Below are 48,757 nucleotides of genomic sequence, written 5' to 3'. Positions count from 1 at the left end.
TGGTGGGCGCAGGAGGATTCGAACCTCCGACCGCCTGGTTCGTAGCCAGGTACTCTATCCAGCTGAGCTATGCGCCCATTCTTTACTTTACAAGATAACCATTTAAAAAATGGTGGAGAAGGAGGGATTCGAACCCTCGATAGAGCTACAAACCCTATACTCCCTTAGCAGGGGAGCGCCTTCGGCCACTCGGCCACCTCTCCGTCTTGTGGGGCGTATAATAAAGATTTCAGAAAATATGTCAAACACTTTTCAAGGAAAATCGCACAGATGGTTATAGATTGTCCACTACGGGTAAAAACAACAAACTTTTGCTCAGCCTTTGACCGGTTTTGCTTTTTGTCTGAACGAATCGATGCCCGCTAATGGGATATGCTCATCGGTTATTTCTGCTAAATATTGATCCTGATAGCCTAGTTGTTGAAACTCGGCGATGCAGGCACGATAAAAAGCTTCACGTTGCTCATCGCTTTTACTGGTGTCTGTCTGCAACTGCACAGGCTTTTTTGTCATTATAATTAAGTCCACTAATACGTTGAACGACATTTGTACAATGTTCTCATACTCGTATTAAAAAAACACCACTGTAATTACGAACAAAAGGCGATGTTTAACATTTTTACTACAACAACAACGCAGACTTAATCAGTATTTCTTTTTTTATCAATTAATTACAAATCAGTAGTTACAGAACTCAACGTTTAAAATCAGAAATTTCCGATAATAAAAACGCCGCTAAAAAGCGGCGTTTATTAGAGTCTTAGTACTGATTAGTACTGATTAGTACTGATTAATCAGCTTGCGGACGCATATGAGGGAATAAAATGACGTCTTTAATCGTTGATGAGTCTGTAAATAACATCACCAAACGGTCAATACCAATGCCCTCGCCTGCTGTTGGCGGTAAGCCGTACTCTAATGCACGAATGTAGTCTTCGTCGTAGTGCATTGCTTCATCATCACCCGCGTCTTTCTCTTCAACTTGACGAGAGAAACGTTCTGCTTGGTCTTGTGCATCATTTAGCTCAGAGAAACCATTTGCAAGCTCACGACCCCCTACAAAGAACTCAAAACGGTCAGTAACAAATGGGTTTTCATCGTTACGACGAGCCAGTGGCGACACTTCCCAAGGGTATGCCGTAATAAATGTAGGTTGAATTAACTTATGCTCTGCAGTCTCTTCGAAGATTTCACACAAGAACTTACCTGGGCCCCATACACAGTTTTCAGGTACTTTAACGTGAACTTGCTTCGCATACGCTTTAAGCTCTTCAAAATGATTTTCTGGGTCATTAAATACAGCCGCATCAAAGTCAGGGTTGTACTTAAGGATAGCTTCGCTCATTGTTAAACGTGCGAAAGGCTTACCAAAGTCATACTCTACAGAGTCAACTACGTCGCCATGCTCGTTTTTCGTTGTGTTAACAACGATTGGTGAACCTAGTACGTCTGTTGCAACTGTACGTAGCATATCTTCAGTGATGTTCATTAAGTCGATGTAATCAGCGTATGCTTGGTAGAACTCAATCATCGTGAATTCTGGATTATGACGCGTCGATAAACCTTCGTTACGGAAGTTACGGTTGATTTCGAATACACGCTCAAAGCCACCCACAACTAAACGTTTTAAGTAAAGCTCTGGCGCAATACGTAAATACATATCGATATCAAGTGCATTGTGATGCGTTACGAATGGGCGTGCAGACGCACCACCAGGGATAACCTGTAGCATAGGCGTTTCAACTTCCATGAAATCACGGTCTGCTAAGAAACGACGAATACCTTCTACCACTTTTGAACGAATACGGAATGTCTCACGCGTCGCTTCATTGGTGATTAAATCAACATAACGTTGACGGTATTTTGTTTCTTGGTCTGATAGACCATGAAATTTTTCTGGTAATGGACGCAGTGACTTAGTCAGTAGCTCATACTCAGTCATTTCGACGTATAAATCGCCTTTGCCTGATTTATTTAGCGCACCTTTAACACCGATGATGTCACCGATATCAAGTTGGCCGTATTTTGCTTTTAATTCTTTTTGTACGTCTTTTGATGCGTATGCTTGAATTTGACCTTTCATGTCTTGTAACGCAAGGAAAGGACCACGTTTAGCAAGGATACGACCGGCTACTGAAACTACATGTTGCTCAGCAACTAATTCTTCTTTCGATTTATCACCAAACTCAGCTTGCAAATCAGCCGTGTAATGTTCACGACGGAATTGGTTTGGATGACCGTTGGCTGGGCAATTTTCGCGAATAGCGTCTAATTTGCCGCGACGCTCAGCGATTAACTTATTTTCGTCTTGGATTTGATCAGTCATTTTTTAGCTCTTTTTTAGCTTGGTGGTTATAGGCCAGATTTAAGGCTGGCTTCAATAAATTTATCTAAATCGCCGTCAAGAACCGCTTGAGTATTGCGGTTTTCAACGCCCGTTCGTAAGTCTTTAATGCGCGAGTCATCAAGCACGTATGAACGAATTTGACTTCCCCAGCCAATGTCTGATTTTGCATCTTCTTGGCTTTGCTTCTCGGCATTTTGTTTTTGCAACTCAAGCTCAAACAATTTCGCTTTTAACTGCTTCATTGCTTGGTCTTTATTTTTATGCTGCGAACGCTCATTTTGGCACTGCACAACCGTATTGGTTGGTAAATGCGTAATACGTACTGCTGATTCGGTGGTATTTACGTGCTGACCACCCGCACCCGACGCGCGATATACGTCAATACGTAAGTCGGCGGGGTTAATATCAATTTCAATATTATCGTCAATTTCTGGGTACACGAAAGCAGACGCAAACGAGGTATGACGACGACCGCTTGAATCAAACGGGCTTTTACGCACTAAACGGTGCACACCCGTTTCAGTTCGTAACCAGCCATATGCATATTCGCCAACAAAGCGAACTGTCGCCCCTTTAATACCAGCCACATCACCGTCGGTTACTTCAACAAGCTCAACTTTAAAGCCTTTCGCTTCACCCCAACGTAAATACATGCGCAGTAGCATATTACACCAGTCTTGCGCTTCAGTACCGCCAGAACCCGATTGTAAATCTAAGTACGCGTCGTTTTGGTCATGGGCACCTGAGAACATACGACGGAACTCAAGCTTTTCTAGTTGCGCATTTAAATCGGCTAATTCAGCTTCGGCTTCAGCAAAGGTTTCCTCATCTTCGGCTTCAACAGCAAGTTCAACTAAGCCTTCAACATCTTCAGTACCGGCCACTAAATTATCAATGGTCTCAACGATAGCTTCTAATGCCGACTTTTCACGGCCAAGGGCTTGAGCACGCTCAGGCTCATTCCACACTGCTGAATCTTCAAGTTCTGCGTTAACTTCTTCTAACCGCTCTTTTTTAAGAGGGTAGTCAAAGGTACCCCCGAAGCAGTTCAGTACGTTCGCGAATTTCCTTGATTTGATTAATCACAGGATTCACTTCAAACATGTACATTACTCCAAAATGGCTGATTTACCGCGCACAGCTCTCAAGATGAATTACGGTAAAATATCTACAAATATTAAAAACGCCCGATTTTAACAAAAAACCGAGCGTTTTATTAGCCTTTTATGTCGATTATAGCGATATTTTTATGTCGCTTTTTGTAGCTCTCGAATAATCAGTTGTAACGAGAATTTGCCACGGAATTCATTTATATCGAGTTGGTAGGCAGCTTTAACATAGCGTGCTTCGGTATCGGGCCAGGCACGCACATCGACACCAAATGCAATACCATCAACCAAACGTCCAGATTGATGCTTTAACACGAGTTTTAAGTGCTTTTCACCTACAATACGTTGTTGAATAACCTCGAATAGGTGCTCGAATACCGGCTCGGGAAATTGCTGTCCCCATGGCCCTGCATTTTTTAACAGGTTGGCAAACTCCATCGAAAAACACTCATTTGGCAACTCGCCGTCAGTCAACAAAATACTTTGTTTATGCTCATCGGTCAGTGTGTCGGTGACCATACGCTCAAACACAGCTTTAAACTCGGGAAAACTCTGCTCATTAATGCTCAAGCCGGCTGCCATTGCATGCCCCCCAAACTTACTGATTAAGTGTGGGTGTAAAGTATTCACTCGTTCAAGTAAGTCACGCATATGCAGACCTTCAATTGAACGACATGAGCCTTTTATTTCACCGTTATCGCCCGCGGCAAAAATAATCGTAGGCCGGTGATATTTCTCTTTTAAACGCCCCGCTAATATACCAATTACCCCTTGATGCCAGTCGGCTTGATACAAGCAAATCGCATCGGGGATAGCGTCGGTTTTAAAGGCAAGGCGATCGAGCACGGCCTGCGCCTCAACCTGCATGCCCTGCTCTATTTCGCGGCGCTCATGATTAAGGCTGTCGAGTTCACTGGCAATACGGCGAGCTTGATTTATGTCGTTTGATAACAAGCACGCGATGCCTAAGCTCATGTCATCTAAACGCCCTGCAGCGTTTAAGCGAGGAGCCAATGAAAAGCCAAAGTCACTGGCACTTAAACGTGCCGCATTTCGATTAGCCACTTCAATTAAAGCGCTTATTCCCGGACGAGTTTTACCACTGCGAATACGTGCTAATCCTTGGTGAACCAACGTACGATTATTGGCATCAAGCGCAACGACATCAGCCACCGTACCAAGGGCGACAATATCAAGTAACTCAGCAAGGTTTGGCATTGGACTATGCTCAAAGGCCCCTTGTTCGCGTAAGTGGCTGCGCAGCGCAATTAATAAATAAAATGCCACGCCTACACCGGCAATCGATTTAGATGGGAACTGACAATCATGGCGGTTAGGGTTCACGATAGCATCTGCATTAGGCAGCGTATCCCCTTGTAAATGATGATCTGTAACCAGTACTTTAATACCGGCGTGCTTCACAATCGCAATGCCATCAATGCACGAAATACCATTATCCACTGTAATAACCAGCTCAGGCTTCATTTCAACAATTTGCGCCGCCAGTGCGGGGCTTAAGCCATAACCAAGGCTAAACCTATCAGGCACTAAATAGTCAAGGTTGTTAAACCCAAACATGGCCAAGCCTTGCATTAAAGTGGCCGTACTGGTTGCACCATCGGCGTCGAAGTCACCGACAATTAATACTCGCTGTTGTTCTGCGAGTGCCTGTTGCAGTAATAATACGGCTTTGTCTATGTCTTTAAATAATTTAAAGTCATGCAGGGTCGCTGCACTGTTATCTAATTCATTGGCATCTTTTACCTGGCGCGAGGCATAAATTTGCTTAATAACGGGATGTAAGTGTTGAGGAAGGTATGAGTCATCGACACGGGGACGAACTTGGATTATTTTTTCCATGTTGGAAGTATTACTTTAGTTAGCTTAAAGCGAATAAAAGGCCTACCTAAGGCAGGCCTATTTATAAAAAGATTATGAAGATGTTTTTGGTAAGGCATCAAGCGCTTGGCTAATTTGTGCTGCTGATTGATAACCTGGGATCATCGTTCCATCTTCTAAAATAATTGCAGGTGTACCCGACATACCAAAGCTTTGGCCTAATTGATAATGCTCAGCAATAGGGGCACTGCATCCTTCTACCTTGGCAACCTCTGCACCGGCTTTGGCTTCAGTTAGAGCTTCTGCTGGGTCTTTTGCACACCACACATTCATTAAGTCTTCGTAACCTTTACCGCGTAAACCGCCGCGAGGGAAAGCAAGGTATTTTACGGTGATGCCCGCTTCTAAGAAATCGTCTAATTCGCGGTGTAATTTACGACAGTAACCGCATGTAATATCGGTGAATACAGTAATTGAATGTTTTTCATTTTTTGCTTTATAAACAATCATTGAATCTTCGTATTCAGCCACACCCGCCTTACGTACATCACTTAATGCGTGCTCAGTGAGATTGACACGATTTTGAAGATCAATCAGCGTACCTTGCATTAAAAATTGACCGTCAGGGCTTGCGTAAAGTACCCCCTTGTCAGTAATTAGCTCTTTAAGGCCAGCAACAGGGCTTGGGTTTACTTTTTTAACCGTAACACCTAACTCAGCAAATTTAGCAATAATTGGCGCATCTGCAGCGTCGGTGGTCGACACACCACTTGCAAACACACTTAAACTCGTACCAAGCAGTGCCGTGGCTAAAACTAACTTTTTCATAACTATCCTATATCCTGATCATTTATTATATAGACCGGTACATCTTTAAAAATCTTGCACTAAGCACGTGGATGATGTTGCTCGTGTACCGACTTCAATCTCTCATTCGCTACATGGGTATAAATCTGTGTTGTTGATAAGTCACTGTGACCTAACATCATTTGCACGACACGAAGATCAGCCCCATGATTCAGCAAATGCGTTGCAAACGCATGTCGAAGCGTATGCGGTGATAACGGCGATTCAACTGATGCCAAAATAGCATAGTGTTTGATACGATGCCAAAAAGTTTGTCGCGTCATGCCAATCCCTCTCTTAGATGGGAACACAAAGTCAGTTGCATGCTTGATCATCTGCGCGCGGCCAACTTTTAAAAAGCGCTCAAGCCAATACATCGCTTCTTCACCAAGCGGCACTAAACGCTCTTTATTTCCCTTACCTTTGACAAACACAACTGCTTGGCGCAAGTTAATTTGCTCCATCCTAAGCCCTACCAGCTCAGTAACGCGCAGACCCGTTGCGTATAAAAGCTCCAACATTGCTTTATCGCGCAGCCCCATAGGCTCTTCAATATTAGGCGCAGCGAGTAGCGCTTCAACCTCTGCCTCAGAGAGAGTTTTGGGTAATGACTGCCCTGCTTTTGGCTGTGCAATATTCAGCATTGGCGAATCAGCAATGGCTTTTTCACGTACAAAGTATTGGTAAAAACGTTTAAGCGCACTGATGCTGCGCGCAGTGCTGCGTGATTTAAGCCCTAAATCAACTCGGTATGCCAAGTAAGCTTCAATATCTTCACTGCTGACAGCCAGTAGATCTTTGTCTTTTAAAAACTGACAAAACTTATCAAGATCGCTGCGATATGCCATCAATGTGTTTTCACTGACCCCTTGCTCAAGGTACAAAATATCTAAAAACAGCTCTAAATGTTCGGCATTGTTTGACGTTATTGCTACTTTTTCAGCTGTGAAATTATTTTCAGCCACGCGTATTGTCATCCTTATCAAGGTATCAATTAAAAAAGCCTTACGGTAAAATAGTATCAAACTACAGGAAGATAGATACTAAAAGCAGCTTGAGTAACTATCATATCAAGCAAATACACGGTGATAAATACGATGCAGATTGGTTTATTTTATGGTTCTACTACTTGCTATACAGAAATAGCGGCAGAGAAAATTCGCGATATTATCGGGCAAGATGTTGTCAGCTTACACAATATCAAAGATGAGCCATTAAAAAATGCAGAACAATTCGATTTCGTTATCTTCGGCATTTCAACGTGGGACTTTGGTGAGTTACAAGAAGATTGGGAATCAATTTGGGACGACATCAAAGAGGTGAATCTAAACGGTAAAACCGTGGCCCTTTTTGGCATGGGCGATCAGCAAGGTTATGGCCAGTGGTTTCAAGATGCTTTGGGTATGCTACACGACGAAATTTGCCATCAAGATATTACCTTCTTAGGTCTATGGCCTAACGATGAAAGCTATGAATTTGAAGCGTCAAAAGCTCTCACAAATGAGGGTAAACACTTTGTTGGATTGGCACTTGATGAAGACAGCCAATATGAACTCAGCGATGAACGTATTGCTAATTGGGTTGAGCAAGTGATGACTGAATACAGCGAGACCCTGTAATATTCACTCCCTAATTAAGTGAGTTGCTGTATAACCCATTTATTTATTAAAACGCCAAGCATTGCTTGGCGTTTTAATGTCAGGCTATTCAACACGCTGCCAGTATTGGTTGCGGTAGAAAAAGGCGATATAACCGCGTACTTCAAGCACTTTTCCCTGTTCTTTAGGGGTGAGCTTTAAGGTGTAGGTTTTGCCATTATTAGGGTCAAGAATTTCACCGTCTTGCCAACTGCCATCGCCCGCTTCTTTCGCGCCATCGATAATGGCCATTCCCAAAATTGGCTTATTTTTTTTATCGCCTTTACATGCATCACATATTGCATCTTGTTTGGCTGGGTTAAGAATTTTTTCAACTTCACCAATAAGTACACCGTTTTGCTCACGAATACGTACCAAAGATTTAGCTTCATTGGTTTCCTCGTCAATGGTTTTCCAAAGCCCGACAGGGCTCATTGCAGCGACGCTTAATTGAGAAAATAAAAGGGCTGATAAAGCGATTGTGAGTCGTAACATAAAATACTCGCATAAAATTTAAGGCCTTATTACTATATCAGGGCTTGGTAAAACACACCATTTTGCTATGATCAGAAAAAGACAACACATTGCGAGGGAACACAATGAGTCAATATACGTTACTTACCGGAGATATTGTCAGCTTCGACAATAATCAAGTCACCCCAATTAAAGCAGATGGCGAGATTAAAACAAACCGCTTTGGTGAGTCATTATTTATTCCGCATAGCGCTAAAACCGCCGTAGAGCTTGGTAAACTCGACGATAATTTATTTAACTTAAACAAATTAATGCGCTCTGGGTATGCCGACCCCTGCCCTGCCACACGCGTGCTAATAGAAACCAAAGATCCTTTACCTGATATCGATGGCTTATTGATAAAACGCCGTTTTAGTATCATTGATTTTTGCAGTGCTGAAATAGAAAAACAGCACACAAAAGCAGTCTTAGATGCCTTGCTTGAGCTTGAGCATGTTCAACAAATTCAACTTGATGAAGTAATGCAGCTGCAACCTCCCGTGCAATTAAGTGCAAAATAGAGGTACAATCAACGCATCAATATGCCATACCAATTCGCTTAATTAAGTGCGCTATTTTGGGGCGATAAAACCTCGTTGAAAACAAGGCAAAGGTTTCGTTATTTAGTTGTTCTCGGCAATTGCTCCTGCATTGCTCTGCATCCATGCAGTCGTAAATCAGCAATCTTTAAAACAGGTCGCAACCGGTTTAATCCCTCAAAATAATTAAGCATTTTTTGCGAATTGGAACCATACGGCAGCTTCATTAGTAAAAGGATAAACAATGAAAAATGCGCTATTTTTACTCTTTGCAACAACGCTGCTTGTAGGGTGTGAGGAATTAGAAGTCGAGGAAAGTCATGATTTTGGCAACCAGATGTATGAGAACAAGTATACATTGATAAACACCACCGCCTTAGAGGTTGACTACTCCATGGCAAATACCGACCTGTTTGGTAACGCAAGAGAAGTCAGTGATGCGCAATATTATGTAGACACGCTCGCATCAGATTCATTACCTGTTGATATAACACACCTTCACAATGAACGACGCCGTATTTCATTTTATGTAGAAGATCACAGTGAAGCGAGCAACTTCGCAGAGCAAATGTATCAAGTGGACAACGACCAGCCTTACCATTTTGTCGCCTGGCAAAGTGGAGAAAAGCTGCGTTTAACGCTCATAAAACAGACTCAAAGTAACAAAGAGGGCTTTTTTGCCGTCCGCTTTCTTGCCACCGAAAACATTCGCTTAAAAATAGAGAATCAAATAGTTAACCTATATCAAAATCAATTAAGTACGTGGTATCACACTGATGACTGCGCAGATGATATTAAAGTCTCTCGACTGAATGATGAAGGTAAGCGTGTTGATGAATCAGTTGCCATTTGTCATGCCTCATATGGACATTCTTATACATTATTAGTAAGCGAAGATGGCCTACAATCGAGCATCAGTGAATAGCAAATACGACCTTTTAGAGTAAAGTGATGACGGACTATTAATGGCTGGTATGCGTCACATTTTCAAATAAAAGTCCTTGCATAGCGCACTATATTCAGCACTATACGCGCCACTGTTTGCATGAATCGTTAAATGTGTTGTCGTTAAAGGGGCTGCAACCTGACTAAATAACATTAAACTGCGACTGGGTGCTTTTTTCTCGGTTGTTTTAACTAAACACAGGTGGTTTAAATACCAGCCTTCTTGCTCTGCAATGGCAATAAATTGCTCGGCCTCAGGACAAGGCAGTATCACATTGAGCAGAGTATGTGCATGACTCAGCGCACTACACGCTTTGATTAATTCGCTAAAACTCAATCCATCGGTGTGGCGCGCTGTATTGCGTGCTGCATTATCGCCTTTAAGGCTGGCATTGAAATAAGGTGGATTAGTGATAATTGCATCAAAGGGGGTTGCTGCTTTAAAAGACTGCACAGCCCCTTGATAAAGCATAATGTCAGGCCAAGGGCTATTAGCAAAATTAGCGCGAGCATCAATACACGCGTTAGCCTCTATTTCGATAGCGTTAACAACCGCCTTCGGCGCACGTTGTTTTGCCATTAAAGCAAGCAACCCGGTGCCTGTGCCAATATCAACAATTCGTGCAGCATCGCTTACATGTGCCCATGCACCCAACAAAATCCCATCTGTTGAAACTTTCATTGCAGTGTGAGTTTGCCCTATCGAAAACTGTTTAAACACAAAACCTGACATTTTTTCACCTTTTCATTCACCAACAGCTGGATAGCGCGTATAATTAACGCCAATTGTCCTCTATTTATGTCACTCTATGCAATTTTCTGAATTTGATATCGATAACAAGCTGTTAAATGCCATTAATAAAATGGGTTTTGATACGCCAACCAGCATTCAACAACAAGCGATCCCTGAAGCATTACAAGGGCGCGATATTTTGGCATCTGCACCCACAGGTACCGGTAAAACAGCCGCGTTTTTGATCCCAGCTATTCAATACTTGCTTGATTTCCCTCGTCGTGACCCTGGTTTTGCCCGCGTACTTATCATGACTCCTACTCGCGAGCTTGCTTATCAAATCCATGAGCATTGTGAACAGCTTGCTGAGCAAACACACCTTAAAATAGGTGTCGTGACGGGCGGCATTAACTATGGAACGCACAAAGAAATTTTTGAGAACAATAACGACATTCTTATCGCGACACCTGGGCGCTTAATGGAATACCTCGAAACCGAGAACTTCCATGCTGAAAATGTTGAAATGCTTATTTTAGACGAAGCCGACCGCATGCTCGATATGGGCTTTCGTAAAGAAATGCTGCGTATTTGTGATGAAGCCAGAAATCGTCGTCAATGTTTTCTATTTTCAGCCACACTTGAAGGTGACAGTGTTGAGCTTTTCGCTGAGCGTATTTTAAATGATCCTGCGCTACTAGAAGCAGAATCGTCGCGTAAAGAAAAAGCAAAGATCCACCAGTGGGTTCACTTAGCCGACGACTACAACCATAAGCTTAAAATGTTAGTCGATATCTTAAACGGCGATGATATCCATAAAGCGATAGTGTTCGTTAAGACCCGTGAACGCCTAGAATCATTAATTGGTGCGTTAAATAACGAAGGACTGCGCGTTGCTTGGTTACGTGGTGAAATGCCACAAGATAAACGCATGAAAGCAATGGAGAACTTCCATTCTGGCCGCAATAAAATATTGGTAGCAACCGATGTGGCTGCCCGTGGTATTGACGTGGCAGATATCAGCCATGTGATTAACTTTGATATGCCTCGCACCGCAGACATATACGTTCACCGTATTGGACGTACTGGTCGTGCAGGCAAAAAAGGAATCGCGATTTCATTTATCGAAGCGCATGACGTTGCCATTTTAGGCAAAGTTGAGCGTTACATCGAACAAAAACTAAAGCGTCGAGTAATCAAAGGGATAGAGCCGCAACACAAAGAAGCAAAAATCCCTTCTAAAAAGAAAAAAGATCCAGCAAAGATCAAAGCGAAGAAAAAGGCAAAACCAAAAAAGAAAAAGTAGTGCGTGCTTAATAAGCCTTGTTAATAAAAATGCCGAGCCTGTCTCGGCATTTTTATCGCTGTTATTTGCCGTGTCTTTTTTACTGAACTATGTGTAATTACTTCACATACAGTTTCTTCAAAAAAATAAAACCTATAAAAATCAACAAACTAAAATTGGAACAGAATTTGTAATTGTTCATACAGAGTTCAATCTGTCATTATTGCGAGGGAATTGTATGAGCCGTTTCAAATTATCTGTTGTCGTAACCTTATTTAGCTGTCTTTTTTTATTGGCTTGCGCCACACAAGTCAGTGCCAACACCCATGTTTTAACAACCAGTACTTCGGCGCAACCGCGATTACAGCAAGTGGCTTTAAAGAAACTAACGAATAACCGCAATTTTAAAATTGAAAACTTACAGGTTATTGTAAATGGCGATACGATTGAATTATTAGGTTCAACGGAAACGGGGTTTCAACGTGCGCTGGCACAAAAGTTCTTAGAACACAGTCAGGGTGTAAGGCATGTAAAAAATAACCTTAAAGTGAGCAAACTAGAGAGTTGAACACTTTAAGGTTATTGAAGCTAACGCACGGCTGCGGTCAGCGGGTTATTCACCACTCGCTTTTAAATTAATAAATTTCGCAAGCTCTTCAGGCTGACCAACCAGCATCATGATTTGCTGGTTGATTTGCATCATCGACTTGCCTTCAGGTAGGCGTGCCGATAAAGACAATTTTGATAAACCACTGGCAAAGTTTTTAATCGCAGTGTCTAACTCCGCACTTACAGGAGCTTGTTGTAATTGCATTGCCACAACTTGCTCAAGGTCATCAAGTGTCATGCCTTGCGCTTTTAAGAAGCTTTCGACAACAGTTTTAAGTTCACCGTCGTCGTTGATTTCAAGCTCGATACTGCGCGGCTCTAATTGGCTCATTGCCGCCATCATTTTTGATTGTTGCTGTAGTTGTTGCTCTAAAGTGAGCTCAGCCCCATTCGCAGCATTTTGTGCTTGGCTGATTGATAAAGATGCTTCCATCAACGCCGTTGAATTTGCTAAACCAAGATTAAAACGTACATCAGCCACTTCGCTTGCCTTCACGTTAAGCGCAAACTTGCTATCACCTGACTCTTTGTTGTAATCAAGCGATGAATTCACGTTGTAACTCGTTGCGGCAAGCTTATTATTCGCACTGTCTGGAAGTTGCGATAAAAACTCATCACTAAAGCGGAAATTTGTCATCACGAAGCCCGTGTGGGGTGGGATCGCATCAACTTCGTAACCCGTCACTTCAATATTGTCGATAGTGGCAATGGTTTCATCGCCTTCAATGCTTTGCACATTTATACCAGACAACTGCATGCTGCTACTGAACACGCTTGCTGAAATATCGCTGTAAGTGATATCTACACCACTTTGGCTTGATAAAGCGCTTAGTTGCTTATCAACAACCTTTTTCACTTCCTGTGTTGCTGTATAGTTTGCGTAAACGACGCCACCTACAGCTGCAGCAACAACGGCTGCAATTACTAACTTTTTCATTTTATTTCCTTTGATTGGTGTTTTTTATAGTCTATCAAATTACAACTAGTTTATTAAAGACAGTAACTCATGCACTGTTTTAACAGGTGTAATTTTTGCGCCCAATCCTTCCATTGATTTATGGTAGTTACGATATGGAATAAAAATTTCAGTGAAACCATGCTGAGCGGCTTCTTTTACTCGCGGCACCCCACTGTCGATGGGCCTAACGTCACCATTTAAGCTTAATTCACCCATAATACAGGTGGTTCTTGGCACAACAAACTCATTCAAACTACTCAACAATGCCGTAACTAATGCTAAGTCGATACAGGTTTCAGACTCATCAATTTTTAGGCCACCGACAATATTAAAAAACGTGTCATGAAAGATTTTAGTCTTGGTGTGTTTACGCAAAATCCCTGTGAGCATTTTGATACGATTCATATTTAAGCCAACACACACTCGCTGCGGAAACTCAGCCTCGGTTTCTGTGGTTAAGCACTGAATCTCTAACAATAAATTACGATTACCTTTACGAATACATGTAATAGCCGATCCCGGCGATTCGGTGCTTGACCCCGATAAAAATATTTCGCTTGGGTTGTCAACACTGAGCATACCGCGCTCACACATTCTAAAAATACCGACGGTATCAATATCGCCAAAACGGTTTTTATTGGCACGTAAGGTACGAATTTGCCCATCGTTGGTATCAATATGCAGCAGTGCATCTACAATATGCACTAAGGTTTGCGGGCCTGCGATTTCGTTGTTTTTATTTACGTGAGCAATAATGAACATGGTGACGTCATTTTGCTTACAATATTGAGTGAGTGCTTGTGCTGCACTTTTAACTTGTGAAGGAGAGCCTGGGCTGCCATTAGCGGCTTCTGTCACAACCGCTTGAATTGAATCGATCACCGCAAACTTAATCTTGTTCTTATCAAGCTCTTCAATAATTGCTTCAACGCTGGTTTCTGACAGTAAATAAAGCTCATCAGGGTTATAATCTAAACGCAGTCGGTTTACACGGTTTTTAAACTGCGATAATGACTCTTCTGCCGTACAATAAAGTGACGGCATCACTTTCGACATGCGAGCAATTAAATCTGACAATAATGTCGTTTTTCCAGCCCCTGGATCGCCCGAAATAATATTTACGGAACCGGTGGTCACACCGCCACTTAATACACGGTCTAACTCACCAATGTCGGTTAAGCGTTTTTCTGCTTCGGCGGTTTCAACTTCATTAATTTTTTTTGAGCCGCCGCCAACACCGCCTGCGTAGCCTGCAACCACGGCACGGCTTGCCGCTTGTTTTGACTGTCCGGCTGAGGGCTTAAATTCTGCTAGCGTGTTCCATGCACCGCACTTACACTGTCCTTGCCAGCGCTGATAGTTCATGCCGCACTCTGTGCAGACAAATTCGATTTTTGCTGATTTTGCCATTCGGCCTTACCTATTTAGGTCGCTAATTTGTGACTAACTTGTTATTAAAAACTGACACTTAACACAATTAATGTATAGTAAGTTTATAATCACAAAAAGATAACTCGTTGTAACTAAAACCTCTTACTCCAGCTCTTTATTCAACACACTGTTAAATAAAGAACCGCTTTAGGGCATAGTTTTTGCTTACAAATAAAACTTAACAGTGCTTGCCATTTATTTGGCAAATACTTATAACAATAATTAATAAAATAAAAAAGTGACTACTGTTTGTGTTTTTACTGCGTAATTGCCGACTAGTATACCTACTTTTTTTAATAGACGTTGATGGTTTTATAAATGGCTGAAGACATTCTGCTTAAATATGAAAGCCTAGTTGAAGAGCTAAAGGCATATTTAGGCACCCCAAAATTCGACAAACTGTTTAAATCAAAAACAGCGGGCTTAACTAAGCCTGAGCAGTTCTTGATCAAAATGGAGATGTCGCGTTTATCTCAGCCTGTTGCACGGTTTATTGATTTACGTGGGCAAGTAACGGGTCAAGTAAAACCATACGAATACGAAGGTAAACAGCACTTTATGGACGATACTGCCATCGAAGTGTTTGAACAGGCTATTAAACGCCATGGCGGTTACACCCTTGCTGTCTATGAAGCGGTGATGAACACTGAAAACAACCATCGTGTCATGCAAAAGAAAGCGGCCGAACAAGCTCTTACTGAAGATGATAACGACAGTCAGTTATCAGCCAAAGTGATAAAATTTGCCTCCTACGAAAGCCGTCGTGAAGAGCGGATGAATTACTCTATCAAAATCACTGTTGAGTTTGATAAAGACAGCAAAGTAGCCGCAACAACATCTGATATCTCACTCAGTGGTGCAAAGATAAAGCTCGCGCCACGCTATAAGTTAAAAAAAGGTCAACTTATAGGCCTGCGCCTAGTCGGCCTTGAACAAGATTTTGAGTTAGGTTTAAAAAACGGAATTCAGTACGAAGTCGTCGCGATTGAAAAAGTATCACGCGAATACAATCATGTTCGCCTAAAACGCACCTTTATTGAAAACAACGAAAAGTTTGATGAGTTTTTAGAAAGCTTTATCCACGGCAATAAGCGTCGTTATAAAGTTAACCTAGACAATACGCTCGATGCGGTTGTGTCAAAAGGCTATGAACAATACTACATTCCGCGTGTGACCTCTCTTTATACCTTTTTAAGCTTACAAGGTGACAAGCTATACCCAAGCCTTGCCTTAACAACTGAAAATAATATTTTTATTCAGCGTTATTTTTGTGACGAGCGCAAGCTGTCTTGCTTATACAGTATTATTAACCAACAACGTATAGGCCACTTATTAAGCTCACCTGAGGCAGTAAAAGAAGAGTACCTGTATACTTTCACGCATGTTGTTGCTGGTAAAGTGTATTACTACTCTGCCACGCGTAGTGAGCTTGAAAGCCAGCCTCAGCTTAAAAATTTATTTTTAGGGTTTGGTAGTCAAAAAGACAGCTGGCAATGTTTTAAGTTGCAATTGATGCCAAGTCACCCTGAAGATTCGTATATTCCGTTGTCACTGCCAAGTAGTGCAGGGAAAGACATTGAAAAGTTGAACAAACCGCCCTCACCTCGCGTGCAAGGGTTGATCAAAGACGTTAAATATTTACTGATCTTAACGGCCGTTGGCACGCCCTATGAGCAGCTCTCTTATAAACAATTAACGTTTGATAAAAGCGCGGTTAATCAACTAAAACAATTTGGCCATAGCAAACATAAAACACCGCCACACCTAGAGCCCGTAGCCCTTGAGTATGTCAATTTAAGGGCGCACAAGCGCTATTTGTACAAGACAGCTATCACCATAAATCATCACGAGCAGATTATCACAGGCCATACCCGCGACTTGTCAGTTATGGGATTACAAATCGAGTGTGATAAACCTGTTGAGTTTAAAAAAGGCGACATAATTAATATTAGCTTGCCTGATTTACAAAAAATTACCAAAAAACATGATTTATCGAGCCTTGCTTACGAAGTCATGGCGATTAGTAAGTCACTCACCACGGTTAATCTAAAAGTTCACCGTATTTCAGACTTACCACATATGGCGATTAAGTTCTTTACGATACTGATTGAAAACAATAAAGATAAGTTAAGGGTGTGTGAAGAGTCGCCTAAAATACCGGGTCTTTCAACGGCACTCAGAAATATGGTAACCAAAAGTGTTTGCCAATTTCCGTTTTATTTACACAAAGAAGCAGCGCATTTTAAAGCCGGTGCAATTGGTCAGGGTTTATATCCGAGCCCATTACATGTATTACTGCAAAACTTTGCGCTCTTAAACGAAAACACCAGTATTGAAGGGATTTTATCAACGCAGCAAATCACCGAAGTCATTACACCACTCATAAAAGATCGTAGCCGCCAAGACCCGCCGCTTGCTTTTACCTTATTTATTCGTTTTGACCCTCGCCAACCTTCAATCAGCGACGCGATTACGAGTCGGTGCATTAGTGAAGATGACTACAAACCCCAGACTTTGTTTGTAAAAAAAGCGCTGAGAAATGACCTCATGTTTGTGTTTCGTTTATATGTATCACGTACAGGGCGCCCTGATATTGATTATTTATCAAACGAACTCAAATATATAAGTCAGTATGCCTTACATAAAGCGAAAGATCTTGAAGAAGCGCTGTGGGCCGTGGCAGGTGTGGGTGATTTAATTGATATTAGTGATGAAGCGCTTACGCATTTTGATATTGATGAAACACTCAAAATCGAAATGAATAAGCGCAAGAAAACGTGGTTAAAGCGTGTAATCTAATGGAATTGTGAGCAAGTAACTGACTTGAAGTAACGAGCCTTCATTAATGGCTGTTTGTGCTTGCTCAACAACTTTCGGTTTTCCATGAACAGCCACGCCAAGCCCTGCTGCAGCCATCATTTTTAAGTCATTAGCCCCATCACCCATGGCAACAGTTTGACGGGTATTAAGCGCCAGTTTTTCTGCGATTCGCTTAAGCACTCGCGCTTTTTCTTCTGCATCAACAATCGTGCCTATGACCTTACCCGTTAGCCGGTTATCTTTAAACTCAAGTGTATTAGCATGTACTTCATCTAAACCAATAAGCGATTGTACTTGCTCAGCAAATGGCACAAAACCACCCGAGGCAATGGCAAGATGCCAGTCATACTTTTTAAGGTATTGGCAGAGCTCATTCACACCAGGCATCAAGGGTAAACGCGATTTTAAATCATCGATTAAATCAACATCAATGCCTTCAAGCTTTGCAACACGCTGTTTTAAGCTTTGTGCAAAATCAAGCTGCCCAGCCATGGCTTGCGCAGTGACAGCAGCCACTTCATCATACACATCGGCTAAACGTGCAATTTCATCAATACATTCTATCGTAATCGCTGTTGAATCCATGTCCATGAGTAATAAACCGGGCTCATTCACGGTGGGTGGATTCGTTAACTGCACCAATTGCAAGCCATGCTGATTAGCAAAGGCGGTTAATACGGATGGACTGAGTGGTGATGTTGAGTCGCTATGAACACACCACGCTGAGGGCATAGATTCAATAGGCTGATAACAACACACGGTTAAATTTGTGAAGCCGTGCGAGCTTAAAAATGCTGTCAGAGCAAGTAAATGGTCAGCACTGAGTTCACCGCCAAACGCCACGCTCAGTACGCCTTGATGTGCTTTGGGTAAAATATCTGTCGCAATTAGGTGTTTATTTTCAATTTTATACCAGCAATTTAGTGTTATTTGACCTGTTAAATTTGCTGTAGGTGTAGCAGCTAAGCTAAGCTGTGACATAGTGGCTCCACGTTAGACTTATGTCTGTTGTTGTGCGTGTATTTGCTACTCGCAATCAATGAACTAATAAGGTTATTATACTGGTTTAGTTGTACCATCAATTGTAAAAGCTGTCAGCAGCGTATACGGTGACTATGAAAAATAACCAACTTAAAACTCCATTTTCGGCTACTTATCGCCAACGCATCGTGCGATTAAGCCTAGCTGCGGCCTGTTTTGTGTTGCTTAGTTGGGTTGCCGTTAATAGTAGCTTTCAAAGCCATCAACTACTTTATGACAGTGCAAACAGTACCGCGACAAGCCTAACAAAATTTATGGCACTTAATGCGCAGACCCCGCTCGAAGAAAAAAATAAGCCCGCATTAAATGCACTGTGTAATAACATAGCAGAAGACGAGTATGTTTTAGCAGCCATCGTTTATGACCAACAAGGGATCCAAATTGCCGCCAGTGATAACTGGCAAAGCCACCACACATTTGGACTTTTACCAGACTCGACTCCGGGAATAAGTAAACTCAAAACCCCCTTTGTCGAGCCTGTAATAAGCGATGATGAGCGTCCGATAGGCTTTGTAACCATCACTTATTTAACACAAGCGTCAATTGCAACCAGCCACAGCAGTTTTCATGATTTAGGCAGACAGGTCTTACTCATGTTGGTTATTACCTGTATTTTTACATGGCAACTAGGCCGAGGATTAAAGCGCTGGCAGGTAAATCGTTATATCAAAAAAAGTGCTGAGCAAGAGTCATAAAGCGCATCAGCTAACAATTGCTTTTCAGTACCCGAGACACCTTTTAGCTCACATAGGTGAGTAAACACCTCTCGTATTTTTAGTGGCGTATTGATTTGCCCTTGAGAGCCTGCAAGTGGCATTGAGGGCGCATCGGTCTCAAGCACTAAATGCTGGGGGGCAATATTACTTATCACTTGGCGTGTTTTTTCAGCTCGAGGGTAACTTATCACCCCACCCACCCCGAGTTTAAAACCTTGCTTAATATAGCTGTTTGCTTGTTGCTGCGACCCGGAAAATGCATGAATTACCCCGCCATATTTAGGCTTGCATCGCTTGAATGAACGCGCAATGAGATCATGGCTTTGTCGGTGGTGAACTATCAGCGGGAGTGCCAATTGGTTAGCAAGCTCAATCTGCCCTTCAAATAACGCAATTTGTTTATCAAGATTATCAATACTGCGATCAAGCCCGCATTCACCAATCGCAACAAGTTCATTCGCATGGGTTTTAGCAAGCTGCTCTAGCTCGCTTAGATGATGAGGTTGATGCTGTGATAAAAAATAAGGGTGTAAGCCTAGTGCAATTGATACGCTTGGATACGATTTTGAAAAGCAAAGCAATTGGGTCGATTGTGCCAAGCTAATACCCGGCACAACAAAGTGTGCGATCCCTGCGTTTTGACACGCGTCGATAAGCGCGTCGCGATTCTCATCAAACTCGCTAAAATCGAGGTGACAATGGGAATCAATAAAACGCATTTATGGATTTAAACGACCGAATTGCCAACTGCCGTCAGCGTTGCGCTGATACATAAAGCGGTCATGCAAACGGTGTGCACCGCCTTGCCAAAATTCAACTTTAGTCGGCTCTACACAGTACCCTCCCCAAAAATCAGGGAGAGGAATTTCACCATCAGAAAACTTCTGCTTCATTTTAGCAAAGGTTTCCATTAACACTTTACGAGACGAGACAGGACGACTTTGCGCAGACGCCCAAGCTGCAAGCTGGCTTTCCTTAGGACGCGATAAAAAGTACTTTGCCACTGCTGTGGTTGGTAATGGTTTTGCTTCACCATACACAATTACTTGACGCTCCATATGGTGCCAAGGAAAGTGTAAGGAAATTTTGTTGTTCCCTTTAAGCTCTTGCGCTTTGCGTGAACCCGTGTTGGTAAAAAACACGAAGCCGTTTTCATCAAGGTGCTTTAGCAAAACGATGCGCTGCGAAGGCTGACCATGCTCATCAACCGTTGCCACCACCATTGCCGTCGGATCTGGCAAGTTAGTTGCCACAGCCTGCTCAAGCCATTTTTCAAACTGCTTGATAGGCGATGCATCAAGCATGTCTTCAGATAAACCATCCTGTAAATATTCACGGCGAATATCTTCAAGTTTCATTTAAAAATTCCTTCTATCACAGTAAGCTATCAGCTAAAAATTAAGCAACATTTATATCTTGTCAATTTTTGTTGGGTGTCGCTGCGCTCTACCCAACCTACGAAGGCGGTAACATACGTTATCTGCTGCAAGTGTAGGAGTGCTAGCAAGGCAATGAGCTTATTTATGCCAAGGAGCATACGTGTTTTGTATGTGACTTAGGCTAAATAAACTCATTAACGCAGCTAAAGCGAACTACACGAAGCAGCGTTCACCTAAGTAGTTTAGCCTAAGACAAAACAGAAAACCGACTTACCCCTATGAGCACTCAAACTCTCTGCAAGTGTAGGAGTGCTAGCAAGGCAATGAGCTTATTTATGCCATGGAGCATACGTTTTTGTATGTGACTTAGGCTAAATAAACTCATTAACGCAGCTAAAGCGAACTACACGAAGCAGATTACATTTGCTCCATAACTTCGATACCTAACAAATCCAACCCTTTTTCAAGCGTCTTCGCAACCAAATTACACAGTACTAAACGGCTATCACGTACACTTGGTTCTACACCGTCTTTAAGTACTGGGCACGCTTCGTAGAACGTCATGTATAGGCTTGCAAGTTCGTATAGGTATCCACATAGTACGTGTGGTGTTGCTTCGCTGATCATCAGGTCGAGTACTTCTTCTAATTGGAGAAGTTTTAGCGCAAGTGCTTTTTCTTGCGGCTCGTTGATAGCAACGTCTGCTGTTAATGAAGCGGCATCGATACCTGACTTGCGGAAAATACTGCGAACACGCGTATACGCATATTGAAGATAAGGTGCAGTTGCGCCTTCGAAACTCAACATCGTATCCCAATTGAAGATATAGTCGCTGGTGCGGTGCTTTGAAAGATCCGCATATTTTACTGCGCCAATCCCTACTTTACGGGCAATTTCACTACGCTCTTCGTCGCTTAGATCAGACTCACGCTCTGCAAGCTTTGCTGCTGCACGCGTGATTGACTCTTCAAGTAAGTCAGCTAGTTTAACGGTGCCACCCGTACGTGTTTTGAATGGCTTGCCATCTTCACCCATCATGGTGCCGAATGGGCAAAACTCGTAACTAGTTTCATCACGTAACAAACCGGCTTTACGTGCAGTTAACTCAACTTGGTTAAAGTGTAAGCTTTGACGCGCATCAACAAAAATTAAGATACGGTCAGCACCAAGTTTGTTTGAGCGGTAATCACACGCTGCTAAGTCAGTTGTCGCGTATAAGAAACCGCCGCCTGATTTTTGCACGATAAATACTGAAGGTTCACCGTCTTTATTAGCAAGCTCGTCTAGGAACACAACTTGTGCGCCATTAGACTCAACAGCAATGTGCTTGTCTTTTAATAAAGCGATGATATTAGCAAGCTCACTGTTGTAAGCACTTTCAGCCATGATATCGTCTTGTTTAAGCGTAACATTTAAGCGCTTATACACTTCTTCAGAGTGCTTCACTGACGTGGCAATGAATAGCTTCCACAGCTTTTCACAGTGCGCATCGCCACCTTGTAATTTAACCACGTAGTCACGGGCTTTATCGGCAAAGCCTTCTTCATCATCAAACCGTTTTTTCGCATCGCGGTAGAAGGTTTCTAAGTCTGCCAGAGCCACTTTGTCTAAGTCGACACCTTGGCTAATTTGGTCTTCTAAATGCGCAATCAACATACCAAACTGCGTACCCCAGTCTCCCATGTGGTTTTGACGAATAACATCATCACCACGGAACTCAAGCGCACGAACAACAGCATCGCCAATGATCGTAGAACGTAAATGGCCAACGTGCATTTCTTTCGCAAGGTTGGGTGATGAGTAATCAACCACAACTTTTTGCGCGGTTGCATGCGGTGAAACCGCGAGCTTTTCATCTTCATTCGCTGCTTTTAAGCTTGTTGATAAAAATTCAGGCTTTAAGTGAATGTTGATGAAACCTGGGCCTGCAATTTCTGTTTTTTCTGCGATATCAGCAAGGTCTAGGTTATCGATAATTTTTTGTGCCAGTTCGCGTGGGTTTGATTTTAGCTTTTTAGCCGCTCCCATCGCGCCATTGATTTGGTAATCACCAAACTGCGGGCGTGTACTTTGTGTTACCGCGGGGTTCGTGTCTTCGGGTAGTCCTGCTGCAACCATGGCTGCAACGGCTTTTTCAATTAAAAGAGTACGGATATTCATTGTAATTTTTACCTTTATTGCCCGCCATGCGGGCACTTAAAATATGTGCCTGTGTAAGCTTAGTTTTCGCGTGTATGGTTAAACTTAATATCAGGATAACGTTCCATTGATAAGTTTAGGTTTACACGACTTGGCGCGATGTAAGTAAGGTTATCCCCCCCATCTAGCGCTAAGTTGCTTTCGCACTTGCGTTTAAACTCTTCAAACTTTTTAGTATCGTCTGAACTTACCCAGCGTGCAGTATTAACACTGACCCCTTCATAAATAGCATCTACGTTGTATTCTGCTTTTAAGCGTGCAACAACCACATCAAACTGTAGTACACCAACAGCGCCAACGATAAGGTCGTTGTTAATAAGTGGTCTAAATACTTGCACCGCCCCTTCTTCTGATAACTGCACTAAGCCTTTTAATAACTGCTTTTGCTTAAGAGGATCTTTTAGACGAATACGGCGGAATAATTCAGGCGCGAAGTTAGGAATACCGCTAAACTTCAACTTTTCACCTTGGGTAAAAGTATCACCAATTTGAATCGTACCGTGGTTATGTAAACCAATAATATCGCCCGCATAAGCATCCTGCGCACGTTCGCGGTCACCGGCCATAAAGGTTACCGCATCAGAAATGCTCACTTGCTTGCCAATACGTACGTGATTCATCTTCATACCTTGGCTGTATTTGCCTGATACGATACGCATGAAAGCAATGCGGTCACGGTGTTTAGGGTCCATATTCGCTTGAATTTTGAATACGAAACCAGTGAAGTTTTCTTCTGTTGCAAGCACTTGGCGATCTTCTGTTTCGCGTGGTAATGGTGACGGAGCCCACTCAGTTAAGCCATCAAGTACATGGTCAACACCAAAGTTACCTAGCGCCGTACCGAAGTAAACAGGTGAGAGTTCGCCCGCTAAAAAGAGGTCTAAGTCAAACTCGTGCGATGCACCCATTACCAGCTCAAGTTCTTCACGTAATTGCTCTGCTAGTTCGCTGCCGATGGTTGCATCTAGCTCAGGGTTATCTAAGCCCTTAATTGTACGAACTTCCTGAATAGTGTGGCCTTGGCCGGTGCTATATAAAATCGTTTCTTCGCGGTGAATATGGTAAACACCTTTGAATTCTTTACCACAGCCAATCGGCCATGTTACTGGTGCACATGCAATGTTTAGTTCGGTTTCTACTTCGTCTAATAACTCCATAGGATCACGAATATCACGGTCACACTTATTCATAAAGGTAACGATTGGCGTGGTACGTAAGCGCGTTACTTCCATTAATTTACGTGTGCGATCCTCAACACCTTTTGCCGCATCGATAACCATTAAACACGAGTCAACTGCGGTCAAGGTACGGTATGTATCTTCAGAGAAATCTTCGTGTCCTGGTGTATCAAGAAGGTTTACCAAACGCTGGTTATAGGGAAACTGCATTACTGACGTAGTTACCGAGATACCACGTTCTTTTTCCATTTCCATCCAGTCAGATTTAGCGTGCTGGTTTGAGCCACGACCTTTTACGGTACCTGCTTTTTGGATTGCTTGTCCGAATAACAGCACTTTTTCTGTAATGGTGGTTTTACCCGCATCCGGGTGCGAGATAATAGCAAAGGTCCTTCGCTTATTGATTTCATTGAGAAAATCTTGGTTTGCCATGTATAAATTCTTTTAGTTTGTACACGGATTTGTACACACTTTTGGAAGTACTCTCTTTTCAGTTCTTCGCTTGTCAAATCCGTCGTGTTAATCGTAATTGGCCGCTATTTTCGCTGATCTTGACTTTATAAACAATCAATGGTTATCTAATCGGTTACCATTTACTCTCAGCGTGCGCCAATGCTCAGTTGTAGCTGTTTGCAATCGTTGCTTCTTCAGCTCATGAACAACTGTGGCTAAACCACAAATTCCTTCGCTACCAAAAATCGATGATAGCTTGTCGTACTACACCGATGATGGTGCAGTTGCCGTTGATCGGTATTGCCGGGTATTGCGGGTTCAAAGGTTTTAGGTACTTCTGTTCACCATCAATAACCAACTGCTTAAAGGTTGCTTCTTTCGAATCATCCAAACGCGCAACAACCAATGAACCTGAAGAGTAAGGTAACTCAGGATCAACAACGATCACTGCTCCCTCAGGTATGGATTTTTTTCCGCTTGGATTTTCCATACTGTCGCCTTTTACGCGAAGTGCGAAACAACCCTCATGTGCTTTCCCAGTAACTTCACGCCACTCCTCAGCATCTTCATGGGCAAATCCCTCCGCTATTTCAGTCCAATGACCGGCCTGAACCCAGTTAATGAGAGGAATTCTTCCCTTAATATCAGGCCCTACTTCTACATTACCGACCCCCAAGCCAATCTCGCCATCACCTGTGGCGAGCCAATGAGCATTCACGCGAAGCGCCTCCGCGATCTGCATGGTGTAACGAGACCTAGCCGATTTACCAGAGCAAATCTGGCTGATCGACTGCTGTTTGATACCAATGCGTCGAGCCAACTCAGACTGAGTCACCCCAGTAAGCTGCAAGGCATGGTTTAGTCGTTCGGATAAAGTTTTCATAAGCCCGCATTCTACAAATAAAACTGTAGTCTTTCAACAATTTTAACTGTTGACTTGTCTACAGTTTAAACTGTAACATTCAATCTTGTAACAGTTATTATTGTAACAGGAGACGGTATGGAAGTGTTCAACACGACACAAAAACATCTCCGCCGTGCCATTGACTTGGTCGGCGGGCAATCAGCATTAGCACGAGCCATCAACTCAAAACAGCAAAACGTCTGGTTTTGGTTGAATAAATCAGGGCGTGTTCCCGCTGAATTCGTTTTACCCATCGAACAAGCTACGCAAGGACAGGTAACCCGATCTCAGTTAAGACCGGACATCTATCCCGAATGCCCAAGCGAGCTGAAAGCCAGTAACCAGTAGGATTAAGGGCAAATAATGATCAGCATTTTACGTAAACACAAAAGCGAGTTCCTCCATGCGTGATTATGGCAAGGTCTATACCCGCTTTTGGCTAAAGCAAAATGTTTTGTCCTGGAGTGACTCAGCGAAGTTGCTAGGACTGTATTTGCTTACATGCCCACATTGTAATTTGCTTGGCTGCTTTCGACTGCCGATTGGTTACGTTGCTTCTGACTTGAACTGGGATGAGCAACAGGTTGCCAAGGCGTTAAGTGAGTTAGAACAAGATCAGTTCCTGATTCGTTGCGAGGCATCTGGTTGGACTTTGATTCGAAGCTTTCTGAAGCACAACCCAATCGAAAACCCAAACCAAGGTAAGGCAGCCTTTCGGTTGCTTAAAGATGTACCTGCCGACTTCATTGGTATGGCATCGCTTTTGAAATCTCTTGCCGCTTTTCAAGCTCGGCTACCAGAAGAATTTTCATCATTGTTTATGCCTGATGGCAACCCGGTAAGGGACTCTCAACGGTCGGATGACTCTGAGAGAAGCAATAAACCAACAGTTAAAACTGTTGACCACATACAGTTTGAAGACTTCTGGGATGTACAAATACGCAAAGAAAAAAAAGCGAAAGCCAAAGAAGAATGGCTACGCATGGGCCTCAATGAAGACCATGAACTCGCCTTGGAAGTGCTAACACGCTGGAAAGAGCAACGAGACAACCGATTACAGTATCAAGATCGGACTAAGACCCCTATGCCACATAACTGGCTTTTAAACCGGCAATGGGAAGACGAGTACGTTCGCATTGATGAAGTACAGCAATCATCGACGAGCCTAAAGGGCAGCAATCACCAATTGAATATTGAAGAAAGCAATCGCCGCATTGCTGAAAGCTGGGCCGGACCAGGTATTCGGGAGGTTCGTTCAAGTGCAGGAGGTTGATAAACGCGAGTTTGCTGAAGTTTGGGGAGCAGCTTGGGCCATGTATGGCAAAAGCGTATCACCACAATTGCTATCCATCGCATTTGAAGCCCTTCGTGCTTATAGCATTGAAGAAGTGCGAATCGGTCTGACTCGGCATATTCAATCACCGGATACTGGGCAATTTTTTCCAAAGCCCGCTGACGTCATCAAGCATATCGACGGCAACTCAGGTTCAAAAGCCATGGTTGCTTGGAACAAAGTTGACAAGGCTGTTCGTCAGGTTGGCGCTTGGACATCCGTGATGTTTGACGATGCGCTTATCCACCGCGTGATTTCAGACATGGGTGGATGGGTTGAACTCTGCAAGGTTGATGACAGGGAATACCCCTTTAAGCAAAAAGAGTTTTTAACACGCTACCAGGCTTACTTGCTACGGGACGAAGTGGGTGAATACCCAAGGCTATTACAGGGTATTGCAGACCATCAGAACCAGCAAAAAGGATTTGATATGCAAGCGCCTGTTGCCGTAGGCGACTGGTCAAAAGCAGCACAAGTTTATACGAGAGGCATCGCCGACTTTAGCGCAGTGCCATTAAAAAGAATAAGCCCGAAAGCCATTCAGGCGCTTCTCGGAAATCAATTAGAGGACAAAAATGAAAACGATTAAAGCAAAAACTGTTGCCCTAGTGATAGCCATGTCCGCAAGCACTTCAGTCTATGCGTTTCCGGGCTATCAGTGGGAAAAAGCAGCACAAAGCTTTGGTATTGATCCAGTCATGCTCTACGCCGTTGCCTTGGCTGAGTCCGCCTCACATCGCGGTCTCAACATGACCAGTCCATGGCCATACGCAATTCGCAATGGTTCAAATGCAACCTACGCCAAATCTCAGACAGAAGCGGAGCAACTGTTAAACCAAGCACTGCAAGAGAGTGAAAAATACCAGCTCGATATTGGCCTAATGCAAATCAATTTGCATTGGCACGGACATCGGGTGAGTTCAGCGGCGGAACTGCTAGACCCCATCACCAACCTTACCGTCGGCTCCAGTATTTTGGCCGAAGCAATCAAGTCTTCACCTAACGATTTAGAGCTTGGCTTAGGCCGCTATCACAGTTGGAACGAAGAGCGTGCACGCTGGTATGGGCAAAGAGTGCTTTCTATTTATCGCAACATTTTACATGAACTGGAGGTCCGTCAATGACAACCAATCAACAAGACTTCTATCAATTAAATTTGGCGTACCTACACGCAGCACGTGAATTAGCGCGAATTGATCCGCAAGAGGCGGTCTTGCGCTTTGGACTTACACGCGACGTGGTGGATGCACTGATTAATGCCGGTGTTGACGACCTGCAACGAGTGGCGACCTCATCATTCATGCTGTTTCAACCAAGGGGTAACCAAAGCCAACTGATTGAGATGGTGAAGAGCAAAGGCACAGGTATCCCAAGAATCGCTTATTTATTATCAACCCTAAACAACAAGGGGGATGCATGATTGATAACCTGTCCAAAAGTGAGCTGTTTACCCGAGCCTCGCTGCTTATTAAATACGGATTTCGAACAACCATTATCGCGCTCGATACTGGTTTGCCAATCCACATTATCAGAAGGCTGCACAAAGAAGTGACTGGCAAGTCACCTTGTCCTGGTCAATTACCAGAATCTGATGCCATTGTTAAAAGCAGAAGAGCCCTAGTTGAAGGCTCCCTGCTGATGGCGCTTTATGTCAATATTGGTGGTGATAATGTCTACAAGCAATTAAATATCGATGCTTTGATGAAGGCTTACGATGCGTACTTGGTTGCAAGAGAAGAAGCAGATCTTCCAGCTGAGATCCCCTGGAAAAAACTAACCATCAATGAAGGTTGGGTTCTAGCTCGTGATTTAAGATCACAGCTTGCATCCTTACACCGGTGTCGATGCGGTAGTCTGTATTTGACGGTATCTCAACAGCGCATTCAGCTTAAATGTCCTGTGTGCGAGATTATGGCCGAGCAAACCACTAGAGCACTTTTTGAGAACTAACATGCTGATACATGATTTGATTGTGCATCGCCCGTGCACTTTGAGAGTACTATGATGACAAACTTACTTAAATCTTTACCAGCACGCTGCTGGGTTATTTCACTGGGGCTTTTTCTGGCGACTTTGGTTGCGGCTCATTTTTTTCCATCAGAAATATTAACGGCATCTGCCAAGTTAGCGGCTTTGCCATTTCTGTTCTGCACCGTCGTTTTTTTCAGCTACTTGGGATTCAAAGCGACCTGCAACCCCATCGGCCTTATAGCCATCACCACTATGTTTTTAGCAATCGCATATTGGCAAGCGAGTTGGGCAATTTTCTGTGTCGGCTTAGCTTTCTTAGGCTTAAGCGGTCTAATCCGTTTATTTCAAAGGCAACTGAAAGATACCGGTCGAGAACTAAGCCTGAGCGAAAAAAAAATATTGGTACTGGGTAAACGAATTTGCAGATGGTCGCTCATCTATTCTCCCCAAAAAACCAAAAAAGTAGCCAGCCTATCACGCTGGCTACCTTCTAATTCTAGTTCCTTCCTGATGCCTGGTTATAGGCCCTAATATCAATCAATTTGTTCTGAGCATAATCTCCCGCAAGCGATGCATTTGAGATCACCGCTATCTGCTTATCCACAAATGCTTTATCTTCTTCGAACACACTGTCAGGGATGTAAGCGCCACTCTCATCTGAACTGGTTTAATTGAGCCGGACACTTTAATAATGGACAATGTTCTAATATTGAGGTGTTAAATGACAAAACGTAAAAATAAATCTTATACAACTGAATTTAAGCAAGAAGCAGTCGCTCTGGTAACAGAACAAGGCTATTCAGTTTCAGAGGCCGCAGCCTCTTTGGGGATCACCACCAAACTTATTTATAACTGGAAAGCTAAACTTGAAGGGCAACAAGCTGGCAATTCACTCAATGAAGATGAGCGAGCCGAGCTAAAACGCCTAAGAAAAGAAGTGAAAGATCTCAAAACGGAGAAAGAGATCTTAAAAAAGGCCAGCGCCTTCTTTGCGAGAGAAATGAAGTAAAGTATCAGTTCATCAAAGAGAATAGCCAAGCTTATCGCGTTATGAAATTATGCTCTGCTATGAAGGTAAATCGCTCAAGCTATTACGCGTGGCTGGCACGTCCAGCAAAGCTTATACCGGCAGAAGAGCTACATCTTTACCGAAGAGCAAAAGCATTGTTTAAACGCAGCAGAGCAAGCTTAGGCTACCGTGAGTTATGTAAGAACTTACGTAAAGAAGGTTTTAAAATAACGCGCTACAAAACTAGAAAGTTAATGGCGAAGCTCAATTTAGTTGTTAAACAACGTGTGGCTTATAGAGTGACAACTAAACGTAAGCACTCAGATGCAGTTGCGGATAATTTGCTTAATCAGAACTTTAATCCGGTAGCACCGAATCAAATTTGGGCAGGCGATGTGACACTTAAGAACTGGCGAAGGCTGTTCACAATTTCAAAGGATTTAGAATATTATTTCAAAGAAACACCACTGTTACATAATCAAATATTAACAGAAAATAGTGAAAGTATCAGAGTTCACGCATCAGTTGTTAGAACCAAATACTTAGATCAGTGGTTGAAAGGGTTTAGTGATAAAGTTTGAGATGTGGAAATACATTGTTGTGAATATGAAAAGAGTAATATTAACTGATGAAAGAAAGTAATAAACTATCTATATTGCCAGAAAGACCAAAATATAATATTGATGAACATTTGATTTTATCAAAAAATACATATTTATCATTGCAGGAGTGCATTGCTAAGTTGAAATTTCACAAGAAAATATATGAAGAGTGGGATTTTAAGTCAGTAGATCCAAATGGTTCATCATTAATAATTAATTTTTATGGGGAACCAGGAACAGGAAAAACATTAGCAGCTGAATCTTTTGCAGGGACATTGGGTAGACCTATTATTAAAATTGGTATCGCTGATATCGAAAGTAAATATATGGGTGACAGTGCTAAAAACATTCAATCAGTGTTTGAGTTAGCAAATGAAGAGCAAGCAGTATTATTTTTTGATGAAGCTGACACCATGCTCGGTAAACGATTATCGAATGTTACTCAAGGTACAGATAATGAGGTGAACTCCGTTAGAACTACCTTACTTATTGAATTAGAAAAGTTTGATGGAATAGTGATATTTGCAACAAATTTCATTAAGAACTATGACTCTGCATTTATCAGTAGAATCGGTTATCAGATTGAGTTTGAACTCCCTGATTTTGCAGCTAGAAAGTTGCTTTGGAACAAATTTTTAGTTCCAAAAATCCCTTTGGATGGAGTTAGAGAGAACATAATTGAAGAGCTTGCGAGCAATAGTGAAAATTTCTCTGGTCGGGACATCAGAAAGTGTTTACGTATTTCTTTACCTAAAGTTTTCCAAAGACAAGATAGTGAATTTAAAATTAATAGAGATATTTTAATGGCATCTTTATTTGAAGTGAAAAGTGCGAAAAACCTACAAGAGGTTAGACGTAGAAAAGTAAATGATGACAGCTCGATTGATAAAGCGGTGTCAATTTTAGGTATTAAACAAGATAAAAACGAGGAGACTAAGTGATGGGGTGGTTAAGCAGTTTTTGTAGTGGAGTAAGCCGTGCGGTTAGCTCAACTGTTAGTGCGGTAAAGTCTGGTGTGTCTAAAGCATGGGAAGCTACTAAATCAGTAGCGACTAAAGCTGTAAGTTGGATGGCAGAAAAAGCTGAAACGGTTGTAAATTCAGCAAAAAAGGTTTGGAAAACAGTCAAACAATACATACCAGTAGTACGAAGTGTTTTAAAAAAAGCTGCTGAATTGGCTCCTTGGCCTTGGTTAAAAGGTGGGTTGAACTTACTTGAGAAAGGCTTGCTTTTTATCGAAAATTTTGAAAATACAAAACTTGGCAAGAGAATAAGTAAAGCTATTGATCAAGTTATAAAATTCGCAAAAGATCTTCATAAAAACTTCTTTAATGACCAAGAATTAAAAGAAGCGAAAGAACGAGAAGACCTATTTAAAGAGGCTGAAGCTGCCGCACAAGGAAACTCCGAGGCAGAAAAAACCATAGCACTTGCAAAAATGTTAAATGCTTACGGAATTGTCAATCGAGAAGTTCATGACCTTTTAATTGAGAAAAGTGAACTACTTAGCTTTGAACATTATTTAAGGCTTCGTGCAACTCAAAAATTGTTACTTGAAATTGAAGATACGCTCAGAACAAGTCAAAGAATCGAAAACATTACGGAAGATGATATTTTCTTGATTGAAATCGCTAACGAGTTTTTATCAGAAACCCCTACACTGAGTGAACAGCAGGGGATAAAACTTGACGAGATTATTTATCAAAGAAAGAAAAAACGCCTGCTGCCATTTGTTTTTGAAGAAATGATAGCTGCTTGGTATAAAACGATTGAAGAGCTTGAAACTGATTGGAAAGAAAAGTCTAAAGAAGTTAGCAAGCTAAAAATTGAGCTTAAGCGATTGACAAACCAACAAATAATTAGCGAGTTAGACCAACAAGAAATGACTCGTTTGAAAGAGCTTCAGGCTTTAGTACCAAATGAAGTTTCACGAGTAGATTTATTGGCAAAACGAAAAAGAGAGAGAGCGAGCTATGTTTATGCTGCTGAAGGGTTAATGCAGACCATAGAGAAGTCAGTTGAGGAGCTAGAAGCGGAGGAGCTAGAATTCTTAGTTGAAGATAGTGCTGAAATTGGCAAGCTACTTATTGACTGCTTGCAACATGGCGTTCAATGGGAAGAGCTAGAACAAGAACAAAAAGATATGATTCTTGATTATGCAAACATTTTTGAAGAAGCATGCAAAGAGCGAACCCAGAGTTTGCTTAAGGTAACAGCATAATGAATTTTTTAGAGTTTTTTATCCCAGATTTTAGTGAACTATTGCAAAAATTTTTTTCGTTTGGAATATTCGGCCTCCTTTTAATTACGGTTACATTGTTATTTATAAATGCTAAATCAAAAAATTGGGAAAAGAATTGGAACGGTAACCTAAGTTCTGATGACTCTTTATTAGGTTCAGAGCAGGGAACAATTTATGATATAAGTGAAGCTGTAGCTACTAAGTCTGAAAAATTATCGGAATCTATGCCAAGTTTTTTATTAATGATTGGATTGTTAGGTACATTTCTTGGTCTCGGTATCGCACTGAATGATGCTTCAGAAATCATTGGTGGTAAAGGTGGTTTATCTGGTCAAAATTACGATGATATTATGACCAAGCTTAATGGCATGATGACTGGCTTAGGGACGAAGTTTAAAGCTTCTATCTGGGGCATTTCAGGCTTTATCATATTAAGAGTAATCAATGGGGCTTCTCAAGTAGATAAGAAGCGCCTTGATTGGTGTGCTGCAAAGATTAAAGAAGACAATGCAATTAAAAATGATTTGCGAAGTAAACACGAATCTCTACGCTTAGACCAAACGATTACAGCATCTGAAAAACTAGGTGATAACATTAATTCCGTTTTACTTGATGGTTTTGAAAAACAGGCTTTGGTTATGAAGCAAAACCTTGAAGTTATTGAAAAAACGCACCTACAAAATATAGAGCTAGGTTCAGAGTTCAAGCAATTGAGCGCTTTATTATCTAATGTTTTTAGTAACCTTAGCCATTTAAATGAAAAATTAGTTCAAGAGTCTGAAACTAACAATGAAAAATTAGATGATCTTGTATCAGGTTTATTCGAATTTAAATCTGAATGTTTAGATATGCAAAAGCAGAATGCTATAACTAGCCATAAAGTTGTTTCTGAGATTGTAAACCTAGAGAAAAGTTTAGTTACAAATGGCAAAGAGCACTTAGATTCTGTTAATCAAGGCTTCCAAGATATTACACAGTGCTTATCAGGTATAGGAGTTGCCTCCCGAGAATCTTCAGAAAAAATAGTACTCCAACTTAAGGATTCTAGTGAAAAAACAGAAGCAAATCTACAAAAAATTAGCAAAGACTTTGAACGAGTAGCTTCAGCAACACAAGAAAGTTCAAAACAGATGAAAGAGTTCTCTCAATCAACTAAATCGAGTTTAACGACTTTAGGTGTTTCTAGTGAACGAATGGAAAAAGCTTCTGTTGGAATACAACAAGGTGCTAGCAAATTATCATCTGCTGTAGGTAATTTTGAAAATAATATCCGTAAGGTTATGAATAAAGTGTCTACCGATCTCGATGGAACAATCTCAAACATGAGTAATACTTTTACGGACTCGATGTCTACTATGGCGCAGGATATGAGTAGTTCAACACATGAGATTTCTAACGCTGTAAAAAGTAATGCTAAAAGTGTTGAGGCCACAATGGCGACAGTCAAATCCTCAATCAGTGACTCATTGAAGATTCAACAAAAATCCAGCGCTGAGTTCCAGTTATCAAGCCAAACATTGAATGAAACTATGGAAGAAGTAACAGCATTAGTTACCGACTTGAAAGAAAGCATTCAAAGTGGACTTAGTGCTGTGTCGAGAAGTGGTAAAGAGGTTAAATCTCTAAATCAAGCATATAAATCAATAAGCTCAACGGTTACTGAATCCTATGAACAAAATAAGTTGCTATTGTCAGAATTAAATGCGATTTGTTCTGAAATCAAAAGAAACAATGATACTAGTTATGTTCTAAAGTCATCTCTAGAAAATGGTCAGAAGCAATCCCTTGAAAAAATTTCAGTTCTAATTGGTTTGTTGAGAGATAGTAATGAAAATAAATCTGAACTGAATGAAATTAAGGAATTAAGAAAATCTGTTAGTGATTATTACAAAATGGCAAATGAAGAACGTAGATTACAACCAACCAAAATTAAAGAGGCTCTTTCATCGATCAACTCTTTAGAAAAAATATCCAACGATCTTGTATTAAATAATAGAGAGTTAAGGGGGATGAGTGATTCTTTACAATCTATATCCTTAAGCATCGAAGAGTTATCGACAAAAAATATTAGAAATGATGTTGTACCAGCATGAAAGATAAGCCAAATGAATGGGTAGCAATTTCTGACTTGATGACTGGCGTTATGGCTGTAGTTATGCTGTTTTTCATAGTTTCTTCAATAAAAGCGGCTATCGATAAAACGGTCATGAATCGTGAGATCAGTGATTTAAAAAGTCAAATCGAAGAGCAAGTAAAGACCGAGAATAGATTAAAGTCGTTAATTTCTGAAAACATGGAACAACTTCATGAATTTGACATTCTCGATAAAGCAGCCAAGTTAGGTGCTGAGCAAAAAAGAAAGCTCGATGAAATGCTTTATGAGCTAAAGGGAACCATTATCTCTAAAGATTCTAGACGATTTTTGAACTTTGACGTTGAAGAATCCAAGATAACTCTGAAAGATGGGGTCTTTTCAAGCGGAAGCGCATGTATTAACAGAAAAGCAAGTAATATTTTGCCTGAGTTAAATAAGGCTATAGAAGTTTTTTTTGTTAAATTCCCTTCTGGAAGGGTATATATTGAGGGGCATACGGATAATCAGCCTGTTAAGAACCCAGTTCTCGATATAGATAAGTTTTGCACTGTTTATGATGATAATTATACTTTGTCCGCTGCACGAGCTAGGGAAGCGAGAAAGTTATTGTTGAGTGGTAGTGACAACGATAATGAGAATAGAATTGTAGTTGCAGGCTTTGGTTCATCAACACCGATTGATGTGTTAAATCCATCAAGTTCAAAAAATAGGCGAGTTGAGGTGAGATTCATTTTAGATAATGTAAATTAATCAACTCTTACACAATAACATTTAATAGCCTCCTCAAGGAGGCTATTAATTATTTTTACTAACTATCGATGAATGGATAAACAGGGTCACCCCACAGCTCTTGGCTGTTATCCATCATAATCATGATGATTGTAGGAATAATTTGTTCAAGTAGAGATGTACAGTCTTTTAATTGTTGGCGGTTTGCAGAGCTGCCATAGGTTGCACCACCATGAATTATCTGGTTCCGCAGAGTGTAAAGTCGTGAAAACACGATTGATAGAACTAAAGCGGTATCATTCTGTCCAAGAGCTACGTTAGCTGTGACTTTAGCTTTGCTACGTACTTCTTTCCATTGTTCTTCTGTAATTCTACCTGACTGGTAACTCCAATAGCTTTCGAGAATAAACTCATTCCCGAGGATTACTCGGATTGCACCTGAAAAGTTTTCCCATACGATTTTGTCTAATAGCTTCTCTGAATCAAGTTCAACAAGTTTTGCCAAGAATTCTTGGTAAAGCCCACGCTCTCCATAGTTGTTTTTTTGCTCGAAGTCTTGTGCATACGCTGAGTTAAAAGCGATCCATAAAAATGTAAACTTAGAATCGTCATCAGAACATTCTTCTGCTTTTTTTAGCCAGCTCAACGCTCGGTGAGTTCTTAAAGCCAATGCTGATGGGTAATTATCACGCTCGTCACGATGGCGTTGCTTTAATGCTGAAAATGTATTCATTGTATGATCCGATACTAATTTTTTGTCTTATTATGCAGAGCATCATACCACGATATCATGTTCATGATTAAGCACAGATGCCGACATGTGACACATGGTGTCGTACAGACCGTTATAGTGACACGTCGAACTTCACGGCAGATAGCTCCTGATAAATGGGTTAGGGATCGTCTTGGCCTTGGTTGGCAACAGTCCGGGCCAGTAGATGGCGTGAAGAATAAAACCATCTGGGCGACCATCACGAAAACGCCGATAGAGCTTGGTTGTTACCAACCCCAATAGGCATAAAACCAAAGCATTACCGGTAAAAATGCCGATCACTAGCCCCAACAGAATGGGAGCCATCTCATCGGCACTCCAAAGCAGGAAGTGCGGCGGGTCATCGATATAGGATGGAATACTCACAGGTTCCATAGTCACTCCTCGTTGTTTGAATTGAGAAGTGAAGAATGCCTTGGGATTGGCAGGTTCGGTGGTCAGCTAGATGCCGAATTTTTGAAGGTTTTGAGGGTTCTACTCAGACAATACTAACAATTGATCTTTTTGATGCGGTTGATATGATGAGGATATTGGTCGTGTCGAGACCAGCTGCCCACTTTAGCAAACCCGGACGGGACGACATGCATATCAAATTTATTTTTTGCTTAGGTTTTTCTGCGACCTCGGCAGTGGGCACCGTATTCGCTAATAGGAGAAACTCAATGCAAATTACTAAAATCATTTCCTCTGCCACGGTTGAACGTTTAAAGCAAAAAGCACGAAAGCTTAAACGTGAAAAATCTATTCCACACACTCAAGCACTCGATGAAATTGCAAACTCTGTTGGTTTTAATCATTGGCATCAGGTTGTACAAGCTAATGACGCACTGAAACCATCAGAAGTGGCGTTATCTTCAGGATGTGTCATGGCTTTTGATGTCAAAGATGGTATGGATGTCGATACCAGTGATGGGGTTTTAATTGCAGACCACTTCTTGGAGATGCTCACTGAAAAGCAGCTATTGGAAATTTATGCCAATTCCCCTGATGAGGACGACGAACAAAACAGGCCGCTAAAAGAAACGCTATCGGATTCAGAGCTTCATGAGTATTTTCGAGATTATTGCTCATTCATGTACTTCCGTCTTGCCGAGCCTCATGCAAACAAACCGATAAAAGAAGTATTGGCTCTTATACGACAGTACTCTTTTTGGATGCCGCAATATATTTGGCTTCAAGGCCACCTTATTGATACTTACCATTTGCCTGCTGAAGACGAGAACGGCAATACCGTAGGCGTGAGGTTTTAGCTCTACAAGATGAGGCCTGACAGGCCTCATATCTTCTTCTGCAAGTGGCTTAACGCCAACCCCGCCATCAATGCTAAACCGATTATCAGCGACGGTAACACCACCGGTGGAATAGCCAGCGGGGCGAACAATCCCATAAACAGCAAAATGACACCTGAGCCCAGGATAATCATGCTGTAGCGGTGAATGATAGGGCTCGAAAAATCAAAGGTTGTCTTCTTAATCTTCCAGGTCATTAAGCCATCCCACAACGCCGGTAACATGAGAATAAGCGCAAAGGGCAACCAGACCATCAGTAAAGCAAATCGAGTGAACACTTGGTACAACACATCAAAAAATGCCTGAATACGGTCTTCTACCCAGACAAACCAAAAGCCTCCCATGTTCTCCATCCCTTTAGAGCGCAGTCGCTGCTCTTCAGTGGGGATTAGAAAATCACGCACAGATTGCTCCATCTGCGTATCCACAACCCATGATTGATACCAGCCATGGCTAGTTTGACCAATCCAATAGCTTGTTTGTGCGCCCAATTGATTTTGGATCATCTGCTTCTCTTTACTAATAACCCGGCCAGTCCAATCACCGGGCACTAACACGCCAATGGCAATAATCTCTAGCATCAGTGCCAGACACAGCAGCCAAACCGACTTATGCTTGCTCATGCCAAACATCCTCTTCTACTCGCGCCAGCATGGCTGCAACGGTTGGCGTCATAATCCGGGCTTTAATCACTTGTTGAAGCCGCTTTGTCGTCGTATGACCACTTTCATAACGCACATCGATGCGTCCTTCAGCTAAATACGCCATCCGATTCGGACGATTACGCATCCAGGTGTGGAAATAGACACCATCCACAGCGGCCCACTCGAAATGGTCAGGATCACGCAGGCGAATCCCCGTTAAAGCACTGGCGGCAGTCCAAGTCAGTGCCTCAATGAAATGCCACAGGCGCACACTGTCATCATCACAACTGACTTCTTCATAACTGCCCAAGCCATTACACAGACACAAATCAAAGATGGAATGGCCATCTAACGTGAGCGCATCCGTTAAATAGTCCGCCAAACAGTGCACTGAAGCCAAAGCGTGAGGCCAATCGGTTTCAAGCAGTCTTAAAGCTTCCTTGAACTGAGGGTTATGTTGCTGCCACTGAGCGAGCATTTCTTTACTGGTAAGTGTTGTCATTTTCAGACAGACAGAATGATGCATACAGACTCCTTATGCTGCCTGTGTAGAGCTGGTTAAAATAGGAATGCGACCTTTAATCACACGGCCACCTGAAAGCTTGGCGATGTACTCCAGGTTGGGAAGCTGGCCTAATAACTGCGGTGGAAACATATCGCCTTCTTCCTCCATCAAGCGCTCGCCATGATTGCCGGAAAATAACGCGGGGCTGTCCGAGTTTGACGACATACCTTGAGTTTGCATGATGTACTGCAACCGAGTCTTAGGCAGATTGTCGGTAATGTACTGCTGCGTTTCGGCATCCATCACCCGAAGGGCTATCAGGTTGTTGATGTTACCTAACACCTGGCGAGCCTTAGCTTCGCTGCCTGTACGAGCGGCAAAGTCAGCAAAGGTCTGAGTAGCAATCACACAACGCATTTTTGCGCCACGGCCTTTGTTGAGCAGTTGAATGAAGGGATCGTTGACGACTTCAGCCGCCTCATCGATGAAGATATTTACGGGACGATTATCAACACCATAGTTATAGCGGTCACCGGCCACGGCGGTGAGATCCGATAAAAGCAACGAACCGATGGCGCTGCCAACCATGGCGTCGGTCAATGAATCCAAGCCGATATACGCCACTTGGGCATTGTTGATAATACGGCCAGAATCCGTAATTAACCGGCTGTCATCCACATCGTTTGCAATCGGTGATAGCAGTGGGCCTAATTCACTTGATGTGAGCATATTGAGCACCGGCATCAGTGAGGCCACCATCTTTGAATAGTGGGTTCTATCGTGCTCAAACATGCTCAATAGCCCCTCCAAATCGGTATTGGCGGCAACAGGCTGAATGCGTTCGTAGTAGAAAAGCAGCATCGCCATGGCTTGTTTAGCCAAGGTATTGGCCTTTTCGGTAAAGCGCTTGATCTCCACACTAAAGTTCGGATACACCTGCTCCCCCCAGGCTGTGACGGCTTTTACTACCAAGCCTTCCGGGCCACCTTCCAAGAATCGCCTCAGTGTTTTCAGATCAGGACGCTGAGAAGTAAGCAACAAGCCTTGCACGATGTTATTCAGTGCCATTTGGCCAAAGGCTTTAAATGGATCAGCACCGGTTTCGGATGGAATTAATGCCGCAATTCGGCTGGCAATTTCAGTGCCCCGGTTAAAGTTCCTCAAGGGATTAAGACGTACTGAATGCTCTGGAAACCCCGGATGAAAATACACAAAGCGCTCTGGACTACCGGCCGCAATACAGGCTCGCTGTGCATTATCCTTAAGCTCTTTGTCTCCCTTGGGGTCAATAATAATCACGGCTTCATTACGCAAAATGGCCTGGGTGATCATCGCATCAAAGCATCGGGTTTTTCCCGCACCGGTCGTACCGACAATTAAGGTGTGCCCCTCAGTGTGACCAACTGGCTGGTACACATCGTCTTCTTTGGGCTCAACACCATGAATCCAGGTCGAACCCATTTGGCTATTCTTTCGATAAGAGGCGTGCCCCTGGTTAAGTAAGGTTTGCTTATCCCTTTTTAGAATTTCATAAGCGCGTTGGGCATGGCGTTGGTCCCACTCAAAGCCATAACCTAACCACAATTCATCAGGATGTTTTGCCATCACCTTTTGCAAATGCGACAGCGCCATAAAAGCCAATGGTTTTCCTTTTAGTCCCTTCTGCAATTTATAAAGACGATAAGCCTCAGGCAGGCGGTAAAACGCCATGCCCGAGGAAATCCCTGTCATCCACCAAAATGGCTCAGGTGGTAGCTCCGTCAGCATTTCTGCGGCAATCGCCCCTGTTGCACCAACTAGCCAACCTGCTGCTGCCATGGCTTCATAATTCGTGCGCCAAGGCATCTCATATGCGTTTTCTTTCATTCATGCTCCGCAAAATAACCGTTTGCAATCCGATTAATTTCAAATGGATTAACGTTCAGCGTGAGCGGTAAACAGAACCGTTTCCCCCTCATCAAACTGGCATTGGTCACTGGCCGAGATCCCCCGAAGCAGCTGTCCGGCTGGAATGCCATGCTCATTGGCGACTTGGCGTAAGGTTTGAATCGTGACGCGAATACCATCGGCACTATGATCCACGTCTGGGTAATCGCCATCGGTCAGTAAGATGGGCAAATCTTTCACAAAATTAACCATCTGTTGCCGCTGCGCGTGTTTGAGGTCTGTACTTGAGTTCGCATTGGGCGCAATCGGCTTTTGCTTACGCTCCGCTCTTGTGGCGAGCTCTTTTGCTTGGGCACTGGTTGTCTCAGTTCGACTCGGACGCTGTGAAGCCTCTTCGTTCTGAATTGCTGCCGCCGGTTCTGCATCTTGTTTGGAGAGGTCAATCTGTGCAGTTAGCCCTTTAGAAATCGATACTTTCAGCAGTAATCCTTGCTCCTGAACTCCATCATTTGTAGTCACAGTTCTGGCTTTACGCGTCGGGTTTGCCGGATCTAGTTCAAGCCAATCTAATCGACTGAGTTCAGCAAGCAGTTTTCGGGGGGCACACCAAGGTCTTACGGCATCGGGATAGCGGATCAGTATCTGTTCACCAACCATAACCAACGCACTGCTGGCCTCTGGGAGCCACGCCAAAGATTCAGGGAGATTCAATGCTTCTGTATCGTGCTGGTTTACGTTATTTGAGATAGCGCCATCATATGAATTGTTAGGCTTTTCGCATTCATCACCTGGAGCATTTTCAGTTGCCTGGGGGTTACTAACATCACTGGCATGACGAAGTTCATCATCTTGTTCGGACGATTTTGTCGATAGCGACTCAGCCGAACTGCTATGTTCGATTGATGATGACGCTTCAGACAAGCCTGGCTGCTCACAGGAACGACTCTGTGGCTCTGCTTGTGTTTGCTGTGTTGCTTCCCACTCAGGTTTACTAAACAGTGTCACACCACTTGGTACATTCGAGCTGAACAATAAATCGGCCTCAACTATATGCAGCATGCCTAACCAGATTGGCTTGTCGTCTTTGATCAGCACTTCAGGGGCAAGGCTTTCATATCGCTCATTTGAGGCGGATTTAGTGGCCAATCCTCGCTCAATGAGGATGTCCGCAAGGGTATCGGCATCTCTTGGGATGCCAGGTATCTTGTCTTTGGCCAATAACTCAATGATGTCCTTAGCCGCGCTTTTCCAAACCAAGTAAAGATGGGTTGATTGATTCGATTTTCGTATCCAAACTCTGGCATCTCGTTGATTGACCAGCCACTGGGAACTGGCAAGTAATCGCCTCATGGCATCAAGTAGATAGCGTTCAACTGGGACACCAAGAGCATTGTCGTCAACGGAAATTCGTTGAGCTTTCAGGTCTCGCTGGACACTGGTTTGGTCGGCTTCAATGACCAATCTAGAAAGAACATGCTCGGGATCGGTATTGCCAATTGCCTCCAGCATGGCTTGCAAAATCTCAGGGCCCGGCTGGGTTAACCAGGCGAGCAGCTCAGGTGTCATCACCCGGTTTAAAACCAGAATTGAAAATTGCTCGTGCCGCTTGCACCGTCCGTCGCGCCAGCGAATGAAATAGCGTTCAATGCTGTTATTTGTGGTCCACTGGGATAAGGTTTCTAAAAAAGGGTTCCACTGATAGCGTCCATCTTCGTCTGTGATGGACAAGTCTGAAACTGGCTTACCAATATCATGGAACAAACCGCCAAGAGCCGCTGCAACACGCCACCTTGGCTCTAGCTCTTTTTTCTCAACCGGTGTGCCACTGGCAACAAAGATGATCCCTTCAGCAGCTTGTGCAGCCCAGAAAGCAACTTCCAACGAATGACGTAATAAACCACCAGCGCCACTGTGATGATGATGCTCAGAAGCTGGCAACAAATGAACATAAGCAGCCAGATGATCAATGCAGGGCTGAATCAGCCTTTGAAAATCACGCAGGTTAAAGCCAAGTACCTGGCGCAGTTTGGCAATTAACTCGTCTTGTGTGGACTGCAAATCCTCGGGTGACGCAGCTGGCAACCCCTTCAGAAATGGCGGATAGCGTGGAATGTCTGCATCCAGTTGCGATGAAAGCTCTGATAGTGCTTTGGTTTGAAAAAATAGGTTTTTGAACATAGTGAACCTCCGACACGATAGTGTGAAGGTTCACTAGCAATTAGGTTGTTAGATAGTCGCAAGAAACTTGCACTTATCTGTAGCTATGATAGAGCTAAAGACTTAAAAACCAGTCTGGTTCAACTGTTACTTTTTCAACCAACTCTGTTTTAACACCTAAACTAAGTTCTTTGAGCTTATCGGCTAACTGATCACCATCAACCAAGTCAATCGGAGCAACACCATCACGGTTGGCTTCTTCAATGGCTGCTTTTGTAAAGCTGCCAGTTGTTATAAACATCCCACGATCTGCACGTCCTACTGTTGCCCCTCTGAAATCTCGGATTTCTGGTGCCCCAACTGAGCCTTTGTATTTTTTACACTGAAAGGCAATATGAAAACTCATCAAACCATTGATTCGGGCAATTCCTTTGCCATCGATACCACCATCCCCCGTGCGACCAGTCACTTCAACATGAATGAAGCCTGATTCTCTCAATAACCTCTGTGTTAACCGCTCAAAAGCATCAGGGCTCATTTCTTCAATGAGTACATGGTGTAACTTTTCACGCCAAGCCATAGCTTCTTCTGGTGAATCATCAGACGAAAGCTCTGGCTCTGAAGAAGAACTTTTTGACCCCCCAGGCTTTCGGTCAAGTTCTCTGACAAAGTTCACAATCTCTCGACTATCCAGCTTAGCATTTTGCTTGGCTTTATCAGTCAAAGCCCAGACGCCTCTTGATGAATTCTCAAGATATCCTGCTTTTTTGAGGTAGGTTCTCGCCCAAGCCAATCGATAACCAACCTCCGTTTGGCTGCTCTTTTCGGGGTTATGCAATACGGCTAGAGTCTGCTCATCAAACTTTTCTAGCTCCACGACCTCCTCGTATATTTCATCAATACTGCCTGAGCCTCCAAGATTGTTCAGGGCGATGATGAGTGGCTGCATCAGCTGGTCAAAAGTAACCATAAAAGATCCTATCCAAAATCAAAAATAGGCTTCCCATTCTAGAAAGGGCAGCCCATATTGTGACATTAATATCTAGCCGCTTACGACTTCCATCAATTTCGAGTAACTCGTTACAACATCATATTTGACGTTTTCACTCGTGATCTCTGCATTAATTTTTTCAAAGAATTTCCTAGCACATTCAATCTTGCGATCTTCTATGCCACGCAATTCAAGCGAAGACATCGTTCCTTTAGTCTCAGCAATAAAGTAAATGTGTTTAACACTTCCTTCTTTGAAAGAAATAGCCCAATCAGGGTTGTAGTCGCCAACAGGCGTCGGTATCAGAAAACCACGAGGCAGTTTTGCATAAACCACGACTTCTTTGCTTGTATCAAGTTCGGTAACAAAGTCTCGTTCAATACCTTGTGAATCAACGACAACATAATCATAAATATGTTTATTAACGCCACTAACGGCTTTTGTCATATCTGTAATTTTTTGCTCAGCCGTAAATATATCAACATCATAAGATTCGTTAGTTGGATCATATGATAGCTTCTCGATAATCACCGATGCCTTTTGCTCTTTCACAAGGCGTGAAGCTTCAGCTAGAAAATGCTCAGGGTTCTGCTTAAATTGTGCAAATACTACAGGTTCTATACCCATCAGAATTTCGGCGACTGTTTTGCGAGTCAGCACACAATTTTCAGCCAACTTACCAACCAAGTCATAACGAACAGCAGAATGAATGCTCGATTGATGAGTTTCAGTCTCAGTGTTTTTCACCTTGAAACTTTGTCCAGCTTTGAGTTGTTCGTCGGTAATGCCATCCAATTGAACACCATCTTGAATGGTGTACTGAAGAGGCGTTACCTTAAGTTCTTTATTGAGTACTCGAATACAATTTTTAATCAACTCAGACGAATCAAAATCAACCTTATAAACCGCTTTGCGATTGATTTTGTGCCAAAGATCCTGAAACTCTTTCTTATCAAAATTAGCATTCAACGGATTGTTTTTAGGTTTACGATCATCACCAACACCCGGCAATTGCGCTTCACTATAAACGCCGTCTATCAGAGTCAATATTTGCTCTCGGTAAGGCTCTAACTCAATAGGCATTGGCGCTAACTGTCCACTAGCCTTAGCCTGGTGGAATGATGGCGCAATTGAATCGTCAGCTTCATTGGTATAATCATTTTTAAGCAAATACTTATAAATTTGCTTAGCCATTACAGGTGTTACTTCTACAGGTCCATCAGCCGTTGTAATTGTCTTACCCGTAAAATAAGCTTCATCTGCTTTTCTAGGTCTCGCTGAAAGAGACTCGCTGATCTCTTTTTGCAGATTCGTGACAAAGTCTTTATAGCTTTCACTTGCAATCACCGACAAGACATTAATTTCATGCACAGTTGCCGGATGATCTTGTCTGTCACCATGTTTATTGACGGCCAGACGTAAACCACGTCCAACTTCTTGACGACGAGAGATAGTATTGTCGCTGTGTTTCAACATACACATGACAAATACGTTTGGATTATCCCACCCCTCGCGCAAGGCCGAGTGTGAAAAGATAAATCGAGTAGGCTCTACAAACGAAAGTAACTTTTCCTTATCTTTTAAAATCAAATCATAGGCATCTACATCGTCTGATAGCCCGGCATCTTCACCACGGACTTTAAAGCCGGGGTTCTGAAGGCGATTTGATTTCTTATCAATTGAGAAGTAACCATTATGCGTTCTAGAGCCTTCAATGGCCGATAGATAGGCTTTATAGGTATCAGTCTGCTCACTTGGTAAAAGAGGCAACTCATCAAGATACTCCTGTACAAGCAAGGAATACTCTTCTTCAAAGACGCGAGCATAATCACCTTTTTCATCGGCTTGAGAGTAGTCTCTATACTTTGCGACTTCGTCAATAAAAAAGAGAGAGAGAACCTTTATACCCTGGTTAAAAAGTGTTTTTTCTTTTTCAAGGTGCGCTTTAATTGTCTCGCGGATCTGTATTCGGCGAATGGTCTCTTCGGTCACGTCTCCCGTGGCATCGCCCGCGGTTAAAACATGGCCATTTTTGAATTCAACCGTGTCGTTAATCGCGTTGACATCAGTAACCACAAAATCACGGTACTGGTCCAGACCATTACTAAGATCAAAAAGATTATCGCCCTTAGTGACCTTCTTGGGTATGCGTTTAATGCCATTTTGTTGTTTAACTTCGATCTCAATGCGAGCCACTGGCATTTTTTTCGAGATCTCGATGGATTCCAGATATAGATAGGCTGTAGTTCCCGCCAAGCCTTTTACTGAAATACCACGAACTGCAATTTTCTTAACCAGCTTATTGTTATAAGCGTCAAGCGCATCCAGGCGATGCACCTTATTATGTGTTGTCTTATGCGTGGCCGAATATCGAAGTACCATCAGTGGTTTGAATTTGGCTAAGGCATCTAATGTCTTCTTGCCTTCCATCTTCTGCGGCTCATCCAAAATCAGGATTGGACGGTTTGCACTTATAACATCAATAGGACGCCTAGACTGAAAGTCATCCAACTCTTCATAAATACGTCGATTGTCTTTTCCTGACGCATTAAAGGCTTGAATATTGATGACCATCACATTGATGCCACTGTCAGAAGAAAAACTCTCTAACTGGTGCAATTGTTTTGAGTTATAGATAAAAAACCGTGCCTTTTTACCGTCGTAACTCTGAGCAAAATGCTCACCTGTGATTTGCAGCGACTTGTAAACACCTTCACGAATGGCGATGCTAGGCACAACGATAATAAATTTGCTCCAGCCATAGCGCTTATTCATCTCAAAGATGGTTTTGATGTAGCAATATGTCTTACCAGTACCGGTTTCCATTTCAACATCGAGATTAATCTTAGAGCTAGCATTGCTGACTAACGCTTCTGAAACCGGGAGATTCTGTCTACTTTGCACACCATGAATATTTTGCAATAACTGCGATTCAGTGATCGCGAGTTCAGCATTTTTAAAACCGTCTTGGTCGCTCATATCCCAGCCAGCATTACCAAATTTATCTTTGGCAACACCAGGGTCGATTCGGTAGGTTACGCCGGAGGTATTAGGTTGCCCCGCAAAGCAGTCAACAACCGATTCAACGGCAACAGTTTGATAAGGTTGGACTTTGAACTTTAACTTCATGCTCCCCCCCTTATATCGCTTTAACTTCAGTATGCGGCGACACTTGCTTGAAAATCTGCTCAGCATTGATTTTTACTGCATCAGACTCAAAGCCGTCATCACGGAACACTACGCGAAGTGGTTCTTTTATGGCTAACTCTTTAATCAAAGCTTCATTTATACGCAGATCAAAACAGGCCACCAACGCATCATCATCGACAAAGAATACCGATTTACCTTGAATCGTTTCTTTTCTAATTGGCAAGGTTAAATCGACGCCCCAATCAAGCAGTACCTGGAAGAGTAAATCCTCATCAGTGCGGTCTGGTTTAATATTATCTACCAATAAGTCTAACGAACCCTGAGTAACTTGATCTGGCGAGTAGTACACATCTGCCATATTGGAAGTATCAACTTTAAGCACTCGGAAGCCAACGTCTTTATTCCAGTCTTGGTGGCACTCGCCCTCTAATATTTTGGTGCCAGCTCGGCGAATGCGTTCTTTAGAAACTTCGGTCAAGTAGTGTTCTTTGGATAAAGATTTGCAGATTGAAATCGCACTTTTGATTACTTTCTTCTCTATAGGAGATGATACCCTCTCAAGAGACTCATCTAGATCTTCTGGCAATTGAACCATTATGAACTTTCGATTTTTACCGTCTTGTGAATTTAACCGCATTAAAGCATCAGCAGTTGAAGAAGAACCTGCAAAAAAATCAAGCACAGTAAAATCATCGCCATCAAGTAAAGATATTAGCATTTTAATAAAACCAATATTCTTTGGCGCGGAAAAAGGTGAATTATCCAGCTCAAATAGAGACTTAATATATGTACCAGCACCTGTGGTGGTTAACTCCACGCGAATTCAAGTCCGAAGTGCACCACTCGCTAAATTAGGCTGCTTTGCGTAATTCATCGAATATTACCGCTGGTTGCCTAAACCCTAGACATTTTCTCGGCCTCGCATTGAGCGCCTTTTCTATGTGCGCAATTTGCTTATCTGTCACCGTTCGTAAATCAGTGCCTTTGCGAATATATTGACGCAACAAGCCATTAAAGTTCTCATTTAACCCTCTTTCCCATGATGAGTAGGGGTTAGCAAAGTAGATGTCGGTTTTTAGCTTGTCTGAAACATGCTCATGTTCACAAAACTCACTCCCGTTGTCTGCGGTTATCGTATGAACATGGCGTCGATAGCGCCACAGCATACCTATCATTGCTCTGCTCACTTGCGCTGCACTTTTTGCTGGCACTTTGCGTATCAGGTAAAACTTACTTGTACGCTCGACTAAACTAACGATTGCTCCCGTACCATGCTTGCCAAGTACTGTATCCGCTTCCCAATCACCAAATCGTGTCTTAGTGTCAACAATCGCAGGTCTATGTTCAATGCCAACACGATTTGGGATGATGACACGTTTGCTTCGGCTGCCTTTACGATAACGTCTGTGCCCTTGTCGCAGATGTTTGTATAGCTTGCCACCACTCAATTTATCTTTTTGAATATAGCCATAAATCCATTCATGACTCACAGGATGCCCGATAATTTTGCTTACACCCGCAACCTGCTCAGGGCTCCATTTTTGCTCCAATCCAAACTCAACGAACGCAATTGTAAGTGCTGGCATGGAATACTTGGCAGCTAGATGTTTTCGTTTACATGCCTTTGAATGTGCAACCTCAGGCAAGTAATGACTTCGAGTACTATTGCGCCTAACTTCACGACTTATAGTGCTGTGGCTCACTTTTAGCCTTTTCCCTATCTCTCGATAGCTAAAACCCTCGCGTAAGTAGGCCTCAATCTGGTATCTTTGCCCTTCGATCAACTGCTTGTAACTCATGGTATCTACTCTTGTTTTTTGGCGATTACAGAGTACCACCAACAGGCAGTTGATCTCTTCTCACCGTTTAACCATGAGTGGTGCACTTATTATCTGAATTCGGG

The 48,757-nt window shown here is 42.6% G+C and carries 44 protein-coding genes, 2 tRNA genes and 2 pseudogenes; 20 read left to right on the top strand and 28 right to left on the bottom strand.

Features of this window, described 5'->3' with window-relative positions; genetic code table 11:
- The 8 genes from BM378_RS14265 to xerD all read right to left on the bottom strand — a co-directional run bounded on the left by BM378_RS14265 (position 1) and on the right by xerD (position 7,070).
- A tRNA-Arg gene (locus BM378_RS14265) sits at positions 1 to 77 on the bottom strand.
- 33 nt (positions 78 to 110) lie between these two features.
- Positions 111 to 203, bottom strand: a tRNA-Ser gene (locus tag BM378_RS14260).
- 112 nt (positions 204 to 315) lie between these two features.
- Positions 316 to 513 carry a hypothetical protein gene (locus BM378_RS14255; RefSeq protein WP_036971722.1) on the bottom strand — a complete coding sequence of 66 codons (198 nt, stop codon included), beginning with the start codon at positions 511 to 513 and terminating at the stop codon, positions 316 to 318.
- 277 nt (positions 514 to 790) lie between these two features.
- The gene (lysS, locus tag BM378_RS14250; RefSeq protein WP_036970557.1) at positions 791 to 2,326 is read right to left on the bottom strand and encodes a lysine--tRNA ligase; all 1,536 of its coding nucleotides are present in this window, start codon (positions 2,324 to 2,326) and stop codon (positions 791 to 793) included.
- Positions 2,327 to 2,352: 26 nt separating this feature from the next.
- A protein-coding gene (gene prfB / locus BM378_RS14245; protein ID WP_143104589.1) for a peptide chain release factor 2 occupies positions 2,353 to 3,451 on the bottom strand; the annotation gives its coding sequence in 2 pieces (ribosomal slippage) (positions 2,353 to 3,375 and positions 3,377 to 3,451; 1,098 coding nt in all).
- Positions 3,452 to 3,594: 143 nt separating this feature from the next.
- On the bottom strand, positions 3,595 to 5,316 hold the full coding sequence (recJ, locus tag BM378_RS14240; protein ID WP_074989446.1) for a single-stranded-DNA-specific exonuclease RecJ: 1,722 nt from the start codon (positions 5,314 to 5,316) through the stop codon (positions 3,595 to 3,597).
- 72 nt (positions 5,317 to 5,388) lie between these two features.
- Positions 5,389 to 6,123, bottom strand: coding sequence for a bifunctional protein-disulfide isomerase/oxidoreductase DsbC (dsbC, locus tag BM378_RS14235; protein WP_074989445.1), 735 nt, complete (start codon positions 6,121 to 6,123; stop codon positions 5,389 to 5,391).
- Between the two features lie 59 nt (positions 6,124 to 6,182).
- Positions 6,183 to 7,070: a site-specific tyrosine recombinase XerD gene (gene xerD / locus BM378_RS14230; protein ID WP_371915641.1), complete on the bottom strand. Its 888-nt coding sequence runs from the start codon at positions 7,068 to 7,070 to the stop codon at positions 6,183 to 6,185.
- Between the two features lie 168 nt (positions 7,071 to 7,238).
- On the opposite strand from xerD, the gene fldB reads away from it, so the two are divergent.
- Positions 7,239 to 7,760: a flavodoxin FldB gene (fldB, locus tag BM378_RS14225; protein WP_036970565.1), complete on the top strand. Its 522-nt coding sequence runs from the start codon at positions 7,239 to 7,241 to the stop codon at positions 7,758 to 7,760.
- Positions 7,761 to 7,844: 84 nt separating this feature from the next.
- Here fldB and BM378_RS14220 read toward each other — a convergent pair whose 3' ends face one another.
- Complete coding sequence (locus BM378_RS14220) at positions 7,845 to 8,273, bottom strand: DUF2147 domain-containing protein (protein ID WP_036970567.1); 429 nt, start codon at positions 8,271 to 8,273, stop codon at positions 7,845 to 7,847.
- A 104-nt stretch (positions 8,274 to 8,377) separates the two neighbouring features.
- Between BM378_RS14220 and BM378_RS14215 the strand changes: the two genes are divergently transcribed.
- Entirely contained in the window at positions 8,378 to 8,812 is a 435-nt protein-coding gene (locus BM378_RS14215; protein WP_065978437.1) for a hypothetical protein, read from the top strand.
- 262 nt (positions 8,813 to 9,074) lie between these two features.
- A complete protein-coding gene (locus BM378_RS14210) occupies positions 9,075 to 9,755 on the top strand; it encodes a hypothetical protein (protein WP_074989444.1) in 681 nt (226 codons plus the stop codon).
- 54 nt (positions 9,756 to 9,809) lie between these two features.
- On the opposite strand, the gene BM378_RS14205 is transcribed toward BM378_RS14210, so the two are convergent.
- Positions 9,810 to 10,508 (bottom strand): tRNA1(Val) (adenine(37)-N6)-methyltransferase, encoded by a 699-nt coding sequence (locus tag BM378_RS14205; protein WP_065978439.1) that lies wholly within the window; start codon positions 10,506 to 10,508, stop codon positions 9,810 to 9,812.
- A 76-nt stretch (positions 10,509 to 10,584) separates the two neighbouring features.
- Between BM378_RS14205 and srmB the strand changes: the two genes are divergently transcribed.
- Together srmB and BM378_RS14195 are read left to right on the top strand one after the other, a co-directional pair.
- Positions 10,585 to 11,811 (top strand): ATP-dependent RNA helicase SrmB, encoded by a 1,227-nt coding sequence (srmB, locus tag BM378_RS14200; protein ID WP_036970576.1) that lies wholly within the window; start codon positions 10,585 to 10,587, stop codon positions 11,809 to 11,811.
- A 217-nt stretch (positions 11,812 to 12,028) separates the two neighbouring features.
- Positions 12,029 to 12,358 carry a BON domain-containing protein gene (locus BM378_RS14195; RefSeq protein ID WP_074989443.1) on the top strand — a complete coding sequence of 110 codons (330 nt, stop codon included), beginning with the start codon at positions 12,029 to 12,031 and terminating at the stop codon, positions 12,356 to 12,358.
- 45 nt (positions 12,359 to 12,403) lie between these two features.
- Here the strand turns inward: BM378_RS14195 and BM378_RS14190 are convergent, their stop codons facing one another.
- Together BM378_RS14190 and radA are read right to left on the bottom strand one after the other, a co-directional pair.
- The gene (locus BM378_RS14190) at positions 12,404 to 13,336 is read right to left on the bottom strand and encodes an aq_1923 C-terminal domain (RefSeq protein WP_074989442.1); all 933 of its coding nucleotides are present in this window, start codon (positions 13,334 to 13,336) and stop codon (positions 12,404 to 12,406) included.
- 45 nt (positions 13,337 to 13,381) lie between these two features.
- Positions 13,382 to 14,767, bottom strand: coding sequence for a DNA repair protein RadA (radA, locus tag BM378_RS14185; protein ID WP_036970582.1), 1,386 nt, complete (start codon positions 14,765 to 14,767; stop codon positions 13,382 to 13,384).
- A 339-nt stretch (positions 14,768 to 15,106) separates the two neighbouring features.
- On the opposite strand from radA, the gene BM378_RS14180 reads away from it, so the two are divergent.
- Positions 15,107 to 17,587: a PilZ domain-containing protein gene (locus BM378_RS14180; protein WP_074989441.1), complete on the top strand. Its 2,481-nt coding sequence runs from the start codon at positions 15,107 to 15,109 to the stop codon at positions 17,585 to 17,587.
- Here BM378_RS14180 and serB read toward each other — a convergent pair.
- Positions 17,570 to 18,589, bottom strand: a complete 1,020-nt coding sequence (serB, locus tag BM378_RS14175) for a phosphoserine phosphatase SerB (RefSeq protein ID WP_036970584.1) — start codon at positions 18,587 to 18,589, stop codon at positions 17,570 to 17,572. The genes BM378_RS14180 and serB overlap by 18 nt on opposite strands.
- Positions 18,590 to 18,723: 134 nt before the next feature.
- On the opposite strand from serB, the gene BM378_RS14170 reads away from it, so the two are divergent.
- Positions 18,724 to 19,344 (top strand): AhpA/YtjB family protein, encoded by a 621-nt coding sequence (locus tag BM378_RS14170; protein ID WP_036970587.1) that lies wholly within the window; start codon positions 18,724 to 18,726, stop codon positions 19,342 to 19,344.
- Here the strand turns inward: BM378_RS14170 and BM378_RS14165 are convergent.
- The 5 genes from BM378_RS14165 to BM378_RS14145 form a co-directional block, all read right to left on the bottom strand.
- Positions 19,311 to 20,084 carry a TatD family hydrolase gene (locus BM378_RS14165; protein ID WP_036970590.1) on the bottom strand — a complete coding sequence of 258 codons (774 nt, stop codon included), beginning with the start codon at positions 20,082 to 20,084 and terminating at the stop codon, positions 19,311 to 19,313. The two genes, BM378_RS14170 and BM378_RS14165, sit on opposite strands and share 34 nt — an antisense overlap.
- A complete protein-coding gene (gene pdxH, locus BM378_RS14160) occupies positions 20,085 to 20,723 on the bottom strand; it encodes a pyridoxamine 5'-phosphate oxidase (RefSeq protein ID WP_065978444.1) in 639 nt (212 codons plus the stop codon). It lies immediately after the preceding gene.
- A 438-nt stretch (positions 20,724 to 21,161) separates the two neighbouring features.
- Positions 21,162 to 22,904, bottom strand: coding sequence for an arginine--tRNA ligase (gene argS, locus BM378_RS14155; RefSeq protein ID WP_036970597.1), 1,743 nt, complete (start codon positions 22,902 to 22,904; stop codon positions 21,162 to 21,164).
- 59 nt (positions 22,905 to 22,963) lie between these two features.
- Positions 22,964 to 24,553 (bottom strand): peptide chain release factor 3, encoded by a 1,590-nt coding sequence (gene prfC, locus BM378_RS14150; RefSeq protein WP_074989440.1) that lies wholly within the window; start codon positions 24,551 to 24,553, stop codon positions 22,964 to 22,966.
- Between the two features lie 256 nt (positions 24,554 to 24,809).
- On the bottom strand, positions 24,810 to 25,457 hold the full coding sequence (locus tag BM378_RS14145; protein WP_074989439.1) for a LexA family protein: 648 nt from the start codon (positions 25,455 to 25,457) through the stop codon (positions 24,810 to 24,812).
- Positions 25,458 to 25,574: 117 nt separating this feature from the next.
- Here BM378_RS14145 and BM378_RS14140 point away from each other — a divergent pair, with 117 nt between their 5' ends.
- From BM378_RS14140 to BM378_RS20435, 12 genes and pseudogenes are all read left to right on the top strand, one after another.
- Positions 25,575 to 25,826 carry a helix-turn-helix domain-containing protein gene (locus BM378_RS14140; protein ID WP_000451746.1) on the top strand — a complete coding sequence of 84 codons (252 nt, stop codon included), beginning with the start codon at positions 25,575 to 25,577 and terminating at the stop codon, positions 25,824 to 25,826.
- 55 nt (positions 25,827 to 25,881) lie between these two features.
- Entirely contained in the window at positions 25,882 to 26,751 is an 870-nt protein-coding gene (locus tag BM378_RS14135; RefSeq protein ID WP_074989438.1) for a hypothetical protein, read from the top strand.
- Entirely contained in the window at positions 26,738 to 27,400 is a 663-nt protein-coding gene (locus BM378_RS14130; RefSeq protein WP_074989437.1) for a DUF6475 domain-containing protein, read from the top strand. The genes BM378_RS14135 and BM378_RS14130 overlap by 14 nt, the downstream gene beginning before the upstream one ends.
- Positions 27,387 to 27,935: a lytic transglycosylase domain-containing protein gene (locus BM378_RS14125; RefSeq protein WP_074989436.1), complete on the top strand. Its 549-nt coding sequence runs from the start codon at positions 27,387 to 27,389 to the stop codon at positions 27,933 to 27,935. Before BM378_RS14130 ends, BM378_RS14125 begins: the two co-directional genes overlap by 14 nt.
- Complete coding sequence (locus tag BM378_RS14120) at positions 27,932 to 28,231, top strand: flagellar transcriptional regulator FlhD (RefSeq protein WP_000210563.1); 300 nt, start codon at positions 27,932 to 27,934, stop codon at positions 28,229 to 28,231. The genes BM378_RS14125 and BM378_RS14120 overlap by 4 nt, the downstream gene beginning before the upstream one ends.
- On the top strand, positions 28,228 to 28,761 hold the full coding sequence (locus BM378_RS14115) for a FlhC family transcriptional regulator (RefSeq protein WP_000566753.1): 534 nt from the start codon (positions 28,228 to 28,230) through the stop codon (positions 28,759 to 28,761). The genes BM378_RS14120 and BM378_RS14115 overlap by 4 nt, the downstream gene beginning before the upstream one ends.
- 54 nt (positions 28,762 to 28,815) lie before the next feature.
- Positions 28,816 to 29,248 (top strand): annotated as a pseudogene (gene eexR / locus BM378_RS14110) (entry exclusion protein EexR).
- A 255-nt stretch (positions 29,249 to 29,503) separates the two neighbouring features.
- Positions 29,504 to 30,211: pseudogene (locus BM378_RS20790) on the top strand (IS3 family transposase); the annotation flags it as partial.
- Positions 30,212 to 30,419: 208 nt separating this feature from the next.
- Positions 30,420 to 31,334, top strand: a complete 915-nt coding sequence (locus tag BM378_RS14095; RefSeq protein WP_083422919.1) for an ATP-binding protein — start codon at positions 30,420 to 30,422, stop codon at positions 31,332 to 31,334.
- Entirely contained in the window at positions 31,331 to 32,614 is a 1,284-nt protein-coding gene (locus BM378_RS14090) for a hypothetical protein (protein WP_143104588.1), read from the top strand. The genes BM378_RS14095 and BM378_RS14090 overlap by 4 nt, the downstream gene beginning before the upstream one ends.
- A complete protein-coding gene (locus BM378_RS14085; protein WP_074989433.1) occupies positions 32,614 to 34,728 on the top strand; it encodes a coiled-coil domain-containing protein in 2,115 nt (704 codons plus the stop codon). The genes BM378_RS14090 and BM378_RS14085 overlap by 1 nt, the downstream gene beginning before the upstream one ends.
- A complete protein-coding gene (locus BM378_RS20435) occupies positions 34,725 to 35,480 on the top strand; it encodes an OmpA family protein (protein ID WP_074989432.1) in 756 nt (251 codons plus the stop codon). The genes BM378_RS14085 and BM378_RS20435 overlap by 4 nt, the downstream gene beginning before the upstream one ends.
- 58 nt (positions 35,481 to 35,538) lie before the next feature.
- On the opposite strand, the gene BM378_RS14075 is transcribed toward BM378_RS20435, so the two are convergent.
- Both BM378_RS14075 and traL read right to left on the bottom strand, forming a co-directional pair.
- The gene (locus BM378_RS14075; RefSeq protein WP_074989431.1) at positions 35,539 to 36,192 is read right to left on the bottom strand and encodes a HEPN domain-containing protein; all 654 of its coding nucleotides are present in this window, start codon (positions 36,190 to 36,192) and stop codon (positions 35,539 to 35,541) included.
- A gap of 132 nt (positions 36,193 to 36,324) precedes the next feature.
- The gene (gene traL / locus BM378_RS14070) at positions 36,325 to 36,606 is read right to left on the bottom strand and encodes a type IV conjugative transfer system protein TraL (RefSeq protein ID WP_074989430.1); all 282 of its coding nucleotides are present in this window, start codon (positions 36,604 to 36,606) and stop codon (positions 36,325 to 36,327) included.
- Positions 36,607 to 36,893: 287 nt separating this feature from the next.
- Between traL and BM378_RS14060 the strand changes: the two genes are divergently transcribed.
- Positions 36,894 to 37,481 (top strand): P-loop NTPase family protein, encoded by a 588-nt coding sequence (locus BM378_RS14060; protein WP_074989429.1) that lies wholly within the window; start codon positions 36,894 to 36,896, stop codon positions 37,479 to 37,481.
- Between the two features lie 26 nt (positions 37,482 to 37,507).
- Here BM378_RS14060 and BM378_RS14055 read toward each other — a convergent pair whose 3' ends face one another.
- The 8 genes from BM378_RS14055 to BM378_RS14020 all read right to left on the bottom strand — a co-directional run bounded on the left by BM378_RS14055 (position 37,508) and on the right by BM378_RS14020 (position 48,653).
- Entirely contained in the window at positions 37,508 to 38,143 is a 636-nt protein-coding gene (locus BM378_RS14055; RefSeq protein WP_000033753.1) for an IncC plasmid conjugative DNA transfer DtrJ family protein, read from the bottom strand.
- Entirely contained in the window at positions 38,130 to 38,690 is a 561-nt protein-coding gene (locus tag BM378_RS14050; RefSeq protein ID WP_074989428.1) for a conjugative transfer protein, read from the bottom strand. The genes BM378_RS14055 and BM378_RS14050 overlap by 14 nt, the downstream gene beginning before the upstream one ends.
- A 9-nt stretch (positions 38,691 to 38,699) precedes the next feature.
- Entirely contained in the window at positions 38,700 to 40,535 is a 1,836-nt protein-coding gene (gene traD, locus BM378_RS14045; RefSeq protein ID WP_074989427.1) for a conjugative transfer system coupling protein TraD, read from the bottom strand.
- A 48-nt stretch (positions 40,536 to 40,583) separates the two neighbouring features.
- On the bottom strand, positions 40,584 to 42,734 hold the full coding sequence (gene mobH, locus BM378_RS14040; RefSeq protein WP_074989426.1) for a MobH family relaxase: 2,151 nt from the start codon (positions 42,732 to 42,734) through the stop codon (positions 40,584 to 40,586).
- Positions 42,735 to 42,828: 94 nt separating this feature from the next.
- The gene (locus tag BM378_RS14035) at positions 42,829 to 43,683 is read right to left on the bottom strand and encodes a restriction endonuclease (RefSeq protein ID WP_024024115.1); all 855 of its coding nucleotides are present in this window, start codon (positions 43,681 to 43,683) and stop codon (positions 42,829 to 42,831) included.
- Positions 43,684 to 43,755: 72 nt separating this feature from the next.
- Complete coding sequence (locus BM378_RS14030) at positions 43,756 to 46,833, bottom strand: type III restriction-modification system endonuclease (RefSeq protein WP_074989425.1); 3,078 nt, start codon at positions 46,831 to 46,833, stop codon at positions 43,756 to 43,758.
- 10 nt (positions 46,834 to 46,843) lie between these two features.
- A complete protein-coding gene (locus BM378_RS14025; RefSeq protein ID WP_218158196.1) occupies positions 46,844 to 47,671 on the bottom strand; it encodes a site-specific DNA-methyltransferase in 828 nt (275 codons plus the stop codon).
- Positions 47,672 to 47,705: 34 nt separating this feature from the next.
- Entirely contained in the window at positions 47,706 to 48,653 is a 948-nt protein-coding gene (locus BM378_RS14020) for an IS30 family transposase (RefSeq protein WP_074989424.1), read from the bottom strand.
- Positions 48,654 to 48,757 lie beyond the last annotated feature (104 nt).

This window comes from Pseudoalteromonas lipolytica (genome assembly GCF_900116435.1).
Lineage (GTDB): Bacteria > Pseudomonadota > Gammaproteobacteria > Enterobacterales > Alteromonadaceae > Pseudoalteromonas > Pseudoalteromonas lipolytica.
The sequence above is the reverse complement of the archived record's forward strand: the minus strand, read 5'-3'. Positions and strand labels throughout refer to the sequence as shown.

What these genes read in the sequence shown, in the direction of transcription:
- srmB (WP_036970576.1), top strand. Translation starts at nt 10,585, where the DNA reads ATGCAATTTTCTGAATTTGATATCGATAACAAGCTGTTAAATGCCATT.
- BM378_RS14120 (WP_000210563.1), top strand. Translation starts at nt 27,932, where the DNA reads ATGACAACCAATCAACAAGACTTCTATCAATTAAATTTGGCGTACCTA.
- BM378_RS14030 (WP_074989425.1), bottom strand. Translation starts at nt 46,833, where the DNA reads ATGAAGTTAAAGTTCAAAGTCCAACCTTATCAAACTGTTGCCGTTGAA.
- BM378_RS14170 (WP_036970587.1), top strand. Translation starts at nt 18,724, where the DNA reads ATGAAAAATAACCAACTTAAAACTCCATTTTCGGCTACTTATCGCCAA.
- BM378_RS14125 (WP_074989436.1), top strand. Translation starts at nt 27,387, where the DNA reads ATGAAAACGATTAAAGCAAAAACTGTTGCCCTAGTGATAGCCATGTCC.
- argS (WP_036970597.1), bottom strand. Translation starts at nt 22,904, where the DNA reads ATGAATATCCGTACTCTTTTAATTGAAAAAGCCGTTGCAGCCATGGTT.
- traD (WP_074989427.1), bottom strand. Translation starts at nt 40,535, where the DNA reads ATGAAAGAAAACGCATATGAGATGCCTTGGCGCACGAATTATGAAGCC.
- mobH (WP_074989426.1), bottom strand. Translation starts at nt 42,734, where the DNA reads ATGTTCAAAAACCTATTTTTTCAAACCAAAGCACTATCAGAGCTTTCA.
- BM378_RS14215 (WP_065978437.1), top strand. Translation starts at nt 8,378, where the DNA reads ATGAGTCAATATACGTTACTTACCGGAGATATTGTCAGCTTCGACAAT.
- BM378_RS14220 (WP_036970567.1), bottom strand. Translation starts at nt 8,273, where the DNA reads ATGTTACGACTCACAATCGCTTTATCAGCCCTTTTATTTTCTCAATTA.
- BM378_RS14060 (WP_074989429.1), top strand. Translation starts at nt 36,894, where the DNA reads ATGCAAATTACTAAAATCATTTCCTCTGCCACGGTTGAACGTTTAAAG.
- pdxH (WP_065978444.1), bottom strand. Translation starts at nt 20,723, where the DNA reads ATGAAACTTGAAGATATTCGCCGTGAATATTTACAGGATGGTTTATCT.
- BM378_RS14035 (WP_024024115.1), bottom strand. Translation starts at nt 43,683, where the DNA reads ATGGTTACTTTTGACCAGCTGATGCAGCCACTCATCATCGCCCTGAAC.
- traL (WP_074989430.1), bottom strand. Translation starts at nt 36,606, where the DNA reads ATGGAACCTGTGAGTATTCCATCCTATATCGATGACCCGCCGCACTTC.
- recJ (WP_074989446.1), bottom strand. Translation starts at nt 5,316, where the DNA reads ATGGAAAAAATAATCCAAGTTCGTCCCCGTGTCGATGACTCATACCTT.
- radA (WP_036970582.1), bottom strand. Translation starts at nt 14,767, where the DNA reads ATGGCAAAATCAGCAAAAATCGAATTTGTCTGCACAGAGTGCGGCATG.
- fldB (WP_036970565.1), top strand. Translation starts at nt 7,239, where the DNA reads ATGCAGATTGGTTTATTTTATGGTTCTACTACTTGCTATACAGAAATA.
- BM378_RS14205 (WP_065978439.1), bottom strand. Translation starts at nt 10,508, where the DNA reads ATGTCAGGTTTTGTGTTTAAACAGTTTTCGATAGGGCAAACTCACACT.
- BM378_RS14165 (WP_036970590.1), bottom strand. Translation starts at nt 20,084, where the DNA reads ATGCGTTTTATTGATTCCCATTGTCACCTCGATTTTAGCGAGTTTGAT.
- BM378_RS14255 (WP_036971722.1), bottom strand. Translation starts at nt 513, where the DNA reads ATGACAAAAAAGCCTGTGCAGTTGCAGACAGACACCAGTAAAAGCGAT.
- BM378_RS14180 (WP_074989441.1), top strand. Translation starts at nt 15,107, where the DNA reads ATGGCTGAAGACATTCTGCTTAAATATGAAAGCCTAGTTGAAGAGCTA.
- BM378_RS14145 (WP_074989439.1), bottom strand. Translation starts at nt 25,457, where the DNA reads ATGAAAACTTTATCCGAACGACTAAACCATGCCTTGCAGCTTACTGGG.
- BM378_RS14190 (WP_074989442.1), bottom strand. Translation starts at nt 13,336, where the DNA reads ATGAAAAAGTTAGTAATTGCAGCCGTTGTTGCTGCAGCTGTAGGTGGC.
- BM378_RS14085 (WP_074989433.1), top strand. Translation starts at nt 32,614, where the DNA reads ATGAATTTTTTAGAGTTTTTTATCCCAGATTTTAGTGAACTATTGCAA.
- BM378_RS14075 (WP_074989431.1), bottom strand. Translation starts at nt 36,192, where the DNA reads ATGAATACATTTTCAGCATTAAAGCAACGCCATCGTGACGAGCGTGAT.
- BM378_RS14195 (WP_074989443.1), top strand. Translation starts at nt 12,029, where the DNA reads ATGAGCCGTTTCAAATTATCTGTTGTCGTAACCTTATTTAGCTGTCTT.
- prfC (WP_074989440.1), bottom strand. Translation starts at nt 24,553, where the DNA reads ATGGCAAACCAAGATTTTCTCAATGAAATCAATAAGCGAAGGACCTTT.
- BM378_RS14135 (WP_074989438.1), top strand. Translation starts at nt 25,882, where the DNA reads ATGCGTGATTATGGCAAGGTCTATACCCGCTTTTGGCTAAAGCAAAAT.
- BM378_RS14115 (WP_000566753.1), top strand. Translation starts at nt 28,228, where the DNA reads ATGATTGATAACCTGTCCAAAAGTGAGCTGTTTACCCGAGCCTCGCTG.
- BM378_RS20435 (WP_074989432.1), top strand. Translation starts at nt 34,725, where the DNA reads ATGAAAGATAAGCCAAATGAATGGGTAGCAATTTCTGACTTGATGACT.
- BM378_RS14140 (WP_000451746.1), top strand. Translation starts at nt 25,575, where the DNA reads ATGGAAGTGTTCAACACGACACAAAAACATCTCCGCCGTGCCATTGAC.
- BM378_RS14210 (WP_074989444.1), top strand. Translation starts at nt 9,075, where the DNA reads ATGAAAAATGCGCTATTTTTACTCTTTGCAACAACGCTGCTTGTAGGG.
- BM378_RS14020 (WP_074989424.1), bottom strand. Translation starts at nt 48,653, where the DNA reads ATGAGTTACAAGCAGTTGATCGAAGGGCAAAGATACCAGATTGAGGCC.
- lysS (WP_036970557.1), bottom strand. Translation starts at nt 2,326, where the DNA reads ATGACTGATCAAATCCAAGACGAAAATAAGTTAATCGCTGAGCGTCGC.
- BM378_RS14050 (WP_074989428.1), bottom strand. Translation starts at nt 38,690, where the DNA reads ATGCATCATTCTGTCTGTCTGAAAATGACAACACTTACCAGTAAAGAA.
- serB (WP_036970584.1), bottom strand. Translation starts at nt 18,589, where the DNA reads ATGTCACAGCTTAGCTTAGCTGCTACACCTACAGCAAATTTAACAGGT.
- BM378_RS14095 (WP_083422919.1), top strand. Translation starts at nt 30,420, where the DNA reads ATGAAAGAAAGTAATAAACTATCTATATTGCCAGAAAGACCAAAATAT.
- BM378_RS14055 (WP_000033753.1), bottom strand. Translation starts at nt 38,143, where the DNA reads ATGAGCAAGCATAAGTCGGTTTGGCTGCTGTGTCTGGCACTGATGCTA.
- dsbC (WP_074989445.1), bottom strand. Translation starts at nt 6,123, where the DNA reads ATGAAAAAGTTAGTTTTAGCCACGGCACTGCTTGGTACGAGTTTAAGT.